General features: G+C 65.0%; 52 protein-coding genes, 2 pseudogenes and 1 riboswitch (2 of these 55 only partly in view). Of the genes and pseudogenes, 29 read left to right on the top strand and 25 right to left on the bottom strand.

The annotated features are described in order from the left end of the window. The 9 genes and pseudogenes from P6U31_RS13920 to P6U31_RS13880 all read left to right on the top strand — a co-directional run. Positions 1–456, top strand: partial view of a Crp/Fnr family transcriptional regulator gene (locus P6U31_RS13920; protein ID WP_407189007.1) — the 3' portion only. It extends 351 nt beyond the left edge of the window; only the last 456 of its 807 coding nucleotides appear in the window; its start codon lies beyond the left edge, outside the window; it ends in the stop codon at positions 454–456. A gap of 200 nt (positions 457–656) precedes the next feature. Further along, positions 657–1,454: a glutamate racemase gene (murI, locus tag P6U31_RS13915; RefSeq protein WP_407189006.1), complete on the top strand. Its 798-nt coding sequence runs from the start codon at positions 657–659 to the stop codon at positions 1,452–1,454. 61 nt (positions 1,455–1,515) lie between these two features. Further along, the gene (locus tag P6U31_RS13910) at positions 1,516–2,289 is read left to right on the top strand and encodes an HpcH/HpaI aldolase family protein (protein WP_407189005.1); all 774 of its coding nucleotides are present in this window, start codon (positions 1,516–1,518) and stop codon (positions 2,287–2,289) included. Between the two features lie 34 nt (positions 2,290–2,323). Next, positions 2,324–2,562, top strand: a pseudogene (locus tag P6U31_RS13905) (cupin domain-containing protein); the annotation flags it as partial. Between the two features lie 104 nt (positions 2,563–2,666). Next, complete coding sequence (locus P6U31_RS13900) at positions 2,667–3,434, top strand: acyltransferase (protein ID WP_407189004.1); 768 nt, start codon at positions 2,667–2,669, stop codon at positions 3,432–3,434. Between the two features lie 200 nt (positions 3,435–3,634). Further along, the gene (gene rpsD, locus P6U31_RS13895) at positions 3,635–4,252 is read left to right on the top strand and encodes a 30S ribosomal protein S4 (RefSeq protein ID WP_407189003.1); all 618 of its coding nucleotides are present in this window, start codon (positions 3,635–3,637) and stop codon (positions 4,250–4,252) included. 114 nt (positions 4,253–4,366) lie between these two features. After that, positions 4,367–4,594 (top strand): hypothetical protein, encoded by a 228-nt coding sequence (locus P6U31_RS13890; RefSeq protein WP_407189002.1) that lies wholly within the window; start codon positions 4,367–4,369, stop codon positions 4,592–4,594. Then, the gene (locus tag P6U31_RS13885; protein ID WP_407189001.1) at positions 4,573–4,875 is read left to right on the top strand and encodes a type II toxin-antitoxin system RelE/ParE family toxin; all 303 of its coding nucleotides are present in this window, start codon (positions 4,573–4,575) and stop codon (positions 4,873–4,875) included. Before P6U31_RS13890 ends, P6U31_RS13885 begins: the two co-directional genes overlap by 22 nt. A 38-nt stretch (positions 4,876–4,913) precedes the next feature. Continuing rightward, the gene (locus tag P6U31_RS13880) at positions 4,914–5,981 is read left to right on the top strand and encodes a threonine aldolase family protein (RefSeq protein WP_407189000.1); all 1,068 of its coding nucleotides are present in this window, start codon (positions 4,914–4,916) and stop codon (positions 5,979–5,981) included. Here P6U31_RS13880 and P6U31_RS13875 read toward each other — a convergent pair whose 3' ends face one another. The 4 genes from P6U31_RS13875 to grxD are packed head-to-tail and all read right to left on the bottom strand — an operon-like array spanning position 5,982 to position 9,454. Next, complete coding sequence (locus tag P6U31_RS13875; RefSeq protein WP_407188999.1) at positions 5,982–7,241, bottom strand: serine hydrolase domain-containing protein; 1,260 nt, start codon at positions 7,239–7,241, stop codon at positions 5,982–5,984. A 1-nt stretch (position 7,242) separates the two neighbouring features. Next, positions 7,243–8,529 (bottom strand): serine hydrolase domain-containing protein, encoded by a 1,287-nt coding sequence (locus P6U31_RS13870; protein WP_407188998.1) that lies wholly within the window; start codon positions 8,527–8,529, stop codon positions 7,243–7,245. Between the two features lie 43 nt (positions 8,530–8,572). Beyond that, positions 8,573–9,127: an O-acetyl-ADP-ribose deacetylase gene (locus tag P6U31_RS13865; protein ID WP_407188997.1), complete on the bottom strand. Its 555-nt coding sequence runs from the start codon at positions 9,125–9,127 to the stop codon at positions 8,573–8,575. A 3-nt stretch (positions 9,128–9,130) separates the two neighbouring features. Beyond that, positions 9,131–9,454, bottom strand: coding sequence for a Grx4 family monothiol glutaredoxin (grxD, locus tag P6U31_RS13860; RefSeq protein WP_407188996.1), 324 nt, complete (start codon positions 9,452–9,454; stop codon positions 9,131–9,133). 238 nt (positions 9,455–9,692) lie between these two features. On the opposite strand from grxD, the gene egtB reads away from it, so the two are divergent. Together egtB and egtD are read left to right on the top strand one after the other, a co-directional pair. After that, a complete protein-coding gene (egtB, locus tag P6U31_RS13855; protein ID WP_407188995.1) occupies positions 9,693–10,988 on the top strand; it encodes an ergothioneine biosynthesis protein EgtB in 1,296 nt (431 codons plus the stop codon). Between the two features lie 48 nt (positions 10,989–11,036). Then, positions 11,037–12,008, top strand: a complete 972-nt coding sequence (gene egtD / locus P6U31_RS13850) for an L-histidine N(alpha)-methyltransferase (protein WP_407188994.1) — start codon at positions 11,037–11,039, stop codon at positions 12,006–12,008. Positions 12,009–12,177: 169 nt separating this feature from the next. Here the strand turns inward: egtD and P6U31_RS13845 are convergent, their stop codons facing one another. Both P6U31_RS13845 and P6U31_RS13840 read right to left on the bottom strand, forming a co-directional pair. Further along, entirely contained in the window at positions 12,178–13,371 is a 1,194-nt protein-coding gene (locus tag P6U31_RS13845; RefSeq protein ID WP_407188993.1) for a low temperature requirement protein A, read from the bottom strand. Between the two features lie 25 nt (positions 13,372–13,396). After that, positions 13,397–13,633: a BolA family protein gene (locus tag P6U31_RS13840; protein WP_011088461.1), complete on the bottom strand. Its 237-nt coding sequence runs from the start codon at positions 13,631–13,633 to the stop codon at positions 13,397–13,399. 177 nt (positions 13,634–13,810) lie between these two features. On the opposite strand from P6U31_RS13840, the gene P6U31_RS13835 reads away from it, so the two are divergent. Beyond that, positions 13,811–14,170 carry a DUF427 domain-containing protein gene (locus tag P6U31_RS13835; protein WP_407188992.1) on the top strand — a complete coding sequence of 120 codons (360 nt, stop codon included), beginning with the start codon at positions 13,811–13,813 and terminating at the stop codon, positions 14,168–14,170. A gap of 124 nt (positions 14,171–14,294) precedes the next feature. Here the strand turns inward: P6U31_RS13835 and P6U31_RS13830 are convergent, their stop codons facing one another. After that, a complete protein-coding gene (locus P6U31_RS13830; protein WP_092228199.1) occupies positions 14,295–14,468 on the bottom strand; it encodes a DUF1328 domain-containing protein in 174 nt (57 codons plus the stop codon). A gap of 181 nt (positions 14,469–14,649) precedes the next feature. On the opposite strand from P6U31_RS13830, the gene P6U31_RS13825 reads away from it, so the two are divergent. Beyond that, the gene (locus P6U31_RS13825; protein ID WP_407188991.1) at positions 14,650–15,837 is read left to right on the top strand and encodes an acyltransferase family protein; all 1,188 of its coding nucleotides are present in this window, start codon (positions 14,650–14,652) and stop codon (positions 15,835–15,837) included. Between the two features lie 90 nt (positions 15,838–15,927). Here P6U31_RS13825 and purL read toward each other — a convergent pair whose 3' ends face one another. Then, entirely contained in the window at positions 15,928–18,138 is a 2,211-nt protein-coding gene (purL, locus tag P6U31_RS13820; RefSeq protein ID WP_407188990.1) for a phosphoribosylformylglycinamidine synthase subunit PurL, read from the bottom strand. A gap of 183 nt (positions 18,139–18,321) precedes the next feature. Between purL and P6U31_RS13815 the strand changes: the two genes are divergently transcribed. Then, the gene (locus P6U31_RS13815) at positions 18,322–18,801 is read left to right on the top strand and encodes a PaaI family thioesterase (protein ID WP_407189845.1); all 480 of its coding nucleotides are present in this window, start codon (positions 18,322–18,324) and stop codon (positions 18,799–18,801) included. A gap of 76 nt (positions 18,802–18,877) precedes the next feature. After that, complete coding sequence (locus P6U31_RS13810) at positions 18,878–19,843, top strand: DMT family transporter (RefSeq protein WP_407188989.1); 966 nt, start codon at positions 18,878–18,880, stop codon at positions 19,841–19,843. Between the two features lie 3 nt (positions 19,844–19,846). Here the strand turns inward: P6U31_RS13810 and P6U31_RS13805 are convergent, their stop codons facing one another. Continuing rightward, positions 19,847–20,833 (bottom strand): tripartite tricarboxylate transporter substrate binding protein BugD, encoded by a 987-nt coding sequence (locus P6U31_RS13805; RefSeq protein WP_407188988.1) that lies wholly within the window; start codon positions 20,831–20,833, stop codon positions 19,847–19,849. Further along, on the bottom strand, positions 20,830–21,531 hold the full coding sequence (gene purQ, locus P6U31_RS13800) for a phosphoribosylformylglycinamidine synthase subunit PurQ (protein ID WP_407188987.1): 702 nt from the start codon (positions 21,529–21,531) through the stop codon (positions 20,830–20,832). Before purQ ends, P6U31_RS13805 begins: the two co-directional genes overlap by 4 nt. Positions 21,532–21,693: 162 nt before the next feature. Between purQ and P6U31_RS13795 the strand changes: the two genes are divergently transcribed. After that, positions 21,694–22,710 (top strand): magnesium and cobalt transport protein CorA, encoded by a 1,017-nt coding sequence (locus P6U31_RS13795; RefSeq protein ID WP_407188986.1) that lies wholly within the window; start codon positions 21,694–21,696, stop codon positions 22,708–22,710. Between the two features lie 266 nt (positions 22,711–22,976). On the opposite strand, the gene purS is transcribed toward P6U31_RS13795, so the two are convergent. Further along, on the bottom strand, positions 22,977–23,216 hold the full coding sequence (purS, locus tag P6U31_RS13790; RefSeq protein WP_014494125.1) for a phosphoribosylformylglycinamidine synthase subunit PurS: 240 nt from the start codon (positions 23,214–23,216) through the stop codon (positions 22,977–22,979). Between the two features lie 13 nt (positions 23,217–23,229). Then, positions 23,230–23,997, bottom strand: a complete 768-nt coding sequence (gene purC / locus P6U31_RS13785) for a phosphoribosylaminoimidazolesuccinocarboxamide synthase (protein WP_172782948.1) — start codon at positions 23,995–23,997, stop codon at positions 23,230–23,232. A 323-nt stretch (positions 23,998–24,320) separates the two neighbouring features. On the opposite strand from purC, the gene P6U31_RS13780 reads away from it, so the two are divergent. Beyond that, positions 24,321–24,644: a DUF1476 domain-containing protein gene (locus P6U31_RS13780; protein WP_407188985.1), complete on the top strand. Its 324-nt coding sequence runs from the start codon at positions 24,321–24,323 to the stop codon at positions 24,642–24,644. 256 nt (positions 24,645–24,900) lie between these two features. Next, entirely contained in the window at positions 24,901–26,331 is a 1,431-nt protein-coding gene (gene purB / locus P6U31_RS13775; protein ID WP_407188984.1) for an adenylosuccinate lyase, read from the top strand. A gap of 544 nt (positions 26,332–26,875) precedes the next feature. On the opposite strand, the gene cynS is transcribed toward purB, so the two are convergent. Genes cynS through P6U31_RS13755 form a run of 4 tightly spaced genes read right to left on the bottom strand, consistent with a single transcriptional unit; the run spans position 26,876 to position 30,534 of the window. Further along, entirely contained in the window at positions 26,876–27,364 is a 489-nt protein-coding gene (gene cynS, locus P6U31_RS13770; RefSeq protein WP_407188983.1) for a cyanase, read from the bottom strand. Positions 27,365–27,378: 14 nt separating this feature from the next. Further along, positions 27,379–28,302 carry an ABC transporter ATP-binding protein gene (locus tag P6U31_RS13765; RefSeq protein WP_407188982.1) on the bottom strand — a complete coding sequence of 308 codons (924 nt, stop codon included), beginning with the start codon at positions 28,300–28,302 and terminating at the stop codon, positions 27,379–27,381. A gap of 5 nt (positions 28,303–28,307) precedes the next feature. Then, complete coding sequence (ntrB, locus tag P6U31_RS13760) at positions 28,308–29,147, bottom strand: nitrate ABC transporter permease (protein WP_407188981.1); 840 nt, start codon at positions 29,145–29,147, stop codon at positions 28,308–28,310. 4 nt (positions 29,148–29,151) lie between these two features. Beyond that, positions 29,152–30,534, bottom strand: coding sequence for a CmpA/NrtA family ABC transporter substrate-binding protein (locus P6U31_RS13755; RefSeq protein WP_407188980.1), 1,383 nt, complete (start codon positions 30,532–30,534; stop codon positions 29,152–29,154). Positions 30,535–30,693: 159 nt separating this feature from the next. On the opposite strand from P6U31_RS13755, the gene P6U31_RS13750 reads away from it, so the two are divergent. After that, positions 30,694–32,658 (top strand): sigma 54-interacting transcriptional regulator, encoded by a 1,965-nt coding sequence (locus tag P6U31_RS13750; RefSeq protein WP_407188979.1) that lies wholly within the window; start codon positions 30,694–30,696, stop codon positions 32,656–32,658. A 101-nt stretch (positions 32,659–32,759) separates the two neighbouring features. On the opposite strand, the gene P6U31_RS13745 is transcribed toward P6U31_RS13750, so the two are convergent. From P6U31_RS13745 to P6U31_RS13735, 3 genes are read right to left on the bottom strand one after another with little or no spacing between them, the layout of a single operon-like run. Next, positions 32,760–33,638: a sulfurtransferase gene (locus P6U31_RS13745; protein WP_407188978.1), complete on the bottom strand. Its 879-nt coding sequence runs from the start codon at positions 33,636–33,638 to the stop codon at positions 32,760–32,762. A 50-nt stretch (positions 33,639–33,688) separates the two neighbouring features. Further along, complete coding sequence (locus P6U31_RS13740) at positions 33,689–34,822, bottom strand: acyl-CoA dehydrogenase family protein (RefSeq protein ID WP_407188977.1); 1,134 nt, start codon at positions 34,820–34,822, stop codon at positions 33,689–33,691. Between the two features lie 36 nt (positions 34,823–34,858). After that, positions 34,859–35,401: an OsmC family protein gene (locus P6U31_RS13735; RefSeq protein ID WP_407188976.1), complete on the bottom strand. Its 543-nt coding sequence runs from the start codon at positions 35,399–35,401 to the stop codon at positions 34,859–34,861. Positions 35,402–35,683: 282 nt separating this feature from the next. On the opposite strand from P6U31_RS13735, the gene P6U31_RS13730 reads away from it, so the two are divergent. Beyond that, complete coding sequence (locus tag P6U31_RS13730; protein WP_407188975.1) at positions 35,684–36,328, top strand: TetR/AcrR family transcriptional regulator; 645 nt, start codon at positions 35,684–35,686, stop codon at positions 36,326–36,328. A 90-nt stretch (positions 36,329–36,418) separates the two neighbouring features. Here the strand turns inward: P6U31_RS13730 and P6U31_RS13725 are convergent, their stop codons facing one another. Continuing rightward, positions 36,419–37,960: an alpha/beta fold hydrolase gene (locus tag P6U31_RS13725; RefSeq protein WP_407188974.1), complete on the bottom strand. Its 1,542-nt coding sequence runs from the start codon at positions 37,958–37,960 to the stop codon at positions 36,419–36,421. 200 nt (positions 37,961–38,160) lie between these two features. On the opposite strand from P6U31_RS13725, the gene P6U31_RS13720 reads away from it, so the two are divergent. The 4 genes from P6U31_RS13720 to P6U31_RS13705 all read left to right on the top strand — a co-directional run bounded on the left by P6U31_RS13720 (position 38,161) and on the right by P6U31_RS13705 (position 43,168). Next, positions 38,161–39,138: an NADPH:quinone oxidoreductase family protein gene (locus P6U31_RS13720; protein WP_407188973.1), complete on the top strand. Its 978-nt coding sequence runs from the start codon at positions 38,161–38,163 to the stop codon at positions 39,136–39,138. A 35-nt stretch (positions 39,139–39,173) separates the two neighbouring features. Continuing rightward, positions 39,174–39,929, top strand: coding sequence for a hypothetical protein (locus P6U31_RS13715; RefSeq protein WP_407188972.1), 756 nt, complete (start codon positions 39,174–39,176; stop codon positions 39,927–39,929). Between the two features lie 165 nt (positions 39,930–40,094). Further along, on the top strand, positions 40,095–41,798 hold the full coding sequence (locus P6U31_RS13710; protein ID WP_407188971.1) for an amidohydrolase: 1,704 nt from the start codon (positions 40,095–40,097) through the stop codon (positions 41,796–41,798). A gap of 203 nt (positions 41,799–42,001) precedes the next feature. Beyond that, positions 42,002–43,168 (top strand): diguanylate cyclase domain-containing protein, encoded by a 1,167-nt coding sequence (locus P6U31_RS13705; RefSeq protein WP_407188970.1) that lies wholly within the window; start codon positions 42,002–42,004, stop codon positions 43,166–43,168. A gap of 27 nt (positions 43,169–43,195) precedes the next feature. On the opposite strand, the gene P6U31_RS13700 is transcribed toward P6U31_RS13705, so the two are convergent. Further along, on the bottom strand, positions 43,196–44,389 hold the full coding sequence (locus P6U31_RS13700) for a TrmJ/YjtD family RNA methyltransferase (protein WP_407188969.1): 1,194 nt from the start codon (positions 44,387–44,389) through the stop codon (positions 43,196–43,198). A gap of 325 nt (positions 44,390–44,714) precedes the next feature. On the opposite strand from P6U31_RS13700, the gene P6U31_RS13695 reads away from it, so the two are divergent. Both P6U31_RS13695 and P6U31_RS13690 read left to right on the top strand, forming a co-directional pair. Then, a complete protein-coding gene (locus P6U31_RS13695) occupies positions 44,715–45,929 on the top strand; it encodes an NADP-dependent isocitrate dehydrogenase (protein ID WP_407188968.1) in 1,215 nt (404 codons plus the stop codon). Between the two features lie 94 nt (positions 45,930–46,023). After that, positions 46,024–46,140: pseudogene (locus P6U31_RS13690) on the top strand (DUF3303 family protein); the annotation flags it as partial. A 3-nt stretch (positions 46,141–46,143) separates the two neighbouring features. Here P6U31_RS13690 and P6U31_RS13685 read toward each other — a convergent pair. Continuing rightward, positions 46,144–47,373 (bottom strand): cyclic nucleotide-gated ion channel, encoded by a 1,230-nt coding sequence (locus tag P6U31_RS13685; protein WP_407188967.1) that lies wholly within the window; start codon positions 47,371–47,373, stop codon positions 46,144–46,146. Positions 47,374–47,379: 6 nt separating this feature from the next. Next, a complete protein-coding gene (alaS, locus tag P6U31_RS13680) occupies positions 47,380–50,058 on the bottom strand; it encodes an alanine--tRNA ligase (RefSeq protein WP_407188966.1) in 2,679 nt (892 codons plus the stop codon). 235 nt (positions 50,059–50,293) lie between these two features. Next, positions 50,294–50,382: riboswitch (glycine riboswitch) on the top strand. Positions 50,383–50,525: 143 nt separating this feature from the next. On the opposite strand from alaS, the gene gcvT reads away from it, so the two are divergent. The 3 genes from gcvT to gcvP all read left to right on the top strand — a co-directional run bounded on the left by gcvT (position 50,526) and on the right by gcvP (position 55,173). Next, positions 50,526–51,674, top strand: a complete 1,149-nt coding sequence (gene gcvT / locus P6U31_RS13675) for a glycine cleavage system aminomethyltransferase GcvT (RefSeq protein WP_407188965.1) — start codon at positions 50,526–50,528, stop codon at positions 51,672–51,674. Between the two features lie 245 nt (positions 51,675–51,919). After that, the gene (gene gcvH / locus P6U31_RS13670; RefSeq protein WP_407188964.1) at positions 51,920–52,288 is read left to right on the top strand and encodes a glycine cleavage system protein GcvH; all 369 of its coding nucleotides are present in this window, start codon (positions 51,920–51,922) and stop codon (positions 52,286–52,288) included. A 17-nt stretch (positions 52,289–52,305) separates the two neighbouring features. Then, positions 52,306–55,173, top strand: coding sequence for an aminomethyl-transferring glycine dehydrogenase (gene gcvP / locus P6U31_RS13665; RefSeq protein WP_407188963.1), 2,868 nt, complete (start codon positions 52,306–52,308; stop codon positions 55,171–55,173). A 129-nt stretch (positions 55,174–55,302) separates the two neighbouring features. On the opposite strand, the gene P6U31_RS13660 is transcribed toward gcvP, so the two are convergent. Both P6U31_RS13660 and P6U31_RS13655 read right to left on the bottom strand, forming a co-directional pair. Beyond that, positions 55,303–56,277: a hypothetical protein gene (locus P6U31_RS13660; RefSeq protein ID WP_407188962.1), complete on the bottom strand. Its 975-nt coding sequence runs from the start codon at positions 56,275–56,277 to the stop codon at positions 55,303–55,305. 48 nt (positions 56,278–56,325) lie between these two features. Next, positions 56,326–56,993 carry the 3' portion of a hypothetical protein gene (locus P6U31_RS13655; protein WP_407188961.1) on the bottom strand. It continues 331 nt past the right edge of the window, so the window shows 668 of its 999 coding nt (coding positions 332–999); its start codon lies off the right edge, out of view; the stop codon is at positions 56,326–56,328.

The following is a 56,993-nucleotide window of genomic DNA, read 5'->3' as shown; positions in this document are numbered from 1 at the left end:
CTGCGCCTGCGGCAGATGCTCAAGCTGGTCAAGAAGGCGCGTCATGCGGCCGAAGGCGACATGTCGATCGAGTGGCTCAAGCCGTTCATGACCGAGCGCAGATATCGCCGCGGCGACACGCTGTTCAAGCTCGGCGATCCCGCCAAGGAGATGCTGCTCACCGTCACCGGCAAGTTCCTGGTCAAGGAGATCAATGTCGAGATCCTGCCGGGCGCGCTGATGGGCGAGCTCGGCTTCCTGACGCCGGACAACCGCCGCACCGGCACGATCGAATGCATCGAGGACGGACAGGTGCTGACGATCACCTATGACCGGCTGCTCGAGATCTACTTCCAGGATCCGCAGTTCGGCTATTATTTCCTGGTGCTGACCAGCCAGCGCCTGCTGCAGAACATCGACCGCTTGCAGAAGCAGCTGGCAACCGCGCAGGCGGCGACGACGAACAGGATCGCCTGACCGTGGGCGGCGAGGGCCCATGCCTCTGACACGTCAAAACCCCGGAGTTTTGCGGACACGTCCGGCCCGCGGTGCAGCATCGCCGCGGATTGCGGGAAGATGCGGCCATTTGCGAAATTAACGGCTCCAGATCGCGCAAGCCGCCGCCGCAAAAACGCCCTAAAAACCGAATGGTAACCATGAGGGGCTAGGGTAATGGCGTGACCAATTCTCCGACGATCCTGGTGTTCGATTCCGGCCTTGGCGGGCTCACGGTGCTCCGCGAGGTCGTGGCTGCGCGGTCCGACGCGCACTTTGTCTACGTCGCCGACGACGCCTTCTTCCCTTATGGCCACCACAGCGAGGACGAGATCATCGCCCGTGTCGTGCCGCTGATGGGGGAGCTGATCGGCACCCATGATCCCGACCTCGTCGTCATCGCCTGCAACACGGCATCCACCCTGGTCCTGTCTCACTTGCGGGCTGCCTATTCGGTGCCCTTCGTCGGCACCGTGCCGGCGATCAAGCCGGCCTGCGCGCAGTCGAAGACCCGTCGCGTCTCGGTGCTCGGCACCAAGGGCACGGTGAAGCGCGAATACACCAAAGCTCTGATCCGCGATTTCGCGCAAGGTTGCGAGGTGACGCTGGTCGGCTCGCCCGAGCTTGCCTCGCTCGCCGAGGCTGCGCTTGGCGGCAATCCGATCAGCGACAGCGACATCCTTGCCGAGCTCGCTCCCTGCTTCGTCGGCGATGCCGAGGACGCCGGCGCACGCACCGACACGGTCGTGCTCGCCTGCACCCATTATCCGCTGCTGCTCGACCGGCTGAAGCGGCTGGCTCCCTGGCCGGTCGACTGGATCGATCCGGCGCCTGCGATCGCCCGCCGCGTCTCGGATCTGCTCGGTCCTCGCACAGGCGCCATCGCGCAGTCCGGGGCCGAGATGATCTTCACCTCGAACCGCGTGCACGGGCTTTCGGCGACGCTGACGCCGTTCTTCGGCGGTCGCGCGCTGGCCTGACCTTGCGCCTCGGCGCCGCGCTGCTAGGTTTTGCCGTCGCCACCCAGCCGCAGGCCCTTCCATGCCGGTCCCGTCCACGCCACTCAACCGTCTTCGCCAGCTCTGGCGCGAGGGGCGCCCCGCCTTCGGCGCGATCGCGACCATTCCGAGCGTGCAGATGGTGCAGATCATGGCGCGCTCGCTCGACTGGATCATCGTCGATCTCGAACACGGCCCGATCGGGCTGACCGAAGCCCACGCGATGATCGCCGCGACCACCGGCACGCCGTGCACGCCGCTGGTGCGGATCGCCGCGAACGAGCCGTGGCTGGCGAAAGCGCCGATGGATATCGGCGCCTTCGGCATCAACTTCCCGATGATTACGAGCCGCGCGGATGCCGAGAAAGCGGTGCGCAGCGTCCGCTATCCGCCGCGCGGCGATCGGCTCTGGGGCCCGTTCCACGCGCCGTTCCGCTGGGGCCAGTCGATGCCGGACTACATGGCCGCCGCCGACGACGAGATGATCTGCATGATCACCATCGAACATGTCGAGGCGGTCGACCGCATCGACGAGATCATGGCGACCCCCGGCATCGACGTCGCGGTCATCGGCCCCGGCGATCTCGCCACCTCCATCAACAAGCGCGGCCAGATGGACGATCCGGAGTTGCTCGAGCTGATCGCGCGCGCCGAGGCCGGCATCCTCAAAAGCGGCGTGCCGATTGGCGGCGTCGCCCGCACCGCCGACCAGGCCAACGCCCTGATCGACCGCGGCTATCGCGCCATCGCACTCGGCTTCGACTGGTCGCTATTTCAGCGCGGTATCATGACCGCGTTCGACGGGATCAAGCGCTGAGCAGGCCGATTGCCCACCTTGCCGGGGACAGAGGCCCTCTGGCGGCGCCGCCGGCCGCCATGCCCATCCGGGAATCGAGACCGGCTATCTGCTCGAACGCGAGCTGAATCTTCTCATCGACGGACGGCCGGAGAAGACCCTCAAGGGCCGGATTCCTATTAGATCCCGGCCGGCGTCGTGCACGATGCCAAGGCTCATGGCCATAAGGCCATGAAAGTGCTTGAATTTTACGTTGTGGACAAGACCAAGCCGCTGGCCTCCCCGGCGCCCTGATGGCGAACCGACTGGCCCCATCCGGGTTGGTCCGTGCTAGAGCAGGCAGCGAGCGGGACATCCGCTCGCTGCACATTTTTTGATCCGCGGGAACCGGAAGAGCGATGCGCGGGAAGCCAAAGACCATTTCGCTGCCGCGTCGCCTGATTTGCGACCTCATGCACGCATCAACGGACGTGCCGTTCGTGTCGCTGTCGCGTTCCCTCCATATCCGCCCCCTGCTGGAGGCCCGCGCCGGCGCCGCCGCGCCGGCCGGCTGGGCGGCGATGTTCGTCAAGGCCTTCGCCCTGGTGGCCAGGGAGGAGCCGATCCTGCGCACCGTCTACGCCAAATGGCCCCGGCCCATGTTCTACGAGCTGCCGACAAGCGTCGCGCTGGTGGCCATTGCCCGGGTCGAAGATGGCGAGGAATGCGTGATGCCGCAGCGAATCGCGGCACCCGAAGCCCTGCCGCTGGCGGCGGTCGATGCCGAGATTCGGCGCGCCAAGACGGCACGGATCGCTGAGATACCCATGTTCCGCAAGATCATGCGGGCAACCCGCCTGCCGCTGCCGTTGCGGCGGCTGTCCTGGGCGATCGGGCTGAATTTCGGCCGGCAACGGGGCAATTGGTTCGGCAGCTTCGCAGTGAGCTCGGTGGCCGCCTATGGCGGCGGCGAGCTCCATCCCGTCACGCCGGGCCCCTACATCGTCAGCTATGGGGTGGTCGAACCCGACCAGACCATCCACGTCGTGATCCGCTGGGATCACCGGGTCACGGACGCTGCCCCCATCGCACGGGTCCTGACCCGGCTTGAACAGGTCCTGAACACTGAAATCGCTGCCGAATTGCGGGCAGCCGGCCCCAAGCCGATCCGGGCGGTCCGGACCTGATTCCGGGACCATTCGCATTGACAGCGAACCCCGAACTCCCCTAAAAGCCGCCTGCTCGCGGGCCGATTTCGGCCCGCGAAGCGTTTCGCGACCCGTGGTCTAGTCCCTTCAAGCTTTGGGGATCGGACCTGTCGGTGCCGGGATCATCCCGTCACACAGGAGGGCGCGTTTCCTCAAACCTTGCAACCGAAGAGGACGCGATGACTAAGCGCAGTGAGGCGAAGTACAAGATCGATCGCCGTATGGGCCAGAACATCTGGGGCCGCCCGAAGAGCCCCGTGAACCGCCGCGAATACGGCCCCGGCCAGCACGGCCAGCGCCGCAAGGGCAAGCTCTCCGATTTCGGCGTGCAGCTGCGCGCCAAGCAGAAGCTGAAGGGCTACTACGCCAACATCAGCGAGCGTCAGTTCCACGGCATCTATGTCGAGGCGAGCCGCCTCAAGGGTGACACCGGCGAGAACCTGATCGGCCTCCTGGAGCGTCGTCTCGACGCTGTCGTGTACCGCGCCAAGTTCGTCTCGACGATCTTCGCCGCCCGCCAGTTCATCAACCACGGCCACATCAAGGTGAACGGCCGCAAGGTCAACATCTCGAGCTACCAGCTCAAGGTCGGCGACGTGATCGAGGTCAAGGAAGCCTCCAAGCAGCTCGCCCACGTGCTCGAAGCCAGCCAGCTCCCCGAGCGCGAGGTCCCCGACTATCTCGAAGTCGACCACGGCAAGATGACCGCGAAGTACACCCGCGTTCCCGGCCTCTCCGACGTGCCGTTCCCGGTGCAAATGGAGCCGCATCTGGTCGTCGAATTCTATTCGCGCTAATAGCTTCGGCAGATCGACGCTCAAAGGCCCCGGGTTTCGGGGCCTTTTTGTTTGAGCCGACCATTCCCCTCTCTCAGGCCATCTGTGTTATGATTGCACATCGCGGAGTTGAGCATGACTCGTCTTCTGGAAGAGGCCTTCAACAGGGTTTCCGGCCTGCCCGATTCGGAGCAGGACGAACTGGCGCGCGCCCTGCTTGAGCTTGCCGGCGTCGAGCAGCCGCCGATCCAGCTGACAGCAGCGGAGGAGGCGGATCTCGCCGACGCCGAGGTCGAAATCGCCCGCGGCGAGCTGGCGAGTGCCGACGAAGTCCGCGCAATGTGGGCCAAGCACGGGCTGTGAAGGTCCGCTACACGAAGCGGGCGCTCGCCCAAATCGACCAAGTTCTGACCTACGTCGAGGCGCACTCGCCCCAAGGCGCAGGTCACATGCGCGACCGCATCATCGCTCTCGTTGCTTTGCTAGAGGCCTACCCTTACGCAGGGCGAACAACTACGCGTGCATACGTCCGTCGCTTGCCCATCAACCCTTATCCCTATCTGATCGATTATCGTGTGACCGCGACAGAAATCGTTATTATGCGGTTTCGTCACGCTGCTCGGCGTCCACCCAGAACTCGCTGACTGCGAGCGAGTACCATTCCCTTCAAGGAGCAAAGTTGATGCTCTACACCCCTCCCCCCGTCGATCCGAAGGCGCCGCCGGTGCGCATCAATCTGCTGTCGGACACGCAGACCAAGCCGACGGCGGGGATGCGCGAGGCGATGGCGCGCGCCGAGGTCGGTGACGAGCAGGTCGGCGACGATCCGACCGTGAACGCGCTGTGCGAGCGCGTGGCCGATCTGCTCGGCAAGGAAGCCGCGGTCTACATGCCCTCGGGCACCATGTGCAACGTCACTGCGACGCTGGTGCATTGCCGCCCCGGCGACGAGATCCTCGCCCACGAGACCGCGCACATCATCGCCCGCGAAGGCGGCGCGCATGCCGCGATCGGCGGCTTCCAGGTCACCCAGCTCAAGGGCGAGGGCGGCCAGTTCACGCCGGAGACCTTTCGCAAGGCGCTGCACCCACGCACGCGCTACCAGCCGCCGCAGACCGTCGTCAGCGTCGAGCAGACCGCCAATATCGGCGGCGGCACGATCTGGAAGAAGGCCGCGCTCGACGAGATCGTCGCGATCGCCAAGCAGCACGGCCTCGTCACTCACATGGACGGCGCACGCCTGCTCAACGCCACCGTCGCAAGCGGGATCTCCCCGCGTGACATGACCGCAGGCTGGGATTCGGCCTGGATCGACTTCTCGAAGGGGCTGGGCGCGCCGATCGGCGGCGTGCTCGCGGGCTCGCGCGCCTTCATCGACGCGGTCTGGCAGTGGAAGCAGCGGCTCGGCGGCTCGATGCGGCAGGCCGGAATCTGCGCCGCCGCCTGCATCTACGCGCTCGATCATCATGTCGAGCGTCTTGCCGACGACCACGCCAATGCGCGCGCACTCGCCCGCGGGCTGTCGCAGATTGCGGGCATCGAGGTGCAGGAGCCCGAGACCAACCTGGTGTTCTTCAAGCCGGACGGCGCCGGCATTCCCGGCGACAAGATGGTCGCAGCGCTGCGCCAGCGCGGCGTCACGCTGGCGATGATGGATGGCCGCATCCGCGCCTGCACGCATCTCGACGTCGATGCGAGCCAGGTCGAGGAGACGATCGGATACGTCAGAGAGATCGTGCGCGGGGCATAGCTACCGCCCCATGGCCTGATAGATCAGCGTCTTCAACGCCAGCTGAATCCGGCCACGCTGCGACGGTGTCTGCGCCATGAAGATCCCGAACAGATCGTCTTCGGGATCGATGAAGAAGAACGTTCCGCCGACGCCATCCCAGCGATATTCGCCGAGCGGCCACGACGTGCCCGGCGGTACGGAAGTGCGCACGGCAAAGCCGAGGCCGAAGCCGGAGCTGGCGCCCGGATAATAGGACTGGTCGCGCGCGATCTTGGTTTCGGGTCCGATATGATCCGAGGCCATCAGTGCAACCGTCTCGGGCTTGAGATAGCGGCGTCCCTCGTACGTGCCGCCATTCAGCAGCATCTGCGCGAACCGCGCATAGTCGCCGACCGTGCCGACCATGCCGGCGCCGCCCGATTCCCAGATCGTGGGGCGTCTGATGTCACGCACCTGCGTCGTCGGGCTGATGCTGCGGTCCTCCGGCATCGGCTCGGCGATGCGGAGAAACTTGGCGGGATCGGCGACGTAGAACGCGGTCTCGGTCATGCCGAGCGGATCGAGCAATCTTTCCTTTTCGAACTGGAACAGCGTCTTGCCCGACACCACCTCGACGACGCGGCCGAGCACGTCGGTGGCAAAGCCGTAATTCCACACCGTGCCCGGCTGCTCGGCGAGCGGCATCGTCGTCACTTTCGCGACGAAATCGGCATTGGACAGCTCGCTATTGAACAGGTCGGCCACGGCATAGAGCTCGCGCACCGCGCCGCCGCCATAGGCGCCGTAAGGCAGGCCCGCGGTATGACGCAGCAGGTCCTTGATCGTGACGGGACGCTCAAGCGGCTCCAGCGTCAGCGCAACCTTGCCGCCCCTGGTGCTCTCGACGCCGACCTTCATATCGGCAAAGGCCGGAATGTACTTTGCGACGGGATCATCGAGCGCGAGCTTGCCGTCTTCGACCAGCATCATCGCCATCACCGACGTGATCGGCTTCGACATCGAATAGAGGCGGAAGATCGTGTCCGCGCTCATCGACAGCTCGGTGGCGACGTCGCGGATGCCGAAATTGGCGTAATAGACCGGCTTGCCGTGTTGCTGGAGCAGCAGGATGGCGCCAGGGATCTTGCCGGTCGCGACCTCGCTCCTGATGTAGTCGGAGACCTTTGCCAATCCCTCCGGCGAGAAACTGCGGGCAGCGCGTTCCTCGGCACCGGCCGTCGCACCGACCACGGCAAACAGAATAGCGAGCGCCGCGATCAGCGCGCGGCGCCCACCCATGTCAGTTCTCCATGGCTTCATAGACCAGCAGCTTCAACGTCCGCTGCACGCGCTGGCGCTCGCTCGGGGTCTGCTCCAGCAGCACGAAGAACATGTCCTGCTTGGGGTCGATCACGAAGTAGCAGCCGGAGGCGCCGTCCCATTTCAATTCGCCGAGATTGCCGGGCGGCGGCGGCTTTGCATTCCCGGGATCGGTGCGGACCGCGAGCCCGAGGCCGAAGCCGAAACCATCGCCCGGGAAGTAGAAATAGTCGCGATCGACACCGGAGCCCGGGCCGACCTGATCGGTCGCCATCAGCTTGAACGTCGCAGGCTTGAGGATGGTCTTGCCGTCGAGACTGCCGCCGTTGAGCAGCATTTGCGAAAAGCGCCTGTAGTCCGCCATGGTCGTGACCATGCCGCCGCTGGCAAACATGATCTTCTTGACGACGGTCGGATCGTTGATGCGGCCGACGCGGAAATCGCTGTCGTTCGGTACCGGCTGGGCCAACAGCTTCTGCTTTTCGGGATCGGTGACGAAGAAGCCGGTGTCGACCATGCCGAGCGGATCGAGCAGCTTCTCGCGCATGATGTCGATCAGCGGCTTGCCGGCTGCCACCTCCATCACCCGCGCCAGGATGTCGGTGGAATGGCCGTATTGCCAAAGCGCGCCCGGCTGGTTGTGCAGCGGCAGTTTGGCGATGCGCTCGGCGAACTCGGCGAGATCGAAATCGCCGGCATAGATATTGGCCTCGCGATACGCCTTGCGCACCAGGCTGTCGCCATAGAAGCCATAGGTGACGCCCGAGGTATGCGTCATCAGATCGTGCACCGTGACCGGCCGGTTGGGCGGCACCAGTTCGAGCGACTTGGTGCCATCCTCGGCCTTCTTCTCGACGCCGACCTTCACATTGGCGAAGGACGGGATGTATTTCGAGACGGGATCATCGAGCTTGATCTTGCCGTCCTCGATCAACTGCATCGCTACCACCGAGGTGATCGCCTTGGACATCGAGAACAGGCGGAAGATCGTCTTGTCGGTGATCGGTGCCTTGCTGACGACGTCCTGCACGCCGAACGCTTCGTGGTAGACCGGCTTGCCATGCTGCTGGATCAAGACGGTTGCGCCGGCGATCTTGCCGGTCGCGACCTCGTTCTTGAAGAAATCGCTGATCCTCGCAAGCTTGTCCTGATTGAAATGGGCGCCGGCCGGTATCTCGTAGGTGCCCTCCGCTCGCGCCATCGACATCGCGCCAAGCGACAGCAGCGTGCCGCAAACCAGTGCACGCAGTCCAGATTGTGAAATCATATCCCCTCCCCGGAACATGGTCCGGTGGAGTGTACCGGCCGGCTCAATCGGCACAAGGGCCGGCGTGCCGCGCAAGTGCCGCGGCATGGAGCCTGGCGCTCGGCTCGGCGAAGCAGCAGAACACGACGCGGGTCAAGGACGGCGCCTCGGCGAGCCCTTCGATGGTCGTGCGCACGGCGATGTCGGCCGCCCGGTCGGCGGGAAAGCGGAAAACGCCGGTGGAAATCGCAGGGAATGCCATCGAGGTCAGCCTGTGCGTCCCGCACAGCTCGATCGAACGGCGATAGCAGGAGGCGAGCAGGTCATCTTCGCCGCTTGTGCCGCCATTCCAGACCGGTCCGACGGTGTGAATCACATGGGCGGCCCTGAGGCGATAGCCCGCAGTGATCTTGGCATCCCCGGTCTTGCAGCCGCGAAGCGTGCGGCATTCGGCGACCAGATCGGGACCGGCTGCCCGATGGATGGCCCCATCCACGCCGCCCCCGCCAAGGAGCGACGTGTTGGCCGCGTTGACGACGGCGTCAACGCCGAGCGTGGTGATGTCGGCGACGATGACCTCGAGCTCCGCGCCGCCAATCCGGCGCGTCAGCACGGTCACGTATCAGGCCGCGACGACGCCCTTCTCCGAGAAGAGCTGCTGCAATTCGCCGGCCTGGAACATCTCGCGGACGATATCGCAGCCGCCGATGAACTCGCCCTTCACATAGAGCTGCGGGATCGTCGGCCAGTTCGAGTATTCCTTGATGCCATTGCGCAGCTCGGCGGATTCGAGGACGTTGAGGCCCTTATAGCCGACGCCGACATGGTCGAGGATCTGGACGACCTGACCGGAGAAACCGCACTGCGGAAATTGCGGCGTACCCTTCATGAACAGAACCACGTCGTTCGACTTCACTTCGTTGTCGATGAATTCCGCGATGCTCATATCCGTGTCCTTCTGGGGCAGAGCCCTCAACAATATCCTCGGGCCGGCTCAGCCGATTTAACCCGATACCTGCCTATATATGTAGCCCAAACCGTTGTGCATCCAAAGTAAAATGGCGGCGACGGCTCCCCGGCGGCCGGTTTGACCCCGGCCGGTCCATAGGCTGATGACATCAATATCATCGCCGGAGAGGACTTTCATACCGTAACGGAGCCCCTATCTAGGACGAACCCTGTTTATGGAACCGGGTCACGCCAACAACGTTCTCTTGTCCTGTCTGGAGAAAAACGTGACGAAACAAGCCTCCGCCACGGCGACCGCCCCGCTTTCGTCACCCTCCGCTCAGGGCAGACTCGCCCAGAGGCTGGCAGACGCGTTTATTGCCGTCCGGAACGAGACCGAACGCCGGGCCGCGCCGCTCTCGCCGGAGGACCAGCAGATCCAGTCCATGCCGGATGCGAGCCCGACAAAATGGCACCGCGCCCATACCACCTGGTTCTGGGAGCAGTTTCTGCTCGGCGAGCATGCCGCCGGCTACCGGCCCTTCCATCCCGATTTCGCGTTCCTGTTCAATTCCTATTACGTCAGCGCCGGTCCGCGGCATGCCCGCAATCATCGCGGCGACATCACCCGTCCGAGCGCCGCCGAGGTCGGGGCCTACCGCAGATATGTCGATGCCGCCGTCGTCAAGTTCTTCCGCGAGGCCGATGCGGACAAGCTCCACGAGATCGCGCCGCTCGTCGAGGTCGGGCTCAACCACGAGCAGCAGCATCAGGAATTGATGTTCACCGACATCCTGCACGCCTTTGCGCAGAACCCGGTGTATCCGGCGTATGACCCGGACTGGCGCTTTCCGTCCGCGACGCGCACCGGCGAGGATTGGCTGGCACTGAACGAAGGCATTCACACCGTCGGCCATGTCGATGACAGCTTTCATTTCGACAACGAGAAGCCGGCGCATCGCGCCCTGGTCGGTCCGGTCAAGGTCGCGCGCAATCTCGTCACCAATGCCGATTGGCTCGCCTTCATGCGCGACGGCGGCTACCGAACCGCTACGTTGTGGCTGATGGACGGCTTTGCCGCCGCCAGCAAGGAAGACTGGCAGGCCCCCGGCCATTGGCGCGAGGTCGACGGCGAATGGCAGGTGATGACGCTCGCCGGCCTCCGGCGGGTCGATCCCGACGCGCCGGTCTGCCACGTCAGCTATTACGAAGCCGACGCCTTCGCGCGCTGGGCCGGCAAGCATCTGCCGACCGAGATGGAATGGGAGGTCGCGGCGCGCACCGGCCAGCTCAACGATGCCTTCGGCATCGTCTGGCAATGGACCCGCAGCTCGTACGCGCCCTATCCCGGCTATCGCGCCGTCGAGGGCGCGCTCGGCGAGTACAACGGCAAGTTCATGGTCAACCAGCTGGTGCTGCGAGGGTCCTCGCTTGCAACGCCGGCGGACCACAGCCGTATCACCTATCGTAACTTCTTCTATCCGCACCACCGCTGGCAGTTCACCGGACTGCGGCTTGCCGACTACGACTAAAAATTCCGACGACAGATGCGCGCCGGACAGCGCGTTCAGGAGAGTATCATGAATGTGCACGCCAGCGCTTTGGCTGAAGCCCATCTTCCCGACGAGCAGACCACCGCGTTCGCCCGCGAGGCGATCGAGGACCTCTCGCAACAGCCGAAAAAGCTGTCGCCGAAATATTTCTATGACGCGACCGGGTCGGAGCTGTTCGAGGCGATCACGAAGCTGCCGGAATATTATCCGACGCGCACCGAGCTATCGATCCTGAAGGAACGCGGCAGCGAGATCGCCAAGATCATCCCGGAGCACGCTGCGCTGGTCGAGTTCGGCGCCGGCGCGACCACAAAGGTCCGGCTGTTGCTCAATCACTGCAGGTTCGCGGCCTATGTGCCGGTCGATATCTCCGGCGACTTCCTGAAGGCACAGGCCAATGGCCTCAAGCGGGATTTCCCCTCGCTCGGCATCTATCCGGTCGCGGCCGACTTCACCACGCCATTTGAGCTGCCCAAGGCGGTCGCCTCCATGCCCAAGGTCGGCTTCTTCCCCGGCTCGACCATCGGCAATTTCGAGCCGCATGAAGCTCAGGCGTTCCTGACGAGCGCGCGCCAGATCCTGGGCCGCGGTGCGCAGATGATCATCGGCGCCGACCTCGAGAAGGACGAGCGCGTGCTCTATGACGCCTACAACGATGCCGCGGGCGTCACCGCGCGCTTCAACCTCAATGTGCTGGTGCGGATCAATCGCGAGCTCGGCGGCAATTTCGACCTCTCCGCCTTCACCCATCGCGCGATCTACAATCGCGAGCGGCATCGCATCGAGATGCACCTGATCAGCAAGAAGAGCCAGACCGTGCGCCTGCTCGGTACCAGCTTCTCGTTCCGTCCGGGCGAGAGCATCCACACCGAGAACAGCTACAAATACAGCATCGAGCGTTTTGCCGCGCTAGCGCAGGGCGCCGGCTGGCGGGTGCGCGAGAGCTGGACGGATGCGGCGAAGATGTTCTCGGTGCATGCGCTTGAGGTTGCGGAGTAAGCGCGCTCAAGCATCCTTCGAGACGCCCGCCTTCGGCGGGCTGCTCAGGTGAGGACGGAGTGCGCGGCAGCATTATCACGGAGCACCACGGCCAGTTAGCCCCATCCTGGGGAGACCGCTGCAAGCGGTCGTCTCGAAGGACGAGGCGCTTGCTCGGTCCGCTCCGAATTCAATGCTCCCCGGCCTCTTCGCCCTTCGACCCGAGCGAGACCGACTCCCAAACCGCCACCACGATCATGATCACACTGGTTGCCACCGACAGCCAGAGCGGCGACAGCTCGGCGGCGAACCACCACAGCACCAGAAGCAGGATGATGCCGATGCCGTGGGAGAGCTGAAGGAAGCCGCGGACCGACTGCTTGAACAGGATGGCGCCGACGAGAAACAACAGCGGGCCGCCGATCGTGCTCAGAACCGTCCTGACATCGGAATGGCCGGTCGGATGCTTCAGCACCAGCTCGTCCGACACCGCAGTCAGGATGATGCCGGCGACGATGGGCAGATGCAGATAGGTGTAGGCGAGCCGCGCAAGGCGGCCGGATTCGGAGGATTTCGAGATCCACTCGGACCCGGCTTCCGCGCCCTTGTGGAAATAGACCCACCACATCGCGATGCTGCCGACCAGCGCCGAGACGAAGGCGAGGATATTGGCCGCGGTCCACTCCAGTTCGGCAAAGGTCGCGCCGTTGACGACGACGGCCTCGCCGAGCGCAATGATGACGAAGAGGGAGCAGCGCTCGGCCATGTGGCCGCCTTCGACGGCCCAGGCCTCGACGGAGGAGAAGCCGAGCTTGGGGACCCAGAAGCGGGCCGCCGGCGAGATGTATTCGATCGCGAGCGCCGCGATCCAGAACCACAGCCGCGCCTCGTCATGGGCGAGGCCGCCGAGGATCCAGAAGATCGCGGAGACAGAGAGCCAGACCAGGATGCGGATCGCGTTGTGCCGCACTAGAGTCCGGTGCGCCGGCGTTGCGAACAGCCAGAACGCCGTGCGCCCCACCTGCATGGCCGCGTAGGCGATGGCGAACCACAGTCCACGCCCTTCGAACGCCGTCGGAATCGTGGTCGACAGCACGAGGCCGCCCAGCATCATCGAGAACAGCAGGAGGCGGACCGGCGTCAGATCGGGATTGAGCCAGTTGGTGACCCAGGCGGTGTAGACCCACACCCACCACACCGCGAGAAACAGCACCGCCACATGCACCGCGCCGAGCGGCGTGAAATGGTGCAGCAGCGTGTGCGAGACCTGCGTGACGGCAAAGACGAAGACGAGGTCGAAGAACAGCTCGGCATTGGTGACGCGGCTGTGCTGGTTCGGCGCGATGACGCGGAACATCGCGCCGCGCGGATTGTCCGCAGCCATCCTCGCCCCCGTCGCGCTGGTCAGATCAGGTCCCAGGTACCCCGGTTTGCAGCGCCAGCGCGTGCAGCACGCCGCCCATCTGGCCGCGCAGGGACTGGTAGACGATCTGGTGCTGCTGGACGCGGGACTTGCCGCGGAAGGATTCCGAGATCACGGTCGCGGCATAGTGATCGCCGTCGCCGGCGAGGTCACGGATGGTCACCTCGGCATCGGGGATCGCCGCCTTGATCATCGCCTCGATATCGTGGGCGTCCATGGGCATTCGGGTCTAGCTCCTGTCTCATCGTCGAATCGGTGCCGGGTCCCCTCGCCGGCAGGACCAAACTTAGCGTGAACGGCCTTCTAGGTCACGCTTTCCGGTACTATATCCGTCGTCCCATCAGGATAAAGGCACGACAAAGTGCCGCGCGCGGCAGACTGATCGAAAAGGCGTGACATCATGAAGCTTCCAGGGCCTGACCACCCCATCACCATCACCCCAAACCCCCGCCGCGTCCGTGTGACGGCAGGCGACGTCGTGATCGCCGAGACCGCCAAGGCACTGACGCTGAAGGAGGCAAAATATCCGGCGGTGCAATATGTGCCGCGGGAGGACACCAACATGGCCCTGCTGGAGCGGACCGACCGCGTCACCCACTGCCCCTACAAGGGCGACGCGAGCTATTACAGCATCAAGGCCGACGGCAAGACGCTGGACAACGCGATCTGGACCTACGAAACGCCCTTCCCTGCGATGACCGAGATTTCCGGCCATCTGGCTTTCTACCCGGACAAGGTGAAGATCGAGGAAGTGGGGTAGCAGCTTCCTTCCGTCATGGCCGGGTTTATCCCGGCCATCCACGTTCTTGGTTGCCGCGGGTAAGAAGGCGTGGATGCCCGGGACAAGCCCGGGCATGACGACCGAGGATGTGGGAGCAACCCGGCTACGCCCTGAAGATCGTGAGCCCCAATATCAGCAGCACCAGGAAGATCACGACAAACACGTAAAACAGGAAGCGCGCGACATCGGCGGAGGCGGCCGAGATGCCGGTGAAGCCGAGCACGCCGGCCACGATTGAGATCAGCAGGAAGATCAGCGCCCATTTCAGGATCGTCATCGCCAGCTCCGAATTAGTGCCGCTCGCCGTGCGGCCCTCACGCTCATTTCGCAAACGCTAACTTCGCGGCGCGGAACTGGTTCCTCGATCCCTTCGGCCTGAAAGACCTGTTCAAACGAGACTTGCTGAATCCGGTTCCCGGCGGCACAGTCACGGCGGGGAGCAGGAGCGCGGGGCGGCCATGACCACGATTTCACATTCAGCGACGATCGGCGCGGAGGCGCACGCCGCGCCGAAGAGCAAGGCACGCAATCTTTCGCTCGATCGCGCCCGTACTTTCCTGACGCTCGTGGTGCTGCTGCATCATGCGGTGATTCCCTACACCCATTTCGGCCACACCGACCCGACCTCCTTTGTCGGCTTCGACATGATCGTGCTCGCCACCGATAGCTTCTTCATGGCGATGTTCTTCTTCCTGTCGGGCCTGTTCACCTGGCCCGGCATTGCGCGCAAGGCACCGTCGGTCTTCCTGCGCGACCGCCTGCTGCGGCTCGGGCTGCCGTTCGCGATCGCGGCCTTCACCGTCATCCCGCTCGCCTATTACGCCCTCGCGCTCCGGGCCGAGCCCGAGCTGACTTTCGCGGCATTCTGGTGGAAGACGGTGACATCAGGCCCGTGGCCGAGCGGCCCGATCTGGTTCGTGTGGCTGCTGCTGGCGTTCGACCTCACCGCGAGCCTGCTCTACCGCGTCTCGGCGCATCTGGTCGATCCCGGCAATCGGATGTCGCTGCGCGGATTTGAGCAGCCTGCCGTATTCTGGCTGATGCTCGTCGCGGTGAGCGTTATCGCGTATCTGCCGGCGCTGGTCTATTTCGGCACCAACAGATGGTTCGAGTTCGGGCCATTCTCGGTGCAGGCGAGCCGCATCCTGCTCTACTTCGCCTATTTCTTCATCGGTGCCAGCGTCGGTGCGGCCAACTTCGATCGCGGCATCCTCAGCGCCGAGGGCCAGCTGCCGAAAAGCCGCTGGGAATGGGCGACGATCACGCTGATCCCCTACGGCCTGATGTGGTGCATGATCTACATCAAGCGGGAGATCCTCGGTAATCCCGAGCATTTGCCGCACTGGTATCACGTGTTCTACGGCACGTTCTTCGTGCTGTTCTCGGCCTCGATCCTGCTGGCGATCCTCGCCTTCTTCCTGCATGACAAATCGCCGGCGCCGAACCTGCTCGACCGCATGCAGGCGGACGCCTACGGCATCTTCCTGGTGCACTATCCGATCGCGCTGTGGATCCAGTACGCGCTGTTCACCTACGAGCTGCCGGCGATCGTGAAGGCGGCGATCGGCTTCGTGCTCACGGTGATCCTGAGCTGGGGCCTGACAGCTTGCTTGCGGAGGATACCGGGGGCCTCACACGTGTTGTGAGCCACACTCTCTGAACGCGTCATTGCGAGCCAACGGGTCCGCGCGAAGCGCGGCCCGATGGCTCGCAATGACTGAGTACGTGGCACCGCCTTACGCCGCCTTCCCGCCCATATAGTCCGGCAGCCAGCGCTCGAACGAGGTGCGCAACACGTCGATCGACACAGGCGCCTCGCCTGCGATCGCGATCGCATCGCCGCCGGTGGTCCCGATCCGCACGCAGGGCACCTCGCAGCCGCGCATCTTGGCGAGCACGCGGCCGGCTTCGGTTTCCGGCACGGTGACGAGATAGCGCGCCTGGTCCTCGCCGAACCAATAAGCGTGCGGCACCAGTGCGGGCGGCGCGGCCAGCAGCTTGGCGCCGATGCCGCTCGCGATCGCCATCTCGGCGAGCGCGATCAGGAGGCCGCCGTCGGAGAGGTCGTGCACGGCGGTAGCGGTGCCCGCATGGATCATGCCGCGCACGCAATCGCCGTTGCGCTTCTCGGCGGCGAGATCGACCGGCGGCGGTGCGCCCTCCTCGCGACCGCAGATGTCGCGCAGATAGACGGACTGGCCGAGCCAGCCGTGGGTCTCGCCGACCAGCAGGATCGCCTCGCCCTCGGCCTTGAAGGCGAGCGAAGCCGACTTGGTGAAATCGTCGAGCAGGCCGACGCCGCCGATCGAGGGCGTCGGCAGGATCGCGCGGCCATTGGTCTCGTTGTAGAGCGAGACGTTGCCGGACACGACCGGGAAGTCCAGCGTGCGGCAGGCTTCCGAGATGCCCTTCAGGCAGCCGACGAACTGGCCCATGATCTCGGGCCGCTCGGGGTTGCCGAAGTTCAGATTGTCGGTGATCGCGAGCGGCTTGCCGCCGACCGCGGTGATGTTGCGCCAAGCCTCGGCGACGGCCTGCTTGCCGCCCTCGAACGGATCGGCCTCGCAATAGCGCGGCGTGACGTCGACGGTCAGCGCCAGTCCCTTCGGCCCGTCCTCGACGCGCACGACGGCGGCATCGCCGCCGGGCCGCTGCATGGTGTTGCCGAGAATGACGTGGTCATACTGCTCCCAGACCCAGCGCTTCGAGCACATGTCGGGCGTGCCGATCAGCTTCTCCAGCGCCGCGCCGAGGCCCATCGGCGCCGGCACCTCGCGCGCGTGCACGACCGGCAGCGCAGCGGACGGGACATGCGGGCGATCGTAGACCGGCGCCTCGTCGCCGAGCTCCTTGATCGGCAGATCGGCCATGACGTCGCCGCCATGCTTGACCACGAAACGCTTGCTCGGCGTGGTGTAGCCGACGACGGCGAAGTCGAGGCCCCACTTCCTGAAGATCGCCTCGGCCTCCTTCTCCTTCTCGGGCTTGAGCACCATGAGCATGCGCTCCTGGCTCTCCGAGAGCATCATCTCGTAGGCGCTCATGCCGGTCTCGCGGGTCGGCACCGCGTCGAGATCGAGGTCGACGCCGAGGTCGCCCTTGGCGCCCATCTCGACGGCCGAGCAGGTCAGGCCCGCCGCGCCCATGTCCTGGATCGCGATGACGCAGCCCTTCTCCATGATCTCGAGACAGGCTTCCAGCAGCAGCTTTTCGGCGAAGGGATCGCCGACCTGCACGGTCGGACGCTTCTCCTCGGACTTGTCGTCGAACTCGGCCGAGGCCATCGAGGCGCCGTGGATGCCGTCGCGCCCCGTCTTGGAGCCGAGATAGACGATCGGCATGTTCACGCCGGAGGCGGCCGCATAGAAGATCTTGTCGGCATCGGCGAGGCCCACCGCCATCGCGTTGACGAGGATGTTGCCGTCGTAGCGGGTGTGGAAGCGCACCTGGCCGCCCACCGTCGGCACGCCGAAGGAATTGCCGTAGCCGCCGACGCCTGCAACCACGCCAGAGACGAGGTGCCGCGTCTTGGCATGCTCGGGCGCACCGAAGCTCAGCGCGTTCAGGCAGGCGATCGGACGCGCGCCCATGGTGAAGACGTCGCGCAGGATGCCGCCGACGCCGGTGGTCGCGCCCTGATAGGGCTCGATGTAGCTCGGATGGTTGTGGCTCTCCATCTTGAAGACCACGGCCTGGCCGTCGCCGATGTCGATCACGCCGGCATTCTCGCCAGGGCCCTGGATTACCCAAGGCGCCTTGGTCGGCAGACCGCGCAGATGGATGCGCGAGGACTTGTACGAGCAATGCTCGTTCCACATCGCCGAGAAGATGCCGAGCTCGGTGAAAGTCGGCTCCCGCCCGATCAGCTTCAGGATGCGCTCATACTCGTCGGGCTTGAGCCCGTGGGCGGCAACCAGTTCGGGGGTGATCTTGGGTTCGTTCTTCATGGATTCGGGGCTTTCGGCGGCGTTTTGCCGTTCTTAGGAAGATCGGAGGGCCGGGAAAAGCCCTTTGTGGCGCATTTTCCCGCTGTCCCACGTTTTGCGGCAGGGGGCTGCGGGAACAGGAATTGCACGGCGCTGACGGATCGGATTTAAGGGCTAAAGACCCGCAATTGAAGGCCCATGTCCTTGCACGAATTGACCAAAGCGCCACTGCCCCGCCGCCCCGACCTCCACATCGCCACCGAGGGCGAATTTGTCGGCTGGCGGACCTGGATTCGCGACAGTTTTGAGTCCCATGTCGGTCCCTTCTGGCACCGGATCGAGGCGGATGGCAGCGTCCGCAGCGCCTTCCGGGTCGAGAAAAAGCATCTCAACGGCTCCGGGAACGTCCACGGCGGCTGCTATATGGCCTTCGCCGACTACTCCCTGTTCGCGATCGCCACCCACGTCCTGGACAGCCGGGCGGTGACGACCAATTTTGCCTGCGAATTCCTCGACGCGGCACGGGAGGGCGAGCTGATCGAATGCAGCGGCGAGGTCACCCGCGCCGGCGGTTCGCTGATCTTCCTGCGCGGCAAGATGACGTCCGGCGAGCGGCTGCTGCTCACCTTTTCCGGCACGATCAAGCGGATGAAGCAGAAGTCGCTCCCCCAGCCAAACGCATAGCTCGGCACCTTCCCTTTTCGCGCTCCCTCGCCCACAGTCCGGGCGAAGCGCTTGTGCGCCGGGGAGCAGGAACAAGGTGCCGCAGAGCACATCGTCGAGGGGTCGCACAGTGGCCTCCGCAGCATCACCGTTGCCGTCCATGCCCGCCACCGGCGCGCGCAACTGGCGCGATTATGCACTGCTGCTCGCGCTCGCCTGCTGCTGGAGCTCGACCTATCCGCTGGCCAAGCTCGCGCTTCCCACCATCCCGCCCATCACCTTCATCTCGGCGCGCTCGCTGATCGCGGCCGCGTTCCTGTTCGCGATCCTGTGGATGCGCGGCATCAGGGTTCCGACCGATGCCAGGGCCTGGAAGCTGTTCGCGGCCCAGCAGCTGATCAACTCGACCTTCCCGTTTCTGATCATCACTTGGTCGCAGCAATATGTACCGGCATCGAACACGGTGGTGCTGGCCTCGACGACGCCGATCTTCGCCTTCCTGATCACCTCGCTGGTCACACGGCACGAGCCCGCGACGCTGCTCAAGCTGGCCGGTGCGATCCTCGGCCTTGCCGGCACCATCGCCATTGTCGGCCTCGACGCGCTGCGCGGGCTCGGTAGCGAGATCGTGGCGGAGATCGCGATCCTGCTCGCCACTATCTCCTTTGCTTGCGCCACGATCTTCGGCCTGCGGCTGTCCGAATACGATCCGATGGTGGTGGCGGCCGGCTCACTGCTGTTCGGCGGCCTGGTGCTGCTGCCGCCCGCGCTGCTCATCGACCAACCCTGGACGCTGCACCCGACACCAACGGCGATCGTTGCCACCATTGTCATGGGCATCGTGTCGAGCGCGTTAGGCCTGATGCTGTTCTACGTCTGCCTCGGCCGGCTCGGCACGCTGACCACGAACGCCCAAGGTTATTTGCGCATCCCGATCGGCGTCGGCCTCTCTGTGCTGCTGCTCGGCGAGAGCGTGCCGTCGAACCTGGCGCTGGGGCTGCTGCTGGTCATGGCCGGCGTTGCGGCTATGACGGTGCCGGCGGAGAAGCTGAAGCTGCGCTGACCTTTACTTGGCGTCGTCCGCCAGCATCTTCCGGTACTTCTCGACGTCGCGCGTCACGAGCTGCTGCAGCAGCTCCGGCGCGTGCTCGTTGACATCGGGCGCGACGGTCGAAAGATCGGCAAAGCGCTTCTTCACCGCTTCGGTCTCGACGGCCGTGCGCGCGGCGGCGTTCAGCTTGGCGATCACGGCCGGCGGCGTGCCCTTGGGCGCGAACAGGCCGTTCCAGCCCTGGGCCTCGAACTCCGGCAGCCCCGCTTCCGCCGAGGTCGGCAGATCCGGCAGCGTGGCGAGCCGAACGGTCGAGCCGACCACGAGGCCCTTCACCAGCTTCTCGTTGATCGACTGCGAGACCGAGGCGGCCGCATCGCAGACGCCGTCGATCTGGCTGCCGACCGCGTCGGTCAGCGCGGGCGCCGCGCCGCGATAGCCGACCAGCGTCGCGTCGATCCCGGCGGCGGTGACGAAGCTCTTGCAGATCAGATAGTTCGAGGAGCCGACGCCGGCATGGCCGAGATTGATCTTGCCGGGATTGGCCTTGGCATAGGCGATGAACTCCTTGAGGTCCTTCGCCGGAAAATCCTTGCGTAGCGCGACGATGCCGAACGTCTTCGCCACCATGGCGATCGGCACGAACGAATCCGGGGTGAACGGCAGTTTTGGATAGATCGTGTAGGTCGCGGCATTGGTGCCGGCATTGCCGATCGCGATGGTGTAGCCGTCGGGCTCGGCGCGGGAGGCGCGCGCCAGCGCGGTCGAGCCGCCGGCACCGGCGACGTTCTCGATCACGATGGTCTGGCCGAGCGCGATGCCCATCTGCTCGGCCACCGCGCGTGCGATCACGTCCGAGGTGCCGCCGGCCGCGAACGGCACGATCATGGTGATCGGACGTTTGGGGAAATCCTGCGCGAATGCGCCGGTTGCGAGCGAAAATGACGCAAGCGACAGCGCTGCAATCGCGGCAACAGACCGCCTTAGCCCGAACGAGATCACGCGGCGTTTTCCAGGTGCTGGACGAGGCCGGCGAACAGGCCGCGGCCGTCGGTGCAGCCCATGATGTCTTCGACGTGGTTCTCCGGATGCGGCATCATGCCGAGCACGTTGCCCTTGTCGTTGACGATGCCGGCGATCGAATGCGCCGCGCCGTTGATGTTGTTGAAATCATCGACTTCGCCGGCTGCGGAGCAGTAGCGATAGAGCACCCGCCCCTCGCCTTCGAGCCGTTTGATGGTCTCCTCATCCGCCTCGTAATTGCCCTCGCCATGGGCGACCGGCACGCGGATCACCTGGCCGGCATTGTAGCCGCGGGTGAACGGCGTGTCGGAACGCTCGACGCGCAGATGCACGTCGCGGCAGATGAATTTCAGCCGCGCATTGCGCATCAATACGCCCGGCAAGAGGCCGGATTCGCAGAGGATCTGGAAACCGTTGCAGACGCCGAGCACGAGGCCGCCCTTGGCCGCGTAGTCGCGCACCGCATCCATCACCGGCGCACGCGCTGCGATGGCGCCACAGCGCAAATAGTCGCCGTAGGAGAAGCCGCCCGGCACCACCACGAGATCGGTCCCCGCAGGCAGCGAGGTCTCGGCGTGCCACACCATCGCGGGCTCGCTGCCGGAGATCAGCCTCAGCGCCCGCGCCATGTCGCGCTCGCGGTTGATTCCGGGAAAGACGAGGATGGCGGCTTTCATGGCAGAGGTTCCGATGATGGCAGGAATCGGGCTGGCCAAAGGGCCAATTCGCCAGGAGAGATAGCCATTTGACGGGGATTTTACCAGTGCTAGCCTTGCCGGGCGGCCTTGTACACAGGCCATAGCCACGGCACGTTGCCGATCTTGCCCGGGATTGAAGCCATGAACGTCCCGTCGCTGCCCACATCCCCCTCCGAGCCGGTATACGCCGAGGGCGTCGTCGCGGCCGGTGCCTATGTCGACGGCCGGCGTGTCGCCAACATCGCCATCAGCGAGGCCTCGAGCTGGCGGGCCAAGCCCGGCCACGTGGTCTGGATCGGCCTGCACGAGCCGGACATGGCGCTGCTCGGCGCGGTGCAGAAGCAGTTCGACCTGCACGACCTCGCGATCGAGGACGCCAACCACGCCCATCAGCGGCCCAAGATCGAGCAATATGGCGAGGCCCTGTTCATCGTAGCGCGCACCGCGCAATTGATCGAGGGCCGGATCGCCTTCGGCGAGACGCACATCTTCGTCGGCGAAGGTTATCTCGTCTCCGTGCGCCACGGCGCCTCGACGTCCTACAAGCCGGTGCGCGAGCGCTGCGAGAGCTGCCCGCGGGCGCTCGCCCGCGGCGAAGACTACATCCTCTACGCCATCCTCGATTTCATCGTCGACAATTACTCGCCCGTGCTCGAGAGCATTCACGAGGAGGTCGAGGGCATCGAGGACGACGTGCTCTCGAAACCGATCAGCAAGGCGCAGATCGAACGGCTCTACATGCTGCGCCGCGACCTGTTGCGGCTCCGGACCGCGATCGGCCCGCTGGTGGAGGTCTGCCGCCGGCTCGAACATGACGAGCTGTCGATGGTGCGGCAGGCCATGCAGCCGCTGTTCCGCGACGTCACCGACCACGTCCGGAACATCCAGGAGCGCATCGATTCCATGCGCGAGGTGCTGGCCTTCGCCTTCGAGGCGAGCCTTCTGGTCGGCCAGGCGCAGGAGACGGCGGTGTCCAAGAAGCTCGCCTCGTGGCTGGCGATCATCGCCATCCCGACCGCGCTCGCCGGCATCTACGGCATGAACTTCAAGCACATGCCGGAGCTGGAATGGGAGTACGGCTACTTCATGCTGCTCGGCGTGATGCTGACGGCATGCGGCGCGCTGTATTGGCGCTTTCGGCGCGTCGGGTGGCTGTGAGCGAGTGCTCGGCAGACAATGGTGACCGCTACAGCGCGATGAGTTTTGGTTGAAACGATGTGGGCTCAGGCCGCGATCCACCTCTTCCGCAGGGAGAGGTGAATCACCGACAGCTCGCCGAACCTAATTTCATCGTGCTCTAGACCCTCATGGTGAGGAGGCGCGTAAGCGCCGCCTCGAACCATGCAGGCCGATCTCTGCCACCTCGGCCTTCATCCTTCGAGACGCGCGCGAAGTGCGCGCTCCTCAGGATGAGGAGCGACAGCTCAGACGATCTCCACCCGATAATTCTCGATCACGGTGTTCGCCAGCAGCTTGTCCGCGGCTTCTTTCAGCGCGGCTTCCGCCTTGGCCTTGTCGGCGCCGGCGAGCTCGATGTCGAACACCTTGCCCTGGCGGACGCTGGCGACGCCGTCGACGCCGAGCGACTTCAGCGCGCCTTCGATGGCCTTGCCCTGCGGATCGAGGATGCCCGTTTTCAGGGTAACGGTGACACGTGCCTTCACGTCAAAATCCTCTTCAGCTCTTCACCAGCACCGGGCCGGTGCCCTGGGGACGCTCGTTCTCCATGAGGATGCCGAGACGCTTTGCAACTTCCGTATAGGCTTCCAGCAGACCACCGAGATCCCTGCGGAAGCGATCCTTGTCGAGCTTCTCGTTCGACTTGATATCCCACAGGCGGCAGCTGTCCGGCGAGATCTCGTCGGCGACGATGATGCGCATCATCTCGTTCTCGAACAGGCGCCCGCACTCCATCTTGAAATCGACGAGGCGGATGCCGATGCCGAGGAAAAGACCGGTGAGGAAGTCGTTGACGCGGATGGCCAGCGCCATGATGTCGTCGATCTCCTGCGGCGTCGCCCAGCCGAAGGCGGTGATGTGCTCTTCCGACACCATGGGGTCGTTGAGCTGGTCGTTCTTGTAGTAGAATTCGATGATCGAACGGGGCAGCTGGGTGCCCTCCTCGATGCCGAGGCGCTGCGACAGCGAGCCCGCGGCGACGTTCCGCACCACCACTTCGAGCGGCACGATCTCGACCTCGCGAATCAACTGCTCGCGCATGTTGAGGCGGCGGATGAAATGGGTCGGCACCCCGATGTCGTTGAGGTGCTGAAACAGGTACTCCGAGATCCGGTTGTTGAGGACACCCTTGCCCTCGATCACCTGATGCTTTTTCGCATTGAACGCGGTGGCGTCGTCCTTGAAGTGCTGGATCAGGGTACCGGGCTCCGGGCCTTCATACAGAACCTTTGCCTTGCCTTCATAAATGCGACGCCGACGGCTCATGGGGATGTACCGTGTTTTGTTGAAATCCATGAAATTGGTGTGCTCCGGTTGATTAGGATTACGACCCACAGCGGAGCTGCCGTGAACGGCTGGGAACCCCATCTAGAACCCGAGGAAACAGAACGGGAACCAAGCCTTTAGGCAACCTATCCGATTGGCTGTCTCAGCACAATCGATCCGGCCGTCCGGCGCCAACTTATACCGTCTTGCCTGCGGCTTAACGGCCCGTTGTTTTGCCGATTCGTGCTATTTATGTAGGCATGCAGCCGGGTCGCCGCAACGGAAGGCTCCCGCGCCATTCAGCAGGAGATTTGGAACAAGGCATGAGCGAGATCAGCAAGCGCGAGGAAGGCTTTGAGAAGAAGTTCGCCCTCGACGAGGAGCAGAAATTCAAGGCGGAGGCCCGCCGCAACCGCCTGCTCGGGCTGTGGGCGGCCGAGAAGCTCGGCATCACCGGCGACGCCGCCACGGCCTATGCCAAGGAGGTGGTCGCGGCCGATTTCGAGGAGGCCGGCGATGCCGACGTCCTGCGCAAGCTGACGACCGATTTCGCCGCCAAGAACGTCGCCGTCACCGAGCAGGCGATCCGCGCCAAGATGAGCGAGCTGCTCGCGGTCGCGGCCGCCGAGGTGAAGGCCGGGAAATAATAGGTTCAGGCCCGACGCCGGCGCGCAACGACCTTGCGTGCCGGCGCTCTCTTCCGGCGGCTCCGGCTGGTCGGGACATCGCGCGCGGCGTAGTCGCGGCGGATGTTTTCCAGCAGGCACTGAGCTGCCGCGCTCAGGAATGCGGAAGAGCCGCGCCGGCTCGGTCCTGCCGGACATGTGGACGGATGTGCCAGGCCGATGCCCCGGGGCCGGCTCGCGACTTGCAGTCGGCCTCCGGCAATGCCAATTGAACGGCATGTCCCAGGATCAGATCTCAAACGTCCTCGCCGAACGCTATGCCTCCCCCGCCATGCGCGCCATCTGGAGCGGCGAAGGCAAGGTTCGCCTCGAACGCGACTACTGGATCGCCGTGCTGAAAGGTCAGCGCGATCTCGGCATTCCGGTACCGGATGGCGTGATCGAGGCTTACGAGCGGGTGAAGGACCAGGTCAACCTCGAGTCCATCATGCGCCGCGAGCGCATCACGCGCCACGACGTCAAGGCACGCATCGAGGAGTTCTGCGATCTGGCCGGTCACGAGCACCTGCACAAGGGCATGACCAGCCGCGACCTTACCGAGAACGTGGAGCAGCTCCAGGTCTACCGCGGCCTGCAGCTGATCGAGACCAAGAGCATCGCCGCGCTGATCCGTTTCGCGAAACACGCAAAGCAGTTGCGCGACATGCCGTTCACGGCGCGTACGCACAACGTGGCCGCGCAAGTCACGACGCTCGGCAAGCGCATCGCCATGTTCGGCGAAGAGATGCTGCTGGCGCATCAAAGCCTGGTCAATGTGCTGAACACCTATCCCGCACGCGGCCTGAAGGGCGCGGTCGGCACCCGGCTCGACCAGATCACCCTGTTCAACGGCGATGCCGACAAGGCCCGCGCGCTCGAACAGCGCATCCTGGTCCATCTCGGCCTGCCCAGGAGCTTCGATGCCGTCGGCCAGGTCTATCCGCGCAGCCTCGACTTCCGCGCCGTCAGCGTGCTCGTCGATCTCGCCAGCGGCCCGGGGAGCTTCGCCAAGACGTTACGCCTGATGGCGGGCCATGAGCTCGCCAGCGAAGGTTTTGCCAAGGGCCAGGTCGGCTCGTCCGCGATGCCGCACAAGATGAACAGCCGCTCCTGCGAGCGAATCAACGGGCTGCATGTCGTGCTGAAGGGCTATCTCGCGATGGCGGCGGGACTTGCCGGCGATCAGTGGAACGAGGGCGACGTTTCCTGCTCCGTGGTCCGCCGCGTGATGCTGCCCGACGCGTTCCTCGCCATGGATGGCCTGCTCGAGACCCTGCTCTCGGTGCTCGACCAGATGGAAATTTTCGACGCCGTCGTTGTGACCGAGCTCAACCGCTATCTGCCGTTCCTGCTGACCACCACGGTCATGATGGAAGCTGTGAAGAAAGGCGCCGGCCGTGAAGGCGCACATGAGGCGATCAAGGAACATGCGGTCGCCGCCATTCGCGACCTGCGCACCGGCAAGATCGTGCAGAACGACCTGTTGCAGCGGCTCGCTGCCGACCAGCGTCTCGCCATGAGCGAGGCCGAGCTCCAGCGCGTACTCGATCATGGCCGCGCCAATTCCGGCGATGCCGGCGCACAGGTCGATCACTTCGCCGAACAGGTGGAGGCGCTGGCCAAGGCCAAGCCCGATGCCGCAAGCTACGCGCCCGGCGCGATCCTGTAGCGAACAGTGAAAGCGAATAGCGAGCGGCACGAAGCCATTCGCTATTCACAAGTCCCACTCGCCCCCAGCGCTATCGCATATGGAGTGAACGATGCGGCGGCATCGGCACTGGGCTCCCTCTCCCGCTTGCGGGCAGGACTATCGCATATGCGTGCGGTTGCCTGTGGCGCATCCTTCGAGACGCCCGCCGTTGGCGGGCCCTCAGGATGAGGACGGAGTGCGCGGCAGCACTTTCAACGAACACCGATACAATTCAGCCTCATCCTGAGGAGGCCGCGAAGCGGGCGTCTCAAAGGAGAGGCGCTTGCTCGGGCCCCGCCACAAAGCCATATGCGATAGCCCTGCGCTTGCGGGGAAGGGCTGGGGTTGGGGGTGTGTCCGCGTCGGGGCTGTTAGGGACTGAGGAGAATGTCTCTGCGTGGCGAGAGCCCTCACCCGGCGCGCTTTGCGAGCGCGTCGGCCTCTCCCGCAAGCAGGCGAGGCCGAGCAAGCCCGCAGACAGTCCTCGTGAAGTCCATATGCGACGGTCCTGCACGCGCCCCGGTCAGTCTTCCTTGAAGCCGTATTCCGGCACGTTGCCGCTGGCGCCGTAATATTTGTACGGCAGGAACTTGCCGCTCATGGTGATCTTGACGCGGTCGCCCTTCGGATTGGCGACGCGCTCGATCCCCATGTCAAAGTCGATCGCCGACATGATGCCGTCGCCGAACTCCTCCTCGATCAGCGCCTTCCAGGCCGGACCGTTCACCATCACCATCTCGTAGAAGCGGTAGATCAGGGGATCGGTCGGCGGCATCGGCGTGCCGGTGCCGCGCATCGGCACCTCGTTGAGCATCGCGACTTCCGCCTTGGAGAGGCCGAACAGCTCACCGGCATTGGCCGCCTGCGGCTTCGTCAATTTCATCTGGCCGAGGATGGCGCCGACGATCAGCACCTCGGAATAGCCGCCGATCTTGTCGCAGATGTGCTTCCAGCTCCATCCCTTCTCGCGCTTGATGTCGAGCAGCTTCTCGGTGAGGTCTTCGCGTTTCATGTCAGGGTCTCCTGCTAGGCGGTGAGCCCGGGACTGGGCCCGGGGATCCAGGTCTGTCTTTGCTCCTCGCCGGTCGAGGCGATCGTCAGTCCAGGCTTGCCGATCTGAATGACCGGCACATTGCGCGGATCGTGGCCGGGTGTCTCGGCGACGAAGGTCTTGCTGCGCGTCACCAGGAAGTCGATGACGTGGTTGCGCAGCGCGTAATAAAGCGGATGGCGGTGCAGATCGGTGCGACCGCGATCCCGCGGCAGCGGATTCTCGACGACCTCGGCCAGCACCGCGCCCGGCCCGTTGGTCATCAGGAAGATCTTGTCGGCGAGATAGATCGCCTCGTCGACATCGTGGGTGATCATGAAGGCGGTCTGCCCGGTCTCCAGACAGATGCGCCGGACCTCGTCCTGCAGCGTGCCGCGCGTCAGCGCGTCCAGCGCCGAGAACGGCTCGTCCATCAGCATCATCTTCGGCGTGATCGACAGCGCGCGCGCAATGCCGACGCGCTGCTTCATGCCGCCCGACAGTTCCGACGGACGCTTGTGCTCGGAGCCGGTGAGCCCGACGAGATCGATGAATTTCTGCGCATGCGCCCTGACCTTGGCGCGGTCCCAGCTCCGCCATTTCGAGCTCACGGCATAGCTGACGTTGCCGAGCACGGTGCGCCAGGGCAACAGCGCATGGCTCTGGAAGATCACGGCGCGGTCGAGGCTGGTGCCCGAGATCGCCTGCCCGTCGACGATGACGGCGCCCTCGCTTGGCGCATCGAGGCCGGCGAGGATGTTGAGCACGGTGGTCTTGCCGCAGCCCGAATGGCCGATCACGCAACAGAACTCGCCGCGCGCCATCGAGAGCCAGAGGTTCTCGAAGATCGTCGTCGTAGCCCCGCCCGCGCCCGGATAACGTTTGGCGATACCTTCGATGGAGATGAACTTGTCGGCCACAGCCCCTACTCCGGAAAAGTGACCATGCGCGTGAAGCGAGCCAGGATCTGATCGAGCAGCATGCCGACGACACCGATCAAGAGGATCGCGATGATGACGTTGGTGATCGACAAATTATTCCACTCGTTCCAGACGAAGTAGCCGATGCCGGTGCCGCCGACGAGCATTTCGGCGGCGACGATGACGAGCCAGGCGATGCCGATCGAGATGCGCATGCCGGTCAGGATCGTCGGGGCCGCTGCGGGCAGGATCACCGTGAAGGCGCGCCTGACGGTGCCGACCTCCAGCGTTCGCGCAACGTTGATCCACTCCTTGCGCACGCTCGCCACCCCGAACACGGTGTTGAGCAGCATCGGCCAGATCGAGCAGATGAAGATGACGAAGATCGCCGAGACCGAGGAATCCTTGATGGTGTAGAGCGCGAGCGGCATCCAGGCCAGCGGCGAGATCGGTTTCAGGACCTGGATGAACGGATCGAGCGCCCTGCTCAGCAGCGGCGACATGCCGATCAGGAAGCCGAGCGGGATGGCGACCAGCACGGCGAGCAGATAGCCGGTGCCGACCCGCGCGATCGAATAAGCAAGCTGAATGCCGAGCCCCTTGTCGTTCGGCCCGTTGTCGTAGAACGGCCGCCTCAGGTGCTCCCAGAGCTTGGCGCCGACGTCGAGCGGGCCGGGCATCGCCGACTTGCCCTGCGTCGCGGTAAGCCCCATCAGCTTGGCGTATTCGGGGCTCATCGTCGTGGTGGCGGCGGTCGAGCGCGTCGCAAGATGCCAGATGCCGAGGAATGCGGCGAGCAGCGCGATCGAGACGAGGCCGGCGCGGAGGCGTAGGGAGGACGTCATCGGCTCACGACGCCTTCCTGATCTTGAAGCTGGCCAGATAATCCTCCGGCTTGGCTGGATCGAAATTCTTGCCCATCACCGCGAACGACTTGTAGGCACTCGCCGGCGGCGACAGGCCCATCTCGGTCATCAGCTTCTTGGTGTCGGTGGCGAGATAGACCTGCTCGGCCACCGCCTTGTAGTCGACGTCGCCCTTGATCTGGCCCCAGCGCTTCATCTGCGTCAGCATCCATACCGCAAACGACTGCCAGGGGAACGGATCGAAATCGACGCGCTTGGCATCCGTCTTCACCCCGCCAAGACCGTCGGCATAGGTGCCGGTCAGCACCTGCTCCAGCACGGTGACCGGCGCGTTGATGTAGTTCGCAGGCGCGATCGCTTCGGCGATCTGCTTGCGGTTCTCGGCCTTGGAGGCATAGGCGGTGGCATCGACGATGGCGCGCGTCAGCGCCGCAAAGCTGTTCGGCGCGGTGATGATGAACTCGCGACTGGCGGCAAAGCTGCAGCAGGGATGGCCGTCCCAGATCTCCTTGGACAGCAGATGCATGAAGCCGACGCCGTCATAGATCGCGCGCTGGCAGATATTGTCGGGCGCGAGGAAGCCGTCGATATTGTCGGCGCGCAAATTCGCGACCATCTCCGGCGGCGGCACCGAGCGCAACTGCACGTCGGTGTCGGGATCGAGCCCGTGCTCGGCGAGATAATAGCGCAGCAGATAATTGTGCATGGAATAGTCGAAGGGGATCGCGAATTTCAGGCCCTTCCAGTCCTTCGGATCGCGCTTGTCCTTGTGCTTGGTGGCCAGCACGATGCCCTGCCCGTTGATATTCTCGATCGCAGGCACCGCGAAGGGAATGGCGTTGGCGCCAAGGCCGAGCGAGATCGCGATCGGCATCGGCGCCAGCATGTGCGCGGCGTCGTATTCCTTGTTGATGGTCTTGTCGCGGATCACGGCCCAGCCGGCGGTCTTCACCACTTCGACGTTGAGCCCGTGCTTTGAATAGAAGCCCATCGGCGCCGCCATGATGATGGGCGTCGCGCAGGTGATCGGGATGAAGCCGACCTTGAGATCCTTCTTCTCGGGCGCACCGGCTTGCGCAAACACTTCGGTCGCAGTCTTGAGGGGGAAGAACTGCGCCAGCGCGGCGAGCGCGGTGGAGGCCCCGACCGATTTCAGGAAGGCGCGCCGCGCCATGTCCTGCGGAAACATCGCGCGCATCACGGCGGACGCGACGACACCCTCGTAACGCTTCTCCTCGCTCTCGGCCGGCTCGCAGCGCAAGGCCAAGACCGCCTGCTCGTGCTCCGCCGCGGAACGATGCTGGCCGCAGGCACAGCCGGCGCGAAGGTTGCGATCGGGATCAAACGGATTGTCGAACGTGGACATCGGCCCTCCTGCGCGTCATTGCGAGGAGCATTACGCAAGGAGCATGCCACGATCCTGAGGCCAGCCAGTGCCTTGATGACGCGCCACTTTTGCTCGCGCTTGGCCGCTACGAAAATTCGTGATAAACGAGATTTCGTAGTTCAATTACGAGATTTCGCAATGGCAACGACGCCAATGCCCGTCCACGACGATGTGGCCCATGCCATCGACCCGCGCATCGCGGCGTTCGAAGCCTCGGTCGATGCGACGCTGCTGGTCGACCCCTTCAGCGACCAGATCGTCGATGCCAATCCCGCCGCCTGCGCCCTGCTCGGCTACGACCGCGCCCTGCTGCGACAGACCCGGGCTTCTACGCTCCACGCCGGCGAGCTTCCCGCCCTCGCCGTCTTCACGCAGGCCGTGCTGCACAAGGGCGCCTACTGGACCACTTCGCTCACCCCGCGCCATGCCACGGGGCAGGATCTTGAGCTCGAATATGCCGGCTGCCTGCTGCCCCATGACGGCCGCTCGCTGCTGTTGCTCACCCTGACCGACCTCGAAGCGCGCCGCCGGCGCAATGTCGATGCCGCCGCCGAGGATCATATGCGCGGCGGCATCTCGACCTGGCAGCGCGTCGAGCGCGTGTTCCAGGACATCGAGCGCGAGAACCAGCTGATCCTGCGCGCCGCCGGCGAAGGCATCTACGGCGTCAACGCGGAAGGCAAGACCACGTTTGTCAATCCCGCGGCGGAGCGGATGCTGGGCTGGACCGCCGAAGAGCTGGTCGGCAAGGAGATCCACCCGATCGTGCACCACACCCATCATGACGGCCGGCACTATCACAATCATGATTGCCCGATCTACGCGGCGTTCCGCGACGGCGCCGTGCACCAGGTCGACGGCGAGGTGTTTTGGCGCAAGGACGGCTCGCCCGCCTGGGTCGAATACACCTCGACCCCGATCCGCGATCGCGGTGTCGTGGTCGGCGCCGTCGTGGTGTTTCGCGACGTCAGCCAGCGCCGCGAGGCCGACGAGAAGCTGCACGCCGCGCTTGCCGAGGTCGACCGCCTGCGCGAGCGGCTGGAGCTGGAGAACGCCTATCTCCAGGAGGAGATCCGCATCGAGACCAATCCGCGCGGCATCATCGGTGGAAGCGAAGCGATCCAGAAGACGCTGCGCCAGGTCAAGCTGGTGGCGCCAACCACGGCGGCGGTGATGATCACCGGCGAGTCCGGCACCGGCAAGGAGCTGATCGCCCGCGCCATCCACGAGGCTTCCACCCGCAGCGACCGGCCGCTGATCCGCGTCAACTGCGCCGCGATCCCGCGCGAATTGTTCGAGAGCGAGTTCTTCGGCCATGTCCGCGGTGCCTTCACCGGCGCGACGCGCGACCGCATCGGCCGCTTCGAGCTCGCCGACGGCGGCACGCTGTTCCTGGACGAGGTCGGCGAGATTCCGCTCGAACTGCAGGGCAAGCTGCTGCGCGTGTTGCAGGAGGGACATTTCGAACGCGTCGGCGAGGCCCGCACCCGCGCGGTCGATGTCCGCGTCATCGCCGCGACCAATCGCGACCTCAAGCAGGAGGTGCAGCGCGGACGTTTTCGTGAAGACCTCTATTTCCGCCTCAACGTCTTCCCGATCGAGACGGTGCCCTTGCGCGAACGACGCGAGGACATACCGCTGCTCGCCCAGCACTTCCTGACGCGCGAGAGCAAGGCGCTGAAATCGAACCTGCGCCTGTCGGAAGGCGATGCGCGGCGGCTGACCGGCTACGACTGGCCCGGCAATGTCCGCGAATTGCAGAACGTGATCGAGCGCGCCGCGATCCTGTCGCAGAACGGTCGCCTGCGCATCGATCTGCCGGGGACGTCAGGCACCCAAGCGCCGGCCGGCACAGCCCGCCACAGGGCGGACGCGCGCCCTCTCATCATGACGTCGTCGGAAATGCGGGACCACGAGCGCGCCAACATTGTCGCCGCGCTCGAGGCCTGCGCCGGAAAAGTCTTTGGCCCCGGCGGCGCGGCGGAAATGCTCGACATCAAGCCGACCACGCTGGCCTCACGGATCAAGGCGCTGGGGATCGCGCCTCGTCCGCAATCGGCCCATCCTTCGAGACGCCCGCTTTCAGCGGGCTCCTCAGGATGAGGACGGAGTGCGCGGCAACAGCATCAACAGACACCGGTGCCGCTTAGCCTCATCCTGAGGAGACCGCTGAAAGCGGTCGTCTCGAAGGACGAGGCGCGCGCTCAAGCCGCCTTGGTCGTCATCTCAGCGGCGATCGGAAGCCCCTGCTCGATCGGCAGCGAGGGATCGCGCGACCATTCGTTCCAGGAGCCGAAATACATCCGGACGTCCTTCACGCCGGCATTCTTCAGCGCCAGGAAGGTGTTGGAGGCGCGGGCGCCCTTGAAGCAGTAGAGATAGACCGGGGTGGTCTGCGAGATGCCGACGGTCGCGCATTCCGCCAAGATCTCGTCCTTGGACTTGAAGCGCGGGCCTTCGGCGGTCGGCTTCATCATGCGATACCATTCCAGCCAGACGGCGCCGGGGATGCGGCCCTTGCGCGGGCAGAAATCCTTGCCGTAGGGCGAAGAGCTCTCGCCGATCCACTCGTCGACATCGCGCACGTCAAGGATTGCGATGCCGGGCTTGCCGACCGCGGACAGCATGGTCTTGGCGTCGATCAGGATCTCGCCCGCCTCGGGCACGATCGAGAACGAGGCCTTGGCCGGCGCCGGCACGTCCTTCGTCACCGGGAAGCCCGCAGCCGACCAGGCGTCGAAGCCGCCATGCAGCACCTTCACCTTGGGATAGCCGAGCATGGTCAGCAAATAGTAGCCGCGGCAGGACTGGCCGAAGCCCGAATTCATCGACTGCTCGTAGATCACGGCCGTTTCCTTGCCGGAAAGGCCGGCGCCGCCGAAGGCGTCGGCGAACTTGGTCTTGAGCTCGGCCATGCCCTCCGGCGTCGAGGTCGCCAGGAACGTGAAGATCTCGTGCACGTTCACGGCATCAGGCAAATGGCCGGCGGCATAGGCATCGGGGTTGCGGGTGTCGATGACGACACACGGCTCGGTCTTCAAGAGATCGGCGAGTTCGACGGCAGTGATTAGAACGTCAGTCATGGCAGCCTCTCCGTTGAGGTTGGGGGGTCTTCGGGTGGACTCGCAAAAACTCAGCTGTCGGCGAGCATCTTGCGCAGCTGCTTGGTGGCAGGCGTGACGATCGCGACGAAATAGGCCTCGCGCAGGCGCCGCTGCGCGCGGTGGCTCTTGAGATAGCCGCGGGCGCCACAATGCAGCATCGCCGCATGCGCCGCCGCGACGCTGGCCTCGCCCGCGCGAAGCCGGAGCGCGATCACCTTGCGCCAGTAGGTCTCCTCCTCGTTGTAGGGATCGCGCGCCAGCGCCATGGTCTCGGCCTCGAGCTCGGCGGCGAGATCGCCGAAATGCACCGGCTGCTGCGGCAGATAGCGGTTGATGTGCCCGAGCGGAGCATCGACCTCGCCCATGATGTCGATGCAATCCTTGATCACCCCGAGCGCCATGCCGGCCTGGAGCAGGATGAAGCCCGCGCGGATCTTCTTGACGAAGGGACCGGCGGGATCGGCGAGGATCAGCTCGTCCGGCACGAAGAGGTCGCGGAACTGGACGCCATAGGTGCCGATGCCGTCCATCGCAAGGAACGGCTTGCACGGCGTCAGCGTGATCGCGGGATCGGAGCAGTCGGCCAGGAACATGACCGTGCCGCGCTCGCCGCCTGCGATGCCCTGGTCGTCCTCGCGCTCGAAGATCGTGCCGAAGAAATGGTCGGGACCGAGATTGGAGACCCAGGGCAGCGCGCCGCGAACGATGTAGCCGCCGTCGACCTTCTTTCCCTTCAGCTTGAGCTTCTCGATGCCGAAAAAGCTCTTCATCGGGTTGGACAGGCCGGTGCCGCCGAGCACGCGCCCGGTCGAGAACGCATCGCCGAAACGCTTCGCCAGCTTCAAATTGGTGGAATTCGCCGCGTACCAGACCAGCGTGTTCTGGCACCAGGCCATGAAGGCGGTCGCGCCGCAGACCTCGCCGATCGCCGCCATCGACTGAATGGCGCAGCGCAGGTCGGCCGGGCCGTCCTGGGGCACGTGACTGCCCCAGGCGCCCACCGCGCCGAACTTGCGCAACAGCTCGGCCGGATAGACCGAGCCGTCGTCGATGCCGGAAGCCAGCGGCGCGAGCTGCTCGCGTGCGATCCGCGCCACCTCTCCTGCAATGGACGGTGCAGGCTGATCCAAAACTTCGGCCCGCGATAAAGCCAGTGAACCCATGATCGTCTCCCGCACCCCTGTCCTAATTGTCGCCTGCTAGATGCCGACCTCGAGATTGACCGGACGGGTGAAGGTGTTGGCGACCGGCGACCATTTCTTCACATGGGTCACCAGCGCGTTGATCTCGTCCGGCGAGATGCCCTCGCATTCCATGTCGACCTTGACGCGGACATCGGTGAAGCCGACCGGCTTGTCGGAGGTGTCGCCGGTGCCCCAGACCGCAGTGATGTTGAGATCGCCTTCGAGCTCGAGCTCGAGCTTGTTGACGATCCAGCCGCGATGCACCGCGTTGGCGTGCAGGCCGACCGCAAGGCACGAGCCGAGCGCGGCGAGCGAGGCTTCGGACGGATTGGGCGCAGTGTCGTCACCCAGCAGGCCCGGCGGCTCGTCGACGATGTAGGGCGGCAGATTGCGGATGTAGTTGGCGTGGCGGAATTTCCCCTCCGCGACCGTCTTGCACTTCAAGGTCTTGACGACCTTCGGATTGGCTTTGCCGCTCGCGATCAGTTGCTCGAGGCCATTCTTGTCGATGGGCGCGAGGCACCCCGTCAGCACTGTCTTTTGAACGACGGCAGTCATCTTTTTCTCCCTGGCAGCCGCGGAACGCGGCAGGATACCGAACGGTCTGTTTCCCTGCATGGAGCGTGCCAGAGCGGGGCGAACACGAAATGCGAGGCATTGGAGCCGCTTAGCGATGGCCGCCTGCGGATTGACCAGCCGCGCGCTGCTCAAAGGCGATGCAGACGGGTTCGACGATGCGAATCTTTTCGGCGTGAACCAGATGCGGCTTGATGCACCCGCGCGGCTGCGAGTAAGTTGCAACGCATGAGCAAGTCCCTGGGCAGGTCATCGGGTCAGTCATTGGCGAAGTCATCAGCTAAGAAGCCGGCAAGCGCGCCGCATTCAGGCGCCGGCGACGACGAATCCGCGCGTGGGCGCCTGCTCAGCGCCGCCTCGCATCTGTTCTGCAAGAACGGCATCAACGCCACCGGCATCGACGCGATCATCGAGGAGGCCGGCACCGCGAAGACCACGCTCTACAAATTGTTCGGCTCCAAGACCAACCTCGTCAATGCAGTGCTGGAGAGCGAAGGCAAGCAGTGGCGAGAATGGTTCATCGGCGCCATGGAAGACGGCGGCGGCGATGCCCAGGCAAAACTCACGCGTATCTTCCCGGCCCTGAAGAGCTGGTTCGCCGAGGAACGCTTCTACGGCTGCCCCTTCATCAACGCCGTCGGCGAGCACGACAAGGATGCCAAGCAGTTCCGCAATATCGCGCTGAAGCACAAGAAGATCGTGCTCGGCCACATCGAGAAGCTCGCCGGCGAGCTCGGCGCGAGCGAGCCCGCGGTGCTGGCGCATCAGCTCGGCCTCATCATCGACGGCGCCATCGTCGCCGCGATGATCTCGCGCGATCCGGGCGTCGCCGATACCGCGGCACTCACCGCCGGTCCCCTGCTCGGCCAATCCAAGGCGAAGAAGAAGCGTGAGCTAGAGGCGGTGTGAACCTCTTTCGTAAGGAGGATCGGCGAATCCTGATCCATCGCTTTCATCGCCGCCGGAGCGAAGGCGCGTTACGCCCTCGGCCAATCCACCCTACAGAATGCGTTTCATGAAGCGCTCGATCGCCGCCAGCACCGGCTGCTGATCCCCCGCGAAGAACCAGTGGTCGCTGCCATCGAGCTCGACGAGCTCCGCGCCCTTGATCCGGCGCGCGATGTCGCGGCCGGCGGCGATCCGGACCGCCTGATCGCCGCGCCGGTGCAGCACCAGCGTCGGCACGGTGATCTCAGGCAGAAGATGCCGCACGTCGGCGTCGCGAAACGCCTCCAGCACCGCCGAGATGCCGCCGGGACTGGAGGCCGCACGCAACAGCCCTGCCCACCAGGCGCGCGCCTTTGGATCGCCGGCAAGGCTCGGCGCGAAGGTCTCGATCCCGACCGGCCCGCCCCACTGCGCGATCAGATGCTTGCTCCAGGCATCATACTGGCTGACGCGCAGCGCATGCGGATAGTCCTCTGACCAGCTGCCCTTTGCCAGGGCACCGAACAGAATCAGCCCGGCCACCCGGCGCGGTTCATCGGCCGCGAATTTGATGCAGGCCGGCCCGCACTCGGATGCGCCGAACAGCACGACGCGGCGCGACTCCACCGCGCGCAGCACGGTGCCGATATCTTCCGCAGTGACATCGATGCCGGGCGCCGATCCGATCCGGTCGGACAGGCCGATGCCGCGGCGATCGAACACGACGAGACGCCCGAGCTTCATCAGAGATGCCAGAAACGTCCGGCTCGCCGGATGCTCCCAGGCGCGCTCCACATGCGATACGAAGCCGGGCATCACCAGAATATCGAGCGGACCGGTGCCATAGGTCTGATAGGCCAGATGCACGCCGGCGCCCTTGACGTAGCGCGTCGTGGGAACGGCGTGCGGCGCCGCTGCGGGATCCATCAGCGCCTCGGTCTCGGCTTCCGGCGCAACCCCGAGCTCGTGCCGCAGCCGCTGCGTCAGGCCTGCGTGTTGCCGCTCTGCCGCGCTGCGATCTCCGGCAAGCAGCAGGCTGCGGATCAGGTGCCGGCCATAGACTTCGCTGAGCGGATCGAGCTCGACCAGCCGCCCGGCATGCGCCGTCGCGGCAAAATGCTCGCCGGCGGCATTCTTGTCCTGCACGAGACGCTCCAGCGCGTGCATCAGCCGGCCCCTCAGCGCCTCGCGGCGGAAGAACGCCCATTCGTCGAACTCAGGACAATCATCGAGCGCGAAGCCTGCGAGAAAGTCACCCCGGTAGATCCGGCAGGCCTCTTCGAAGCTACCGCGGTCACAGGCGCTCTCGAACAGATGTGTGTCGAGCCTTACCGTGGTCGCCGGGGACCGTCGCACGCTGGTCCGGTCGGTCTCGAAAACGGGCTGGCCAAGCGCCAGCTCGATGCGATGAAGCAGCCGCCGTAATCTCGCAAGACTGGTCTCGCGAGCGGCCTCCGGCCACAGCAGCGCGGCAAGGACGTCGCGCGCGACGGCGCCCTTGGCCTCCACCAGATAAATCAGTAGCGCAAGCGCCTTGCGCAGGTTCAGCCTGACCGGGCGGTCATCAGCGTGGACCTCGGGAAATCCGAGCGCATGAAGCCAGAAGACCGTCATGAAAATCCTCCCTTCCCCGTCGCCCCTTCGGGGGACGCATGGGGGACGGTCCCGCGATAAGTGTCGGGCCGCACCGAGCCCGCGCGAAGGGCTCACATCCTGCATGCCGCGTCATTTGCGCCGGCACCTTAAGGGAAGATCGTCATGTTCGCACGCCCGCTGCCACGCATGTCCGCCTGTCGCAAGACGAGAACGCCACGATGAAAGCAATTCTGTGCCATTCCTTCACTGGCCCCGGCGATTTGCGACTCGGTGAGATCGATGTGCCCAAGCCAGTCGGCGACGAGATCCTCATCGACGTCCACGCGGCGTCCGTGAGCTTCATGGACCAGCTGCTGGTCTCGGGCCTATACCAGATGCGGCCGCCGACGCCCTTCGTCCCGGGCACGGAAGCATCAGGAACCGTCGTCGCCATCGGCGAAAAGGTGACAGGATTTGCGCCCGGCGATCGCGTCGCCTGCAGCAGCTGGACCGGCGGCTACGCCGAACGGATGATTGCGAAGCAATCCAAATGCGTGCGCCTGCCGGATGGCGTTGCGTTCGAGGCGGCGGCCACGGTGCTGCATAACTACGGCACGGCCTATTATGCGCTGGTCGAGCGTGCACGCGCCGCACGCGACGAAACGCTGTTCGTCACCGGCGCGGCCGGCGGGGTAGGACTTGCCGCCGTTGACCTCGGCCGCCAACTGGGCCTGCGCGTCGTCGCCGGCGTCGGCTCCAACGACAAGGCCGCGCTGGTTGGCGACTACGGCGCCGGCGACGTCATCAACTATCGCGGCCAGGATTTGCGCGACCGGATCAAGTCGATCACGTCAGGCGAGGGCATCGATGTCGGCTTCGACAATGTCGGCGGCACGATCTTCGAGCAGATGGCCCGTCTGATGAAATGGGGCGGCCGGCTGATGCCGATCGGCTTCACCGGCGGCGAGATTCCGTCTCTGCCGATGAACCTGCCGCTGCTGAAGAATTATTCCATCATCGGTGTCTTCGCCGGCGCCTGGGCGGAGAAATTCCCGCACGAGGCAGCGCGCATGAACGATACGCTGATGCAGTGGCTGGCCGACGGACGAATCCGTCCGCATATCGACCGTATCCTCCCTTTGGAGGAGGCCGCGGAAGCCATGCGCGCCGTGGCCAGCCGCACGGTTCTGGGGCGAATTGTGCTCAAGATCCGATAGTGTGGCGAAGGACTGACAAGACAGGAACACGATCGTTGACAGAGATCATCATCGACAAGCGCTATTGCGGCCCTCCGAACTCCGGCAACGGCGGCTATGTCTGTGGCCGGCTCGCCCGTCACATTGCCGGGCCTGCCGAGGTGACGCTGCGCGCGCCGCCTCCCCTGGACACGCCGCTCGCTGCGGGCACGACGGGCGATGGCACATGGGAGCTTCGCGACGGCGGCAAGGTTATCGCCACCGGCCGCGCGGCGAGCGTCGAGCTGGCACAGGTCGAGACCGCCAACCTTGCGGAGGCGCGCGCGGCCGAATTGCTGGCGCTGTTCAGGCCGAACGAGCATCCGCTGCCAAACTGCTTCGTCTGCGGTCCCGCAAGGGCGAACGGCGACGGCCTGCGCATCTTCGCTGGCCCGCTGCGCCGCCGGGCACCGACGCCCGTTCTCGCCGCGAGCTGGATCCCCGATCCGAATCTTTCCGCCGCGGATGGCCTCGTCGCGTCCGAATTTCTCTGGTCTGCGCTCGATTGCCCCACCGGCTTTGCCTGCAATTACGATCAAGAGAGCGGCAGCTTCGAGAAGACCCCACTCCTGCTCGGACGGATGTCGGCCCGCATCGAAACCCGCCCCCGGCCCGGCGCGCCGTACATCATCACGGCCTGGCCCACCGGCCGCGACGGCCGCAAGCGCATGGCCGACGCCGCGCTTCATGATGAAGCCGGCAGGTTGCTGGCGGTGGCAAGGACGACGTGGATTGCGGTGGATCGCGCGGTGCAGCTCGGCAGTCCTCCGTAGAGGCGACAGGGACGCCTGGCTTCGGACCTGCCAGCTTTCGGCCAACCACAGGGCATTCCGCTTTGCCTGCATGTTGAGCCTGCCAGGCCGCGAGAAGCGTTGAACCCATGACTGATCAACGATACGTTTTCAAATGTTCGTCTACAGAAAAGTCAGGGGGACGTGATGCTCCGCAAGTCGACGGCATTTGCAATCGTTGCCACGGGCATGTTCTTCGCAAGCGTCGCAAATGCCGAGGCGCAGCAGCCGGAGCTTAACGCGCCTGACCTGGTCCTGATCAATGGCAAGGTTCTGACCTTGGACGACCGATCGACCGTCACGGAGGCGGTCGCCGTCGCAGATGGAAAGATCCTCGCGACCGGACCCAGTGCTGCGATGAAGGCGCTTGCGGGCGCCCGGACCCGCGTGCTCGATCTGTCGGGCAAGACCGTCATCCCCGGAGTGATCGACACGCATGCTCACTTCAAGGCCGCGGGCCTGGGCGACTATGTCGTGACCATGGCGCGAGCCAAGACCGTTGCGGAAGCGCTCGAGGCCATCAAATCATTTGCTGCGAAGAAGAAGCCGGGAGAGTGGATCGTAGGTGGCGCGTGGCATCCGCCGTCACAACTGGCCGAGAAGCGCTATCTCACGCGGCAGGAGATCGACAGCGTTGCTCCGAACAACCCGGTCTATCTTCGCACCGTCGGGCATTTCTCGATGGCGAACACCATGGCTCTGCAAGCGGTCGGTGTCGACAAGACCACCGCGGATCCGAGTGGTGGAAAGTTTGAGCGCGACGCAGCCGGTGAATTGACCGGCGTGCTGGTGGAGGCGGCGATCGACCGGGTCGAGAAGGCCGTACCACCCTGGACAGAAGACGACGAAATGCGGCAATTCACCATTGCCGAAGGCGTGCTGAACAGCTTCGGGATCACCAGCGTGGTCGAAGGGGCAACAGAGCCACGCGACGTCCGCACGCTGCAGAAGCTTGCCGCAGCCGGGAAAGCCACTGTGCGCACCGGCGTGATGTTTCGACCGGAGCCTCCGGCCGATCTGACCGCATGGGAAGCGATCATCTCAGGCAATGGGGCTTCATCGGGGTTCGGTGACGATTGGCTCAAATTCGCCGGCATCAAGATCTTCTACGACGGCGGCATGACGCTGAAGACAGCGCTCATGCGTGACGTGTATCCCGATTCACACGACGACTACCACGGCATCACGCAGCAGACTCCTGAGCGTCTGAAGCAACTCATCTCCATCTGTAACCGTTATGACTGGCGCGTCGGTGTCCACGTGGTGGGCGACCTGGGTATTGACCAGGTGCTCGATGCCTTCGAGGCTGCGGACAAGGAAAAATCGATCCGCGATCGTCGCTTCGTTCTCATCCACGCCAGCCTGATCCGGCCAGAACAGATGGAGCGCGCGCAAAGGCTGGGAGTCCGCATCGATTTCCAGAACGTTTTCATGTGGGACAAGGCGGCGACCGTCGAACGCTTTCTCGGGAAAGCGACCGCTGACCGCGCCGTGCCGACCAGGACGTTGATCGAGAAAATGGGGCTCGACAGCCTCGGCGCCGGCACGGATTTTCCGGTCAACCCGATCAACCCCTTCCTCAACATGTACATCATGGTGACGAGGAAAGACCCCAACGGAAACGTCTTCGGCGCGGCGGAAACCATCACGCGCGAGCAGGCCCTGCGGCTCTACACCAGTGCAGCCTCGCGCTACACCTTCGATGAAGCGCGCAAAGGCACCATCGAGCCCGGAAAGCTGGCAGAAATCGCGGTGCTCTCTGCCGACTACACGGCCGTTCCGGAGGAGCAGATCAAGGACATCAAGGTAAACCTGACCATGGTCGGCGGCAAGGTTGTCTTCCAGCGCTGAGCCGGCGTTGATTGGCAAGGTCGGCGAGCGCGATCCTGGCGCATTATTTTGCAGGGCCAGGGAAGTTCACCTTGCATCAAGCACAACCGGTGATCGTTGCCCGTCTTAAGAGCCCGTTAGGTGCATTCGGCCTTTAACCGGTCGAAAGGAATGCTCCGCACATGCAATCGGGCACGGAAGTCTACAGCGAGCCGACCTGGCGCGTGACGCGCTGGCTGGCGGCTGCAGGTCCAGCGGCCCCCGAGGACATCCGCGCCGCGCTGATTGCACAGTTGCATGGGTCCCTGCCGGTGTTTGCCGCCGGCGCAGTCAACACCATTGCCGTGGCGGCGGTGATCGCGATGCGACACCCGACGGCGCTGTTCGTCACCTGGTTGATCGTCGAGATCGCAATCTGCGCGGCCCCCCTGGCCGTGCTGGTCACCGCGCATCGTGCGGCCCGCGCTCACCGCAAGACCCCGACCGACCTTCACCTCCTGCTCGCCGTCGCCTGGAGCGCCAGTGTCGGCTTCGGCGCGATCGCGAGCATCATGTCCGGAGATTGGATCGTCGCCATGCTGGCCTGCCTGTCCGCGGCGGCAATGGTCGGCGGCATCTGTTTCCGCAACTTCGGCGCGCCGCGACTGGCCGGCACCATGATCGTCTTCAGCCTGGGCCCTATCATTCCCGGCGTAGCGTTCGCGCGTGAGCCGATGCTCTACGTCGTGTTTCTGCAGGTGCCGATGTACCTGGCTGCGATGACGGCCGCCGCCTTCCGCCTCAACCGGATGCTGGTCACCACCATGCGGGCCGAGCGCGAGAACAGCCATCGCGCCCATCACGACGCGCTCACGGGCCTACTCAATCGCGCCGGCTTTGTCGAGGCGCTCGGCGCGAGGCTTGCCGCACGCATCGAACGGCCGTTCGCGGTGATTTTCTTCGATCTCGACAATTTCAAGCCGATCAACGACACGTTCGGACACGCGGCGGGCGACGAAGTGCTCAAAGCGGTAGCCGCGCGCGTGCGTCAGACTCTGCCGAATGGCACGGCGGTTGCGCGGATGGGCGGCGACGAGTTCGTCGCGCTCCTCGACGGGGTCACTCCTGAGCTGGCTCAACAGACGGGATACCGCCTCATCGCTGAGGTTGCCGCTTCCTATGAGCTACGCGGCGAGGTGCATGCGAACGTCGGTGCCAGCGTCGGCATTGCAATGTCGCCGGATCACGGCACCGATGTTGACGAATTGCTCGCGATCGCCGATGCCGCGCTCTACGAGGCCAAGTCGGGCGGCAAGTCGCGCTGCTGCTTGGCCTCGGTCGAGACCAACCTCGCGGCGCTGCGCCGCCTCAAATTGGGCACGCCGAAGAGCCCGGCAACGAGCGTGGCCTGATGCGTCACCACGGCAGGGCTGGCGAAGCTACTGCTCCATCATCCCCTGCAGCCTTGCCAGCTCCGCCTCGAGATCCCGCTCGACATCCGCGGCTCGAATGTCGAGCACGCGATAATCCCGTGCCTCGAGCCAACTCCGCCGCCCGGCGCGGTCCGCCGCGATCGTCTCGCCCTCGCCCGGATTGACCAGCTCGATCGCGATCCGGTGCGGGAACGAGACGAAGTCGGGGATGTGGCGGCCGACCGGGGTCTGGCGCTTGAACTGGCCGGCGAAGCGGCGGTCGCGGGTCAGGGCCTGCCAGAGCAGGCGCTCGGCGTCGGTCGGGTTGCGGCGGAGCAGCCGGGCCAGGCCGCGCACGGTCGAGCCGCTGTCGGAGACACCGCCGCCCTGCCCGTGCTCGGCGAGCAGCGCGCGCAGGCGCGTAGCCTGCTCGCCGTCGAGCACGCCGCCCTTGGCCGGGCCTTTGCGCCCCTCCGCGATCGCCATGACGACTCCATGGAGGGTGTGCATGTCCTGCTTGGTCGGCTCCATCCGGCTGAAGATGTTGCGCAGGTTGACCAGCATGGTGTCGCGCTTCTCGGCTGGACGCAGGAACTCGACCTTGTCGAGCTCGCGCACGAGATTGTCGAAGAAGGCCTGCATCTGGTGCTGCGAGGCGCGCTCCGACCGCTCGGGCATGGCGTGCGGCAGCGCGCCCGACGTCACTCGCTTGAACCATTCATAGCCGACCAGCAGCACGGCCTGGGCGAGGTTGAGCGAGGCAAAGCCCGGATTGACCGGGAAGGTGATGATGCGGTTCGAGAGGCCAACCTCCTCGTTGGTCAGCCCCCAGCGCTCGCGGCCGAACAGGATACCGCACCTGCCGCCGGTCGCGACGTGTCCGGCGATCTCGGCAGCTGCCGCCTCCGGCCCGACCACGGGCTTGGCCTGGTCGTGGGGGCGCGCGGTGGTGGCGAACAGCAGGTCGAGATCGGCGACCGCCTGCTCCACCGTGTCGAACAATTCGACCTTTTCTAGAATATGGTCAGCGCCGGCCGCCGCCCGCTGGGCGGCGATGTTGGGCCAGCCGTCCCGGGGGTTGACGATGCGCAAGCGGCTGAGGGCAAAATTGCCCATGGCGCGCGCGGCCATGCCGATGTTTTCGCCGAGCTGCGGCTCGACCAGGATCACGATGGGACCGTCGAGGGAAAGGCTCGCTTTGCTCTTGTCAGTCCCCGACATCTGGCTTCGCTTTCACTCTTCGTCTCAAGGCCTTGGCAAGGCCGCCTCAGGAATTGATTCAAGCGGCCCCGCGACCGGGCCCGCCATCGCGGTCTGTCGTTTGCCTGTCCTGACGAAATTCTCAAGGGAAATAACGGGTTGGATTCGACTTTTGAATCTATTCCGCACCCTCGGAAGCGGCCGGCTCCCGCCCCCCGCCTGGGGAAGCTGGATCGGCTAAAAGTGCATAATCCCTTGGCTTTCGCCCGTCGCGCGGCGGTGCTAAGAGGCGGCGGATATTCCCGTGGCGCGCCAAAAGCGCCGTTCCCAAGAGGCTTCCCCGACCATGGCAAAAATCAAGGTATCCAATCCCGTCGTCGAACTCGATGGCGACGAGATGACCAGGATCATCTGGCAGTACATCAAGGACAAGCTGATCAACCCGTTCCTGGATGTCGAGCTGCTCTATTTCGACCTGGGCATGGAGCACCGCGACCACACCAACGATCAGGTCACGATCGACGCGGCCGAGGCCATCAAGAAGGTCGGCGTGGGGGTCAAGTGCGCCACCATCACCCCCGACGAAGCCCGGGTGAAGGAGTTTGGCCTCAAGCAGATGTGGAAGTCGCCGAACGGCACCATCCGCAACATCCTGGGCGGCGTGATCTTCCGCGAGCCGATCATCTGCAAGAATGTGCCGCGCCTGGTTCCCGGCTGGACCAAGCCGATTATCATCGGCCGCCACGCCTATGGCGACCAGTACCGCGCCACCGACATCAAGTTCCCGGGCAAGGGCACCCTCTCGCTGAAGTTCGTCGGCGAGGACGGCACCGTGATCGAAAAGGAAGTGTTCAAGGCGCCGGGCGCCGGCGTCGCCATGGAGATGTACAATCTCGACGACTCCATCATCGACTTCGCCCGCGCCTCCTTCAACTACGGCCTGCTGCGCGGCTACCCGGTCTACCTGTCGACCAAGAACACGATCCTGAAGGTCTATGACGGCCGCTTCAAGGACATCTTCCAGGACATTTTCGATCGCGAGTTCAAGAAGGAGTTCGACGCCAAGGGCCTGACCTACGAGCACCGCCTCATCGACGACATGGTGGCCTCGGCGCTGAAATGGTCCGGCGGGTATGTCTGGGCCTGCAAGAACTACGACGGCGACGTGCAGTCCGACACGGTCGCGCAGGGTTACGGCTCGCTCGGCCTGATGACTTCGGTGCTGCTCACCCCCGACGGCAAGACCGTCGAGGCCGAAGCCGCCCACGGCACGGTGACCCGCCACTACCGCGAGCACCAGAAGGGCAAGGAGACCTCGACCAACTCGATCGCGTCGATCTTCGCCTGGACCCGTGGCCTCTCACACCGCGCCAAGCTCGACAACAATGCCGAGCTGGCGAAGTTCGCCAACACGCTGGAGAAGGTCTGCGTCGACACCGTCGAGGCCGGCTACATGACCAAGGACCTCGCGCTGCTGGTCGGCGCCGACCAGCGCTGGCTCTCGACCACCGGCTTCCTCGACAAGGTTGCCGAAAACCTGACCAAGGCGCTGGCGGCGTAAGCGGCCATCCGCAATTTCGCCCGACTGGGCCAGCCATCATCACGGGCCGCGCGACCAGCGCGGCCCGTTTCTTTTTTGAGAGCTTTCGCGGAGCCTGCTGCAGGAATGGGTGCTGAACTGCCAGGGCAACGGCATGACCTTCGAGATCGTGCCCGTCGTGCCCAGCAAGGAGACGCGCGAGGTCGTGGCACCCTTCCTCGATCCCGAGTGACCGCTACGCAGCCGGGCCCTCGTCCCGCTCCGCCTGCGCCAGCTCTGCCAGCGCGAGATCGCCGCTGTCGGCGAGCCGCGCCTTTGCTGTCGTATGGACGTGGTCGGCCAGCGTCGGCATCCGCGCGATCAGGGCGTGAAAATCCTGGGCGTCGAGCACCAAGAGGCGCGTCTTGCGCGTCGCCGTCACCGTGCCGCTGCGCTTGGTCTTGTGCAATAGCGCGATCTCGCCGAAGAAGGTGCCGTCGCTGAGCCGCACATGCTGGCTCGGCAGCGCGATCTCGACCTCGCCGGCGGTGATGAAATACATCGACGACGCCGTATCGCCCCGCCGCACCAGAATCTCGCCCTGCTCGATGGTGCGCGCGCGCAGGAGCCGCATGATGTCGGCGATCTCCGCCGCCGACAGATGCGAGAACAGCGGCACCCGCGCCAGCATGCCCCAGGTGACGACGAAATCCCGCCGCTTCACCTCTTCGGCGAAGGCGCTGGAGATGATCGCGACCGGCAGCGCGATCATGGCAAAGCCCGAGATGATGGCGAAGGTCGAGATCAGCTTGCCGAGCGGCGTCACCGGCACGACGTCGCCATAGCCGACGGTGCCGAGCGTCACGATCGCCCACCACATCGCCTGCGGGATGGTGCCGAGCTTGTCCGGCTGCACGTCGCGCTCGATGGCGTAGAGCAGCGAGGCGAAGGTCAAGACCGCGCCGATCAGGATGACGACGCAGCCGATCAGCGCGCGACGCTCGGCATGCACGGCGGCGAGCAGCGAGCGCATCGCCGGCGAGTAGCGGATCAGCTTGAAGAACGGCAGCACGCCGAGTGCTGCCAGCAGCGCGTGCCGGCCGGTGGCGAGCACGATGGCGGCCGGCAGGAATGCCATGAGATCGATGATGCCGAGCGCGGAGAAGGCGTAGGAGAGCCGGTCGGACAGCGCGGACGCGTTGTGCTGGGTGTGGCCCGCCACGGTCCACAGCCGCCCCAGATATTCCAGCGCGAACACGATCACGGACAGGATGGTGACGGCTTCGAACAGCGTGCCGAACTGCGCATCCAGCTCCGGCACCGAGGCGAGGATCATCGCGACCACGTTCAGCACGATGACGCCGATGATGACCTGGATGAAGCGCGACCCGGCCGAATAGGCCAGCGGGTCGTGCTCCAGCAATTCGTAGAGGCGATCCCGAAGATCGGGATCGCGCAGCCCACGCCCTCGCGGAACGGGGCGCATGGCGGTCTAAGCGCCCGCCATCGCTTTTTCGATCGCAGCTAACGCCTCGGTCGCCCTGGCACCGTCGGGGCCGCCGGCCTGCGCCATGTCGGGCCGGCCGCCGCCGCCCTTGCCGCCGAGCGCTTCGGAGGCGACGCGCACGAGGTTCACGGCGTTGAAGCGCGCGGTGAGGTCCTGGGTGACGCCGACCACGACGCCGGCCTTGCCGTCCTCGGTGACGCCGACGATGGCGACGACGCCGGAGCCGATCTGCTTCTTGCCGTCGTCGGCGAGGCTCTTGAGATCCTTCATCTCGATGCCCTCGACCGCGCGCGCCATCAGCTTGACGCCACCGGCCTCGCGCACGCCCGCGGCTGCGCCATTGCCGGCCGTCGAACCGCCGCCCATCGCCAGCTTCTTGCGCGCATCGGAGAGCTCGCGCTCGAGCTTCTTGCGCTCCTCCATCAGCGCGGCGATGCGCGCCGGCACGTCGTCGAGCGAGGTGCGCAGCTCGTTCGCCGCGGTCTTCGCCAGCGCCATGGTGTCGTTGGCGTGCTTACGCGCATAATTGCCGGTCAGAGCCTCGATACGGCGCACGCCGGAGGCCACCGCGCTCTCGCTGGTGAGCGTGATCAGGCCGATATCGCCGGTGCGCCTGACATGGGTGCCGCCGCAAAGCTCGACCGACCAGCCGAGTGCGTTGGCGCCGCGCTCGCGCGCGGTCCTGCCCATCGAGACGACGCGGACCTCGTCGCCGTATTTTTCGCCGAACAGGGCGCGAGCGCCCGCCTCGCGGGCCTCGTCGACGCCCATCACGCGCGTGGTGACCTCGTCGTTCTCCAGCACCACGTTGTTGGCGATGTCCTCGACGCGGGCGAGCTCGTCCGCCGTGATCGGCTTCGGATGCACGAAGTCGAAGCGCAGCCGATCCGGCGCAACCATCGAGCCGCGCTGGGCGATGTGGTCGCCGAGCACCTGGCGCAGCGCCTCGTGAATGAGATGCGTCGCCGAGTGATGCGCGCGGATCGAGGACCGCCTGGCGTGGTCGACCTCGAGCTGCAGCGCGGTGCCGAGCTTCAGCTCGCCCTGCTCGACCTTGCCGATATGGACGAAGAAATCGCCGAGCTTCTTCTGCGTGTCGGTGACGCGGACCTTGATGCCGCCCTCGCCCGTCAGGACGCCGGTGTCGCCGACCTGGCCGCCGGACTCCGCGTAGAACGGCGTTTGGTTCAGCACGATCGCCCCTAGCTCGCCGGCCTTCAGGCTCGTGACCTCGGCGCCATCCTTCACCAGCGCGGACACCACGCCCTCGGCGCTCTCGGTCTCGTAGCCCAGGAATTCGGTGGCGCCGAGCTTCTCGCGCAGCGGGAACCAGACCGCCTCGCTTGCGGCTTCGCCCGAACCTTTCCAGGACTCGCGCGCCTTGGCCTTCTGGCGCTCCATCGCGTCGGTGAACGCCGCTTGGTCGACGCCGATGCCGCGCGACTTCAGCGCGTCTTGCGTCAGGTCGAGCGGGAAGCCGTAGGTGTCGTACAACGTGAAGGCGACGTCGCCGTCGAACATGTCGCCCTTCTTCAGGCCCACGCTCTTTTCGTCCAGGATGGCCAGGCCGCGCGCAAGAGTCTTGCGGAAGCGGGTCTCCTCCAGCCGCAGCGTTTCCTCGATCAGGTTTTCCGCCCGCATCAAGTCGGGATAGGCTTGGCCCATCTCGCGCACCAGCGCCCAGACCAGCCGATGCATCAGCGGCTCTTTCGCGCCCAAGAGCTGCGCATGGCGCATCGCGCGGCGCATGATCCGGCGGAGCACGTAACCGCGGCCCTCATTCGAGGGCAGCACGCCGTCAGCGACCAGGAAGGCCGAGGAGCGTAAGTGGTCGGCGATGACGCGGAACGAGGCGGCGTTCTGCTCGTTCGGCCCGCTGCCGAGCGCGGAGGCGGTCGCGTCGATCAGATGGCGGAACAGGTCGGTCTCGAACACGCTGTCGACGCCCTGCAGGATGCAGGCCATGCGCTCCAGACCCATGCCGGTGTCGATCGAGGGACGCGGCAGATCCACGCGCTCCTCCTTCGTCACCTGCTCATATTGCATGAACACGAGATTCCAGAATTCGAGGAAGCGGTCGCCGTCCTCTTCCGGCGAGCCCGGAGGCCCGCCCCAGATGTGCTCGCCGCGGTCGATGAAGATTTCCGAGCACGGACCGCACGGGCCGGTGTCGCCCATCGCCCAGAAATTGTCCGACGTCGGGATGCGGATGATGCGGTCGTCGGAGAAGCCCGCGATCTTCTTCCACAGGCCGGCCGCCTCGTCGTCGGTGTGGTAGACCGTGACCAGCAGCTTGTCCTTCTTCAGCCCGAACTCGCCGGTGATCAGCTTCCAGGCGAGCTCGATCGCACGCTCCTTGAAGTAGTCGCCGAACGAGAAGTTGCCGAGCATCTCGAAGAAGGTGAGATGGCGCGCGGTATAGCCGACGTTGTCGAGGTCGTTGTGCTTGCCGCCGGCGCGCACGCATTTTTGCGACGTGGTGGCGCGCTGATAGGGCCGCCTCTCGACGCCGGTAAAGACGTTCTTGAACTGCACCATGCCGGCATTGGTGAACATCAACGTCGGATCGTTGCGCGGCACCAATGGCGAGGACGGCACGATCTCGTGGCCGTTCTCGGCAAAGAAGTTCAGAAAGGTCGACCTGATCTCGTTGACGCCGCTCATGTTCATCCAATCGGGTATGCTTGGACCCGCTTCTCGCCATCCAAACCGGAACGTCAAGGCTGATATCTGCGGGCCAAAGCGCTTTTAGACAAGGCCAGCTTCGCTGTCCAGAAACTGTGCAAGGAGATCAGAGGGTTGCTGCAGGCGCGTCATCCCCTCTGCAATCCCGTTGGATAGGGCGCGCGGACGCGTTGACAGGCTTGGCCCCGCTGTGGTCTGTACCCATCTGTATCGTACGGCCACGTCGGGAGAGACCGGCTTCATTGCCGGCGCCGAAGGAGCAACCGCCCCGGAAACTCTCAGGCAAAAGGACCGCGTGGCTTTGACGACATCTGGAAAGAGGCGCCGACGGGTTTAAACCCGGATGGCACCCGCCGACGGGATAATACTCTCAGGCACAGCGACAGATGGGGCTTCGACTGGTTGTCTCGGGGAATCGTCCCCGGGGAACCGCCGAGGGCCCCCCGATGCTTGCGCGTGACGACAAAGACTCCCTGAAACGTACCCCCCTTTACGACCTTCATGTGTCCCTGGGCGGCAAGATGGTGCCGTTCGCAGGCTATGACATGCCCGTGCAGTACCCTGCGGGCGTCCTGAAGGAGCACCTCCATACCCGGGCTTCCGCGGGCCTGTTCGACGTCTCCCATATGGGCCAGATCGCGCTCCGGCCGAAATCCGGCAAGGTGGAGGACGCCGCCCGCGCGCTGGAGCGGCTGGTGCCGCAGGACATCGTGTCGGTTGCGCCGGGACGGCAGCGCTATGCCCAGTTCACCAATGCGGACGGCGGCATTCTCGACGATCTCATGGTCGCCAATTTCGGCGATCACCTGTTCCTGGTCGTCAACGCCGCCTGCAAGGACGCGGACGAGGCGCATCTGCGCGCGAATCTCTCCGGCGACTGCGTCATCGAGGCCCTTGCCGACCGCGCGCTGATCGCGCTGCAGGGCCCGAAGGCGGAAGCCGCATTGGCGAAATACTGTGCAGAGGCGCCGTCCATGAAGTTCATGGATGCCGGCCCGCATGAGGTCGCTGGCCTCAACTGCTTCGTCTCGCGTTCTGGCTATACCGGCGAGGACGGGTTTGAGATCTCGGTCCCAGCTGCGGACGCCGAGCGTCTGGCGAAGATGCTGCTGGAAAATCCTGATGTGATGCCGATCGGCCTTGGCGCCCGCGACAGCCTGCGGCTGGAAGCCGGGCTCTGCCTCTACGGCCACGACATCGACACCACGACCACGCCGGTCGAAGCCGCGCTGGAATGGTCGGTGCAGAAGAGCCGCCGCAGTGGCGGCGCGCGCGCCGGCGGCTTTCCCGGCACTGAGGCGATCCTGGCTCATTTCGATCAGGGCGCGGCCCGCCGTCGCGTCGGCTTGCGCGCCGAGGGTCGTGCGCCCGTTCGCGAGGGTGCCCTGCTGTTTGCCGACGGCGCCGGCGGCGAGGCGATCGGAAAGGTCACCTCGGGCGGTTTCGGCCCGAGCCTGAATGCGCCGGTCGCGATGGGCTACGTGCCGACGGCCCTGAGCGCGCTCGGCACAAAGCTCTTCGCCGAGGTGCGCGGCCAGCGGCTGCCGCTCACCGTCGCCGCCATGCCCTTCGTGAAAAACACTTACAAGCGCTGACGCATGACGAGATCGAGCACAGCTGGCAACCCCGACGTCACCTCTCCCGGGAGGGGAGAGGTCGGATTGCGTCTGACGATGCGGAGCATCGTCCAGCGCAATCCGGGTGAGGGGCCGCAGCACCCCGTGAGACCAGAACCCCCTCACCCGGATCGCATCTTCGATGCGATCCGACCTCTCCCTACGGGAGAGGTCGATCCAGCCCGCGACTTCCAAGCAAACCTCACCGCTTCAGGAAATTGACAATGACCACGACGCTGTACACCTCCGACCATGAATGGCTGGCGATCGAGGGCGACGTCGCCACCGTCGGCATCACCGATTACGCCCAGCAGCAGCTCGGCGACGTCGTGTTCGTCGAGCTGCCCAAGGTCGGCCGCGCGCTGAAGAAGGCGGAAGCCGCCGCCGTCGTCGAGTCCGTCAAGGCGGCCTCGGACGTGTATGCACCGATCTCCGGCGAAGTGCTCGAGACCAACGAGGCGCTGGCCGCCGAGCCGGCGCTGGTGAACTCGGATGCGCAAGGCGCGGCGTGGTTCTTCAAGATCAAGATCGCCGACAAGAGCGAGCTCGGCGGCCTCATGGATGAAGCCGCCTACAAGGCACATACGGCTTAAGGACGATGGAGCAAGCGATGACCGCGCACCGTAAATCCAGCGGCGACACCGCCGCCAGTTTCGTTCGTCGCCATATCGGCCCCTCAGTGCGTGATGTCACCGCGATGCTGGAGACCGTCGGCGCCAAAAGCGTCGAGGCGCTGATGGCGGAGACGCTGCCGGCCTCGATCCGGCAGGCCGCGCCGCTCGATCTCGGCAGGCCGCTCAGCGAGACCGAGGCGATCGCGCATATGGCCGAGCTTGCGGGCCAGAATCAGGTCTTCACCTCGCTGATCGGCCAAGGCTATTCCGGCACCATCCTGCCCGCGGTGATCCAGCGCAATATCCTGGAGAACCCGGCCTGGTACACGGCGTATACGCCCTATCAGCCCGAGATCAGCCAGGGCCGGCTGGAGGCCCTGCTCAACTTCCAGACCATGATCTGTGATCTCACCGGGCTCGACGTGGCCAACGCCTCGCTGCTCGACGAGGCCACTGCAGCGGCCGAAGCGATGGCCCTCGCCGAGCGGCACTCGCAGGTGAAAGCAAAAGCCTTCTTCGTCGACAAGGACGTGCATCCGCAGACGCTTGCCGTGATGCGCACCCGCGCCGAGCCGCTCGGCTGGACTCTGGTCGTCGGCGATCCCCTCACTGATCTCGACAAGAGCGACGTGCTCGGCGCGCTGCTGCAATATCCGGGCTCTTCGGGCGCGCTGCGCGACCTCAGGCCCGCGATCGCTACGCTGAAGGCCAAGGGCGCGCTCGCGATTCTAGCCGCCGACCTGCTGGCGCTGACCCTGCTCGCCTCGCCCGGCGAGTTGGGGGCCGACATCGCCATCGGCTCCGCCCAGCGCTTTGGCGTGCCCATGGGCTATGGCGGACCGCACGCGGCCTATATGGCGGTGCGCGACGCGCTGAAGCGCTCGCTGCCCGGCCGCATCGTCGGCCTCTCCGTGGATTCGCGCGGGGCACCCGCCTATCGCCTCGCGCTGCAGACCCGCGAGCAGCACATCCGCCGCGAGAAGGCGACCTCCAACATCTGCACCGCGCAGGTGCTGCTGGCCGTGATCGCCTCGATGTATGCGGTCTATCACGGACCCGAGGGCCTCTCGCAGATCGCGCGCAATGTGCATCGGCGCGCGGCCGTGCTCGCAAACGGCCTGCGCAAGCTCGGCTTTGCGCCGCAATCCGACAGCTTCTTCGACACGCTCAGCGTCGATGCCGGCGCCAAGCGCGAGGAGATCGTCGCGCGCGCCGCCGCCGAGAAGATCAATCTCGGGGTCGGTGAGACGGCGCTGCGCATCGCGCTCGACGAGACCACCACGCCGGCAACCATTGAGGCGGTCTGGCGCGCCTTCGGCGGCCAGCTTTCCTACGCCGAGTTAGATGCCACCACGCGCGAGGCGCTGCCCGAGACGCTGAAGCGCGGCACGGCTTTCCTCACCCATCCCGTGTTCCACGCGCATCGCTCGGAGACCGAGATGCTGCGCTACATGCGCAAGCTCAGCGATCGCGATCTCGCGCTCGACCGCGCCATGATCCCGCTGGGATCCTGCACCATGAAGCTGAACGCGACCACCGAGATGATGCCGCTGACCTGGCCGGAGTTTGCGACGCTGCATCCGTTCGTGCCGCGCGAGCAGGCGAAGGGTTATCACGGGCTGTTCGCGCGGCTGGAAAAGTGGCTGTGCGACATCACCGGCTATGACGCGATCTCGCTGCAGCCGAATTCGGGCGCGCAAGGCGAATATGCCGGGCTCCTGGCGATCCGTGGCTACCACGCCTCGCGCGGACAGAGCCATCGCAAGATCTGCCTGATCCCCTCCTCCGCGCACGGCACCAACCCGGCTTCGGCCGCGATGGCCGGCATGGATGTGGTGGTGGTCGCCTGCGAGAAGAACGGCGACGTCGACGTTGGCGATCTCCGCGCCAAGGCGGAGAAGCACTCCAACGATCTCGCCGCGGTCATGATCACCTATCCCTCGACCCACGGCGTGTTCGAGGAGCATATCCGCGAGATCTGCGACATCGTTCACGGCCATGGCGGCCAGGTGTATCTGGACGGCGCCAACCTCAACGCGCAGGTCGGCCTCAGCAGGCCCGGCGATTACGGCGCCGATGTCAGCCACCTCAATCTGCACAAGACCTTCTGCATTCCGCATGGCGGCGGCGGCCCCGGCATGGGCCCGATCGGCGTCAAGGCGCATCTCGCCCCGTTCCTGCCGGGTCATCCCGCAACCAAGGCCGATGCGCCGGTCGGTCCGGTCTCGGCCGCGCCGTTCGGCTCGGCATCGATCCTCACCATCTCCTACATCTACATTCTGATGATGGGCGGCGAAGGATTGAAGCGCGCCACCGAGATCGCGATCCTCAACGCGAACTACATCGCAGCCCGCCTCGATCCGCACTTCCCGGTGCTCTACAAGAACGAGAAGGGCCGCGTCGCACATGAGTGCATCGTCGATCCGCGTGCGCTGAAGACGACCTCGGGCGTCACCGTGGACGACATCGCAAAACGCCTGATCGATTACGGCTTCCACGCCCCGACCATGAGCTTCCCGGTGCCGGGCACGCTGATGATCGAGCCGACCGAGTCGGAATCCAAGGCCGAGCTGGATCGTTTTTGCGATGCCATGATCGCGATCCGCAAGGAGATCGCCGAGGTCGAGGCCGGCCGTTTCAAGATCGAGGCTTCGCCCTTGCGCCACGCCCCGCACACCGTGCACGACATTGCGGACGATGCGTGGAATCGCGCTTACACCCGCAGCGAAGGCTGCTTCCCCGACGGCGTCTCACGCACTGACAAATATTGGAGCCCCGTGGGCCGCGTCGACAATGTCTACGGCGACCGCAACCTGGTGTGCTCCTGCCCGCCGGTGAGCGATTACGCGCAGGCCGCGGAGTAGGATGTGTTGGGTGGGTTAGCCCCCGCCGCGGCGCGAAGCAGTCCGCGAGGCGTAACCCACCTCTTCTGTCTCCCCACATACGAACAGTGGTGGATGACGCCTTCGGCTCATCCACCGTACAAATCCGACCTACGGCGCCACCAGCAATCGGCTTTCGCGATCCCACCGCCAGAGCCGTTCGTTGGTCAACTCGGTACCGCCCCACCAGCGTTTGATGGGATTGTGGCGCCACATGTCGTCTTCGCGGGCGAGAAGTGAACGCCCGAGTTCAGTCAGCGTGACCTTCCACTCGCTCCTGCCGAAGTAGCGATCCTCATTGTCGAACGCCGGATCGCCCAGCCGGATCGGCGGCGCCGAATACGCGCCCAGTTCGAGCAAGGCGTCACACGCGTCGTTTTCGTCGAACACGTCGCGAATCCACCTTGCTTCCTCGACGATCCTCGGGTCGGTGTGCCCATCCTTCACGAAATCCAGCAAATCCATTTCGGTGGCACCGAGCCCCGTCACGCTGTCCGGAAGCTCTTCCAGCATCGCGATCAGCGCCGATCGAAGCCTCGGCAGGATCGCTAGATCCGTCATCAGCAGATCGAAACACGATTCCGGCGTTTCAGCGCGATAGGCCCGCCAGGCGCTGCCTGCCGTCACCAAATGGTTCTCGGTCACCTTGAAGGCCGGCAGTTTCCATCTCGCGACAGACTCCGGTGCATAGTTCGCAATAGTGTCGTCCGCATGCACAAGGCTCAGCTTCGTGGTGATCTCCTTGTAGGGGCGAAGCAAGTCCAGCAGCCAGACGAGCACCAGCTGATCGTTCGGCCGAGGATCAACCCATATTTCAATTGAGTCGAACTTCGCGCACAGCTCGAAGAAACCGATATCGCGCGTGGCGAAGCCGTCGAGCACACCGCTACCCACGTCATCGAGCCAATGATCGCCCGGATTGCGGTGCTTTTCCGATCGGCGCTCCAGCCCCCTCAAAAGCCCCTCCTCGGAAGGCAGTTTCCGCCAGACGAAACGCGGATAGAACCCGAGCGCGACGTTCGCAAGGCCGGACTGGCGAAGTGTAACCTCCGCACGATCGTTCGTTGCCAGGATCAAATGTGACACGATTTCCTCTCGAAATGATGCGATACACTCTGAGCGAAGAGGTACACATTAATCGGGCGCGATGAGTGAGAAGGCCGCGGGGTCCCACTGCCACAGCCGGTCGTTGGTCAGATGGGTGCCGCCCCACCAGCGATCGATCCGGTTGTGGCGGCAAAAGTTCTCATCACCGCCAAGCACCGCTTTGCCGAACCCGGTGAGCGACAAGCGGGATTGCTTGTACCGCTGGAGGCGGCTCGAATCATCGTGCATCTCCAGGGAAAACGGGCCTTCGTCCAGTCCAGCGACCGCTGGCCTCTCGCACAGCGCGAGTCCATCGAGCAGCGCGCCGACTTCCCAGTAACCGAAAACGCGACGCTCGTTCGACTTCTGATATCCCGGGAACACGTCAAAGGGCTGCACCCCACCTGGCGCAATCAATCCCAGTATCCGGGTTTCCGTGACGCCGAGGCCACTGGTCACGTTTGGAAGCTCTTCGAGCAGATCAACGATGCAACGCTCGAGCTGCGGAAGCAGGCTCAAATCCGTTTCAAGCAAGCCGAACCAAGCCTGCGGCGTCGGCGCAAGGTAAGCTCGCCAAGCGCGACCAGCCAGGTCAACATGATCTTGCGTGAGCTTGACAATCGGCGGGTTCAGCTTCGCGAGGACCTCAGGACTGAGACCGCTCACGGCGATGTCCAGCGGACGCATCACGAGTTTGGACGCCGCCGCTCTATCGC

Source organism: Bradyrhizobium centrosematis, from assembly GCF_045571495.1.
Lineage (GTDB): Bacteria > Pseudomonadota > Alphaproteobacteria > Rhizobiales > Xanthobacteraceae > Bradyrhizobium > Bradyrhizobium centrosematis.
The sequence above is the reverse complement of the archived record's forward strand: the minus strand, read 5'-3'. Positions and strand labels throughout refer to the sequence as shown.

What these genes read in the sequence shown, in the direction of transcription:
- P6U31_RS13825 (WP_407188991.1), top strand. Translation starts at nt 14,650, where the DNA reads ATGACCACGATTTCACATTCAGCGACGATCGGCGCGGAGGCGCACGCC.
- P6U31_RS13685 (WP_407188967.1), bottom strand. Translation starts at nt 47,373, where the DNA reads ATGCGCCCCGTTCCGCGAGGGCGTGGGCTGCGCGATCCCGATCTTCGG.
- P6U31_RS13890 (WP_407189002.1), top strand. Translation starts at nt 4,367, where the DNA reads ATGACTCGTCTTCTGGAAGAGGCCTTCAACAGGGTTTCCGGCCTGCCC.
- grxD (WP_407188996.1), bottom strand. Translation starts at nt 9,454, where the DNA reads ATGAGCATCGCGGAATTCATCGACAACGAAGTGAAGTCGAACGACGTG.
- P6U31_RS13720 (WP_407188973.1), top strand. Translation starts at nt 38,161, where the DNA reads ATGAAAGCAATTCTGTGCCATTCCTTCACTGGCCCCGGCGATTTGCGA.
- gcvH (WP_407188964.1), top strand. Translation starts at nt 51,920, where the DNA reads ATGACCACGACGCTGTACACCTCCGACCATGAATGGCTGGCGATCGAG.
- gcvT (WP_407188965.1), top strand. Translation starts at nt 50,526, where the DNA reads ATGCTTGCGCGTGACGACAAAGACTCCCTGAAACGTACCCCCCTTTAC.
- alaS (WP_407188966.1), bottom strand. Translation starts at nt 50,058, where the DNA reads ATGAGCGGCGTCAACGAGATCAGGTCGACCTTTCTGAACTTCTTTGCC.
- P6U31_RS13875 (WP_407188999.1), bottom strand. Translation starts at nt 7,241, where the DNA reads ATGGGTGGGCGCCGCGCGCTGATCGCGGCGCTCGCTATTCTGTTTGCC.
- P6U31_RS13880 (WP_407189000.1), top strand. Translation starts at nt 4,914, where the DNA reads ATGCTCTACACCCCTCCCCCCGTCGATCCGAAGGCGCCGCCGGTGCGC.
- P6U31_RS13710 (WP_407188971.1), top strand. Translation starts at nt 40,095, where the DNA reads ATGCTCCGCAAGTCGACGGCATTTGCAATCGTTGCCACGGGCATGTTC.
- purB (WP_407188984.1), top strand. Translation starts at nt 24,901, where the DNA reads ATGTCCCAGGATCAGATCTCAAACGTCCTCGCCGAACGCTATGCCTCC.
- purQ (WP_407188987.1), bottom strand. Translation starts at nt 21,531, where the DNA reads ATGAAAGCCGCCATCCTCGTCTTTCCCGGAATCAACCGCGAGCGCGAC.
- P6U31_RS13740 (WP_407188977.1), bottom strand. Translation starts at nt 34,822, where the DNA reads ATGGGTTCACTGGCTTTATCGCGGGCCGAAGTTTTGGATCAGCCTGCA.
- P6U31_RS13835 (WP_407188992.1), top strand. Translation starts at nt 13,811, where the DNA reads ATGAAGCTTCCAGGGCCTGACCACCCCATCACCATCACCCCAAACCCC.
- P6U31_RS13900 (WP_407189004.1), top strand. Translation starts at nt 2,667, where the DNA reads ATGCGCGGGAAGCCAAAGACCATTTCGCTGCCGCGTCGCCTGATTTGC.
- P6U31_RS13755 (WP_407188980.1), bottom strand. Translation starts at nt 30,534, where the DNA reads ATGTCCACGTTCGACAATCCGTTTGATCCCGATCGCAACCTTCGCGCC.
- P6U31_RS13830 (WP_092228199.1), bottom strand. Translation starts at nt 14,468, where the DNA reads ATGACGATCCTGAAATGGGCGCTGATCTTCCTGCTGATCTCAATCGTG.
- ntrB (WP_407188981.1), bottom strand. Translation starts at nt 29,147, where the DNA reads ATGACGTCCTCCCTACGCCTCCGCGCCGGCCTCGTCTCGATCGCGCTG.
- P6U31_RS13795 (WP_407188986.1), top strand. Translation starts at nt 21,694, where the DNA reads ATGAACGTCCCGTCGCTGCCCACATCCCCCTCCGAGCCGGTATACGCC.
- gcvP (WP_407188963.1), top strand. Translation starts at nt 52,306, where the DNA reads ATGACCGCGCACCGTAAATCCAGCGGCGACACCGCCGCCAGTTTCGTT.
- P6U31_RS13845 (WP_407188993.1), bottom strand. Translation starts at nt 13,371, where the DNA reads ATGGCTGCGGACAATCCGCGCGGCGCGATGTTCCGCGTCATCGCGCCG.
- P6U31_RS13735 (WP_407188976.1), bottom strand. Translation starts at nt 35,401, where the DNA reads ATGACTGCCGTCGTTCAAAAGACAGTGCTGACGGGGTGCCTCGCGCCC.
- purC (WP_172782948.1), bottom strand. Translation starts at nt 23,997, where the DNA reads ATGAGCCGTCGGCGTCGCATTTATGAAGGCAAGGCAAAGGTTCTGTAT.
- egtD (WP_407188994.1), top strand. Translation starts at nt 11,037, where the DNA reads ATGAATGTGCACGCCAGCGCTTTGGCTGAAGCCCATCTTCCCGACGAG.
- P6U31_RS13910 (WP_407189005.1), top strand. Translation starts at nt 1,516, where the DNA reads ATGCCGGTCCCGTCCACGCCACTCAACCGTCTTCGCCAGCTCTGGCGC.
- P6U31_RS13700 (WP_407188969.1), bottom strand. Translation starts at nt 44,389, where the DNA reads ATGTCGGGGACTGACAAGAGCAAAGCGAGCCTTTCCCTCGACGGTCCC.
- P6U31_RS13870 (WP_407188998.1), bottom strand. Translation starts at nt 8,529, where the DNA reads ATGATTTCACAATCTGGACTGCGTGCACTGGTTTGCGGCACGCTGCTG.
- P6U31_RS13725 (WP_407188974.1), bottom strand. Translation starts at nt 37,960, where the DNA reads ATGACGGTCTTCTGGCTTCATGCGCTCGGATTTCCCGAGGTCCACGCT.
- P6U31_RS13695 (WP_407188968.1), top strand. Translation starts at nt 44,715, where the DNA reads ATGGCAAAAATCAAGGTATCCAATCCCGTCGTCGAACTCGATGGCGAC.
- purL (WP_407188990.1), bottom strand. Translation starts at nt 18,138, where the DNA reads ATGAAGAACGAACCCAAGATCACCCCCGAACTGGTTGCCGCCCACGGG.
- P6U31_RS13780 (WP_407188985.1), top strand. Translation starts at nt 24,321, where the DNA reads ATGAGCGAGATCAGCAAGCGCGAGGAAGGCTTTGAGAAGAAGTTCGCC.
- P6U31_RS13840 (WP_011088461.1), bottom strand. Translation starts at nt 13,633, where the DNA reads ATGCCCATGGACGCCCACGATATCGAGGCGATGATCAAGGCGGCGATC.
- rpsD (WP_407189003.1), top strand. Translation starts at nt 3,635, where the DNA reads ATGACTAAGCGCAGTGAGGCGAAGTACAAGATCGATCGCCGTATGGGC.
- P6U31_RS13750 (WP_407188979.1), top strand. Translation starts at nt 30,694, where the DNA reads ATGGCAACGACGCCAATGCCCGTCCACGACGATGTGGCCCATGCCATC.
- P6U31_RS13745 (WP_407188978.1), bottom strand. Translation starts at nt 33,638, where the DNA reads ATGACTGACGTTCTAATCACTGCCGTCGAACTCGCCGATCTCTTGAAG.
- cynS (WP_407188983.1), bottom strand. Translation starts at nt 27,364, where the DNA reads ATGAAACGCGAAGACCTCACCGAGAAGCTGCTCGACATCAAGCGCGAG.
- egtB (WP_407188995.1), top strand. Translation starts at nt 9,693, where the DNA reads ATGGAACCGGGTCACGCCAACAACGTTCTCTTGTCCTGTCTGGAGAAA.